Origin of the sequence: Terasakiella sediminum, assembly GCF_033100395.1 — a bacterium.
Taxonomy (GTDB): Bacteria; Pseudomonadota; Alphaproteobacteria; order Rhodospirillales; family Terasakiellaceae; genus Terasakiella.
The window spans coordinates 113,266-158,420 of sequence record NZ_JAWLVJ010000009.1; the positions used below are offsets into that span (position 1 = coordinate 113,266).

Annotated in this window: 46 protein-coding genes, 2 tRNA genes and 1 pseudogene (1 of these 49 running past the window's edge); 30 read left to right on the plus strand and 19 right to left on the minus strand. The window is 50.0% G+C overall.

Going from position 1 to position 45,155, the window contains the following annotated elements; translation table 11 throughout:
• Positions 1-574, minus strand: the 5' portion of a protein-coding gene (locus tag RYZ26_RS09065; RefSeq protein WP_317682876.1) for a hypothetical protein. 560 nt of this gene lie to the left of the window's left edge; 574 of the gene's 1,134 nt are visible here — the first part of the coding sequence; it begins with the start codon at positions 572-574; its stop codon lies beyond the left edge, outside the window.
• A gap of 170 nt (positions 575-744) precedes the next feature.
• Here RYZ26_RS09065 and RYZ26_RS09070 point away from each other — a divergent pair, with 170 nt between their 5' ends.
• Positions 745-1,563, plus strand: coding sequence for a hypothetical protein (locus tag RYZ26_RS09070; protein ID WP_317682877.1), 819 nt, complete (start codon positions 745-747; stop codon positions 1,561-1,563).
• Positions 1,564-1,567: 4 nt separating this feature from the next.
• Here RYZ26_RS09070 and RYZ26_RS09075 read toward each other — a convergent pair whose 3' ends face one another.
• From RYZ26_RS09075 to RYZ26_RS09085, 3 genes are all read right to left on the minus strand, one after another.
• On the minus strand, positions 1,568-2,122 hold the full coding sequence (locus RYZ26_RS09075) for a peptide-methionine (S)-S-oxide reductase (protein ID WP_317682878.1): 555 nt from the start codon (positions 2,120-2,122) through the stop codon (positions 1,568-1,570).
• A 164-nt stretch (positions 2,123-2,286) separates the two neighbouring features.
• Positions 2,287-2,361: transfer RNA gene (locus RYZ26_RS09080), tRNA-Gly, on the minus strand.
• Positions 2,362-2,396: 35 nt separating this feature from the next.
• Positions 2,397-2,471 (minus strand) — tRNA-Gly (locus tag RYZ26_RS09085).
• A gap of 208 nt (positions 2,472-2,679) precedes the next feature.
• On the opposite strand from RYZ26_RS09085, the gene RYZ26_RS09090 reads away from it, so the two are divergent.
• Genes RYZ26_RS09090 through RYZ26_RS09110 form a run of 5 tightly spaced genes read left to right on the plus strand, consistent with a single transcriptional unit; the run spans position 2,680 to position 5,342 of the window.
• Positions 2,680-3,165, plus strand: a complete 486-nt coding sequence (locus RYZ26_RS09090; protein WP_317682879.1) for a prolyl-tRNA synthetase associated domain-containing protein — start codon at positions 2,680-2,682, stop codon at positions 3,163-3,165.
• A 46-nt stretch (positions 3,166-3,211) separates the two neighbouring features.
• On the plus strand, positions 3,212-4,102 hold the full coding sequence (locus RYZ26_RS09095) for a tetratricopeptide repeat protein (RefSeq protein WP_317682880.1): 891 nt from the start codon (positions 3,212-3,214) through the stop codon (positions 4,100-4,102).
• Positions 4,102-4,764 carry an LON peptidase substrate-binding domain-containing protein gene (locus tag RYZ26_RS09100; RefSeq protein ID WP_317682881.1) on the plus strand — a complete coding sequence of 221 codons (663 nt, stop codon included), beginning with the start codon at positions 4,102-4,104 and terminating at the stop codon, positions 4,762-4,764. Before RYZ26_RS09095 ends, RYZ26_RS09100 begins: the two co-directional genes overlap by 1 nt.
• Positions 4,765-4,777: 13 nt before the next feature.
• Positions 4,778-4,963 carry a Trm112 family protein gene (locus tag RYZ26_RS09105; protein WP_317682882.1) on the plus strand — a complete coding sequence of 62 codons (186 nt, stop codon included), beginning with the start codon at positions 4,778-4,780 and terminating at the stop codon, positions 4,961-4,963.
• A gap of 4 nt (positions 4,964-4,967) precedes the next feature.
• A complete protein-coding gene (locus RYZ26_RS09110) occupies positions 4,968-5,342 on the plus strand; it encodes a gamma-butyrobetaine hydroxylase family protein (protein ID WP_317682883.1) in 375 nt (124 codons plus the stop codon).
• Here RYZ26_RS09110 and RYZ26_RS09115 read toward each other — a convergent pair whose 3' ends face one another.
• The gene (locus tag RYZ26_RS09115; RefSeq protein WP_317682884.1) at positions 5,343-7,880 is read right to left on the minus strand and encodes a sensor histidine kinase; all 2,538 of its coding nucleotides are present in this window, start codon (positions 7,878-7,880) and stop codon (positions 5,343-5,345) included.
• Between the two features lie 138 nt (positions 7,881-8,018).
• Here RYZ26_RS09115 and RYZ26_RS09120 point away from each other — a divergent pair, with 138 nt between their 5' ends.
• The 3 genes from RYZ26_RS09120 to RYZ26_RS09130 all read left to right on the plus strand — a co-directional run bounded on the left by RYZ26_RS09120 (position 8,019) and on the right by RYZ26_RS09130 (position 10,172).
• The gene (locus tag RYZ26_RS09120; protein WP_317682885.1) at positions 8,019-9,005 is read left to right on the plus strand and encodes a DUF2333 family protein; all 987 of its coding nucleotides are present in this window, start codon (positions 8,019-8,021) and stop codon (positions 9,003-9,005) included.
• A gap of 27 nt (positions 9,006-9,032) precedes the next feature.
• Positions 9,033-9,515: a universal stress protein gene (locus tag RYZ26_RS09125; RefSeq protein WP_317682886.1), complete on the plus strand. Its 483-nt coding sequence runs from the start codon at positions 9,033-9,035 to the stop codon at positions 9,513-9,515.
• A gap of 105 nt (positions 9,516-9,620) precedes the next feature.
• Entirely contained in the window at positions 9,621-10,172 is a 552-nt protein-coding gene (locus tag RYZ26_RS09130; protein ID WP_317682887.1) for a NifU family protein, read from the plus strand.
• Between the two features lie 59 nt (positions 10,173-10,231).
• Here the strand turns inward: RYZ26_RS09130 and RYZ26_RS09135 are convergent, their stop codons facing one another.
• Together RYZ26_RS09135 and RYZ26_RS09140 are read right to left on the minus strand one after the other, a co-directional pair.
• Positions 10,232-10,672: a YcgN family cysteine cluster protein gene (locus tag RYZ26_RS09135; protein ID WP_317682888.1), complete on the minus strand. Its 441-nt coding sequence runs from the start codon at positions 10,670-10,672 to the stop codon at positions 10,232-10,234.
• Between the two features lie 77 nt (positions 10,673-10,749).
• Complete coding sequence (locus RYZ26_RS09140) at positions 10,750-11,988, minus strand: polyhydroxyalkanoate depolymerase (protein WP_317682889.1); 1,239 nt, start codon at positions 11,986-11,988, stop codon at positions 10,750-10,752.
• 384 nt (positions 11,989-12,372) lie between these two features.
• On the opposite strand from RYZ26_RS09140, the gene rpmH reads away from it, so the two are divergent.
• The 6 genes from rpmH to argB all read left to right on the plus strand — a co-directional run bounded on the left by rpmH (position 12,373) and on the right by argB (position 16,714).
• Positions 12,373-12,507: a 50S ribosomal protein L34 gene (gene rpmH, locus RYZ26_RS09145; RefSeq protein ID WP_084148863.1), complete on the plus strand. Its 135-nt coding sequence runs from the start codon at positions 12,373-12,375 to the stop codon at positions 12,505-12,507.
• 34 nt (positions 12,508-12,541) lie between these two features.
• The gene (gene rnpA, locus RYZ26_RS09150) at positions 12,542-12,970 is read left to right on the plus strand and encodes a ribonuclease P protein component (RefSeq protein WP_317682890.1); all 429 of its coding nucleotides are present in this window, start codon (positions 12,542-12,544) and stop codon (positions 12,968-12,970) included.
• Positions 12,967-13,239 (plus strand): membrane protein insertion efficiency factor YidD, encoded by a 273-nt coding sequence (yidD, locus tag RYZ26_RS09155; RefSeq protein ID WP_317682891.1) that lies wholly within the window; start codon positions 12,967-12,969, stop codon positions 13,237-13,239. The genes rnpA and yidD overlap by 4 nt, the downstream gene beginning before the upstream one ends.
• Before the next feature lie 82 nt (positions 13,240-13,321).
• Positions 13,322-15,046, plus strand: coding sequence for a membrane protein insertase YidC (gene yidC / locus RYZ26_RS09160; protein ID WP_317682892.1), 1,725 nt, complete (start codon positions 13,322-13,324; stop codon positions 15,044-15,046).
• Between the two features lie 82 nt (positions 15,047-15,128).
• Positions 15,129-15,782 carry a ribosome biogenesis GTP-binding protein YihA/YsxC gene (gene yihA, locus RYZ26_RS09165; RefSeq protein WP_317682893.1) on the plus strand — a complete coding sequence of 218 codons (654 nt, stop codon included), beginning with the start codon at positions 15,129-15,131 and terminating at the stop codon, positions 15,780-15,782.
• Complete coding sequence (gene argB / locus RYZ26_RS09170) at positions 15,779-16,714, plus strand: acetylglutamate kinase (protein ID WP_317682894.1); 936 nt, start codon at positions 15,779-15,781, stop codon at positions 16,712-16,714. Before yihA ends, argB begins: the two co-directional genes overlap by 4 nt.
• A gap of 1 nt (position 16,715) precedes the next feature.
• Here the strand turns inward: argB and RYZ26_RS09175 are convergent, their stop codons facing one another.
• Genes RYZ26_RS09175 through RYZ26_RS09185 form a run of 3 tightly spaced genes read right to left on the minus strand, consistent with a single transcriptional unit; the run spans position 16,716 to position 18,681 of the window.
• Positions 16,716-17,114: a ribbon-helix-helix domain-containing protein gene (locus tag RYZ26_RS09175; RefSeq protein ID WP_317682895.1), complete on the minus strand. Its 399-nt coding sequence runs from the start codon at positions 17,112-17,114 to the stop codon at positions 16,716-16,718.
• Positions 17,115-17,144: 30 nt separating this feature from the next.
• The gene (locus RYZ26_RS09180) at positions 17,145-17,708 is read right to left on the minus strand and encodes a DJ-1/PfpI family protein (RefSeq protein WP_317682896.1); all 564 of its coding nucleotides are present in this window, start codon (positions 17,706-17,708) and stop codon (positions 17,145-17,147) included.
• A gap of 58 nt (positions 17,709-17,766) precedes the next feature.
• Positions 17,767-18,681 (minus strand): transcriptional regulator GcvA, encoded by a 915-nt coding sequence (locus RYZ26_RS09185; RefSeq protein ID WP_317682897.1) that lies wholly within the window; start codon positions 18,679-18,681, stop codon positions 17,767-17,769.
• A gap of 106 nt (positions 18,682-18,787) precedes the next feature.
• On the opposite strand from RYZ26_RS09185, the gene RYZ26_RS09190 reads away from it, so the two are divergent.
• Positions 18,788-19,006 carry a DUF1127 domain-containing protein gene (locus RYZ26_RS09190; protein ID WP_317682898.1) on the plus strand — a complete coding sequence of 73 codons (219 nt, stop codon included), beginning with the start codon at positions 18,788-18,790 and terminating at the stop codon, positions 19,004-19,006.
• A 1-nt stretch (position 19,007) separates the two neighbouring features.
• Here the strand turns inward: RYZ26_RS09190 and RYZ26_RS09195 are convergent, their stop codons facing one another.
• The 3 genes from RYZ26_RS09195 to RYZ26_RS09205 form a co-directional block, all read right to left on the minus strand.
• Entirely contained in the window at positions 19,008-19,472 is a 465-nt protein-coding gene (locus RYZ26_RS09195; protein ID WP_317682899.1) for a DUF302 domain-containing protein, read from the minus strand.
• A gap of 81 nt (positions 19,473-19,553) precedes the next feature.
• On the minus strand, positions 19,554-20,204 hold the full coding sequence (elbB, locus tag RYZ26_RS09200; protein ID WP_317682900.1) for an isoprenoid biosynthesis glyoxalase ElbB: 651 nt from the start codon (positions 20,202-20,204) through the stop codon (positions 19,554-19,556).
• 48 nt (positions 20,205-20,252) lie between these two features.
• Entirely contained in the window at positions 20,253-22,148 is a 1,896-nt protein-coding gene (locus RYZ26_RS09205; protein ID WP_317682901.1) for a transglycosylase domain-containing protein, read from the minus strand.
• A gap of 134 nt (positions 22,149-22,282) precedes the next feature.
• Between RYZ26_RS09205 and RYZ26_RS09210 the strand changes: the two genes are divergently transcribed.
• Positions 22,283-23,443: a hypothetical protein gene (locus RYZ26_RS09210; protein ID WP_317682902.1), complete on the plus strand. Its 1,161-nt coding sequence runs from the start codon at positions 22,283-22,285 to the stop codon at positions 23,441-23,443.
• Here the strand turns inward: RYZ26_RS09210 and ubiG are convergent, their stop codons facing one another.
• Both ubiG and RYZ26_RS09220 read right to left on the minus strand, forming a co-directional pair.
• Positions 23,444-24,181 (minus strand): bifunctional 2-polyprenyl-6-hydroxyphenol methylase/3-demethylubiquinol 3-O-methyltransferase UbiG, encoded by a 738-nt coding sequence (gene ubiG, locus RYZ26_RS09215; RefSeq protein ID WP_317682903.1) that lies wholly within the window; start codon positions 24,179-24,181, stop codon positions 23,444-23,446.
• A 95-nt stretch (positions 24,182-24,276) separates the two neighbouring features.
• Positions 24,277-25,065, minus strand: coding sequence for a substrate-binding periplasmic protein (locus RYZ26_RS09220; protein ID WP_317682904.1), 789 nt, complete (start codon positions 25,063-25,065; stop codon positions 24,277-24,279).
• 190 nt (positions 25,066-25,255) lie between these two features.
• On the opposite strand from RYZ26_RS09220, the gene RYZ26_RS09225 reads away from it, so the two are divergent.
• The 11 genes and pseudogenes from RYZ26_RS09225 (at position 25,256) to RYZ26_RS09270 (ending at position 38,463) form a co-directional block, all read left to right on the plus strand.
• A complete protein-coding gene (locus tag RYZ26_RS09225) occupies positions 25,256-26,482 on the plus strand; it encodes an aspartate kinase (RefSeq protein WP_317682905.1) in 1,227 nt (408 codons plus the stop codon).
• Between the two features lie 11 nt (positions 26,483-26,493).
• Entirely contained in the window at positions 26,494-27,516 is a 1,023-nt protein-coding gene (locus RYZ26_RS09230) for an NAD(P)H-dependent flavin oxidoreductase (protein WP_411576859.1), read from the plus strand.
• A 12-nt stretch (positions 27,517-27,528) separates the two neighbouring features.
• The gene (gene ptsP / locus RYZ26_RS09235; RefSeq protein WP_317682907.1) at positions 27,529-29,793 is read left to right on the plus strand and encodes a phosphoenolpyruvate--protein phosphotransferase; all 2,265 of its coding nucleotides are present in this window, start codon (positions 27,529-27,531) and stop codon (positions 29,791-29,793) included.
• Positions 29,794-29,869: 76 nt separating this feature from the next.
• Positions 29,870-30,109 (plus strand): annotated as a pseudogene (locus tag RYZ26_RS19950) (helix-turn-helix domain-containing protein); the annotation flags it as partial.
• A gap of 132 nt (positions 30,110-30,241) precedes the next feature.
• The gene (locus tag RYZ26_RS09240) at positions 30,242-31,087 is read left to right on the plus strand and encodes a DUF4115 domain-containing protein (RefSeq protein WP_411576860.1); all 846 of its coding nucleotides are present in this window, start codon (positions 30,242-30,244) and stop codon (positions 31,085-31,087) included.
• 714 nt (positions 31,088-31,801) lie between these two features.
• Positions 31,802-32,911 (plus strand): flavodoxin-dependent (E)-4-hydroxy-3-methylbut-2-enyl-diphosphate synthase, encoded by a 1,110-nt coding sequence (ispG, locus tag RYZ26_RS09245; RefSeq protein ID WP_317682909.1) that lies wholly within the window; start codon positions 31,802-31,804, stop codon positions 32,909-32,911.
• Position 32,912: 1 nt separating this feature from the next.
• Positions 32,913-34,160 carry a histidine--tRNA ligase gene (gene hisS, locus RYZ26_RS09250; RefSeq protein WP_317682910.1) on the plus strand — a complete coding sequence of 416 codons (1,248 nt, stop codon included), beginning with the start codon at positions 32,913-32,915 and terminating at the stop codon, positions 34,158-34,160.
• A 25-nt stretch (positions 34,161-34,185) separates the two neighbouring features.
• Positions 34,186-35,448 (plus strand): glutamyl-tRNA reductase, encoded by a 1,263-nt coding sequence (gene hemA, locus RYZ26_RS09255; RefSeq protein WP_317682911.1) that lies wholly within the window; start codon positions 34,186-34,188, stop codon positions 35,446-35,448.
• 2 nt (positions 35,449-35,450) lie between these two features.
• Positions 35,451-36,524, plus strand: coding sequence for a peptide chain release factor 1 (gene prfA / locus RYZ26_RS09260; protein WP_317682912.1), 1,074 nt, complete (start codon positions 35,451-35,453; stop codon positions 36,522-36,524).
• Between the two features lie 99 nt (positions 36,525-36,623).
• Positions 36,624-37,490 carry a peptide chain release factor N(5)-glutamine methyltransferase gene (gene prmC / locus RYZ26_RS09265; protein WP_317682913.1) on the plus strand — a complete coding sequence of 289 codons (867 nt, stop codon included), beginning with the start codon at positions 36,624-36,626 and terminating at the stop codon, positions 37,488-37,490.
• A gap of 235 nt (positions 37,491-37,725) precedes the next feature.
• Entirely contained in the window at positions 37,726-38,463 is a 738-nt protein-coding gene (locus RYZ26_RS09270; RefSeq protein WP_317682914.1) for a DUF4167 domain-containing protein, read from the plus strand.
• A gap of 137 nt (positions 38,464-38,600) precedes the next feature.
• On the opposite strand, the gene RYZ26_RS09275 is transcribed toward RYZ26_RS09270, so the two are convergent.
• The 4 genes from RYZ26_RS09275 to RYZ26_RS09290 form a co-directional block, all read right to left on the minus strand.
• Entirely contained in the window at positions 38,601-39,536 is a 936-nt protein-coding gene (locus tag RYZ26_RS09275) for an AEC family transporter (protein WP_317682915.1), read from the minus strand.
• Positions 39,537-39,621: 85 nt separating this feature from the next.
• A complete protein-coding gene (locus RYZ26_RS09280; protein WP_317682916.1) occupies positions 39,622-40,503 on the minus strand; it encodes a LysR family transcriptional regulator in 882 nt (293 codons plus the stop codon).
• A gap of 3 nt (positions 40,504-40,506) precedes the next feature.
• A complete protein-coding gene (locus tag RYZ26_RS09285) occupies positions 40,507-41,328 on the minus strand; it encodes a c-type cytochrome (RefSeq protein ID WP_317682917.1) in 822 nt (273 codons plus the stop codon).
• A gap of 95 nt (positions 41,329-41,423) precedes the next feature.
• Positions 41,424-41,882, minus strand: coding sequence for a c-type cytochrome (locus RYZ26_RS09290; protein WP_317682918.1), 459 nt, complete (start codon positions 41,880-41,882; stop codon positions 41,424-41,426).
• Between the two features lie 228 nt (positions 41,883-42,110).
• Between RYZ26_RS09290 and clpB the strand changes: the two genes are divergently transcribed.
• Both clpB and RYZ26_RS09300 read left to right on the plus strand, forming a co-directional pair.
• A complete protein-coding gene (gene clpB / locus RYZ26_RS09295; RefSeq protein ID WP_317682919.1) occupies positions 42,111-44,702 on the plus strand; it encodes an ATP-dependent chaperone ClpB in 2,592 nt (863 codons plus the stop codon).
• A 43-nt stretch (positions 44,703-44,745) separates the two neighbouring features.
• Positions 44,746-45,126: an RNA ligase family protein gene (locus RYZ26_RS09300; protein ID WP_317682920.1), complete on the plus strand. Its 381-nt coding sequence runs from the start codon at positions 44,746-44,748 to the stop codon at positions 45,124-45,126.
• The last annotated feature ends 29 nt before the right edge of the window (positions 45,127-45,155 follow it).

Sequence of the window (45,155 nt, forward strand, 5' to 3'; positions counted from 1 at the left end):
TTGGAGCCGGATTGATCGCAACAGGTGGGATCATTTTGCCTGTTTCATCAAATTGAACAGCGCCATCACCATATCGTGCGGAAAACCATTGACGTTCTTTTTCGACCAATTCGTTGAATAATGGTTGATCGTTTTTGGTTTGGGTGCGTTTTTTCATCAACTCGTGGAGTTCTTCTTCCGTTAAATCGTCTGGACGTTTTAGAAATAAGTCATCAGCAGTATCGTTTGTTTGTTTGATCACTTCATCTGCTGCTGAGTTAGGTTGCTGTTTATCGTTATTGGTTTTGACGCTTTCGGAATTGGATTTATTACCTCGCGTATCTCCCCGAACATCCCATTTGTAATATACATCAATTGATATCGGGCTTGATGTCCCCAATTTAAAGGATGGTTCAAATGCAGAATTCCCATCTGTGTGAACCGTTACAGACTCAAAAAAATCTTCATCAACCCAATCGCCACTCTCATTTACATAGCTTATTTTACCTCTAACTGGACCTTTAAATCTTGACCCGGTAATTGATGTTGAGATTGAAATTGTCGCTCCAACTCCACCCCCTAGTATCGCAGCCATGTTTTTACTTCTGCTCCAATGATTTGGCGCTAAGGTTATCCATCCACTTCCACTTGGCATAGTTTTCTCCATTTTAAAAACAAATAATGAATATTATTTGGAATATTTTCCTATATCGTCAATAGGTAGACTGCTATAAGTTTTATTAAACTACGTTTATGGAGTTTAAGATGTTGAAAACCCTTGCAGTTATATTGCTTTTGCAATCATCGTTTTTTGTTGCATCCAGCACGGGGCAAGCCGCGAACTCTGATATGTCACCCATATTCGAGGCAACTGAGAAGCTCATGGACCAGGAAGTTAGCCAGCTCTTCGGTACGCACAATCAGGCGGCACTTTTGGATTACATGAAAAAACATGGAGATCAAAAAGGGGTCGCTCGACTTTCTGCAAAATTGTCTGCGCGAAATTCAACAGAAAAAGAAGTTGGTAGCTATACTTTTTTGGAGGCCCAGGTTGCGAAGGCTGAAATATTTCTTGGGCAAATAGAGAAGGCTAATCATCGTGTTGAAACAGCATTGAATTACGCACCAACGCTATGGCTCAGTCACGGTAATGATCGTCCATTTAATTCTTATATCGATTTGATGGGAATTTATCTTGAAACTGGTGGTGATATAGCTGGACTTAAACAGGCAAGGTTGTTTCTTGATAAAGTTGCTACACGCTATAGAGAAGATGATTGGCGACATCAGCTTTTTCAAAGCCTGGGAAGAATGTGGGCGAAAGCTGGCTACATCAGTAATGCTCGCGAAAACTTCCAGAAAGCGATTGACGTCGCTTTGACATTTCCCTCTGAAAAAGGACGTCAAAACAAGCGCATGAATTATTTGATGAGTATCGCCAGTTTTCAGGGCCGGTTAGGGTTTTATGAAGATATGGCCAAGACGATTTCCCTCGTTGATACCACTGACGGTGAAGCTCTCAATGCTGCGTGGGAAACCATCAAAGGGACGATCGACTTACTTGAACAACCTACTGTGCAGTAAGTCGTTACTCTCCCTTCAAAGCTTCCACACGGGCATCGCGGCCGCAGCGGTAGCGATAGAATTTATATTTGATGGCGTTCTTTTTGTAATAGTCCTGATGTTCTTCACGCACGGGAAAGAAAGCGCTTTCAGGCTCGATCGGGACGATGGAGCTTTTTGGGGCGAGTTTTTCGGCGATCATGCGTTCTTCTTCGGTTTTGTAGTAGATCGCCGGGCTGTAGGAATGGCCACGGTCACAAAACTGGCCGCCTTTGTCTTCGTAATCAATGGTGGCATAGACATGTTTGACCAGTTCTTCATAAGAAATAACCGCCGGGTCATAGATGATTTGCGCAGCTTCGCGGTGGTCGCCCCATTCGCCGTAGTAATAACGCGGACTGGGCGTGGTGCCGCCTGTGAAGCCACTGATCACCTCGCTGACGCCTTTGAGCTTTTCAGAATCCGCTTCGGTACACCAGAAACAGCCGCCGGAATAATTAAAGGTCTCAGCCTCAGCGATCTGTGGGGTGAAGCTGGCAGCCATAGCAAGGGCGGTGACGGCAAGGATGGTTTTTTTCATGGTCATAGGGTCCTTTAAGAAAAGCTCTGTTGGATCACTATGCGCAAAAAAAGGCACCGGGCACCATAAAAGGATGTTCAACTCTTTGTGAGGGAGAGTGAGGGGCAAAACCTGGACACAAAAAAAGCCGCCCGAAGGCAGCTTGTTTTTGTAAGACTTTAAGATGGAGCGGGCGAAGAGATTCGAACTCTCGACCTAAACCTTGGCAAGGTTTCGCTCTACCCCTGAGCTACGCCCGCATTGCATCTTAATGCGTCTTGGTGTTTGTGGAAGATGGAGCGGGCGAAGAGATTCGAACTCTCGACCTAAACCTTGGCAAGGTTTCGCTCTACCCCTGAGCTACGCCCGCATACCGTCTTTCAACAAACGACTTCCACTTGGGTTGGGACTGGGTGAGCCCCGTAGAAGCGGGGCGCATAATATTAAAAGCCTGAGACATTGCAAGCTAAAAAATTCAAGAAAGTGAAATATTTTTATCATGGCCTGTCTGGCGCGGGTCAAAATCCACCTGTATAAGGGGAGAACATCCTGATTTTTCAAACCCGTGGATAAAGAATATGACCAGCCCAGAACAGTTGCTTGCCCGCCTGGATGAACTTGGAATTTCGGCTAAAACCCACACGCATCCTGCGCTTTTTACGGTGGAAGACAGCAAGGCGCTGCGCGGTGACTTGCCGGGGCAGCATTGCAAGAACCTGTTTTTGAAAGATAAAAAGAAAGCGCTCTGGCTGATTGTGGCGGCAGAAGATACGCCGATCAATTTAAAGGAACTCAAAGGCAAAATTGGCTCTCACCACCTGTCTTTTGCCAAACCGGACCTGTTGATGGAGGTTTTGGGAGTCGCGCCGGGTTCGGTTACGCCTTTTGCTTTGATCAATGATTCGCAGCAGCAGGTGAACGTCATCCTCGATTCCCACATGATGGAAGCCGAGCTGGTGAATTATCACCCTTTAAGCAATGAAATGACGACCGCCTTGACACCGGATGGCCTGCGGGAATTTATCAAAGCCTGCGGTCATGAGTTGCGCGAAGTGGTGCTTTGATTTATCTAATGAACCAACAGATTTATAAATTACGGACACTCAAAGAATGATCATCGATCAAAATGTACCGCAAGGGGCAGCCGATTTAATCAAAGATACCACCACTGCAACTTTCATGGAGGATGTGGTTGACGCGTCCCAGGAAGTACCTGTTCTGGTCGATTTCTGGGGGCCGGGCTGTCAGCCTTGTGAAACCCTGAAACCGATCCTTGAAAATCTGGTGCGCACCATGGGCGGTGCGGTCAAGCTGGTAAAGATTAACGCGCAGGAATGTCATGACATTGCACGTCAGTTGCAGGTTCAGTCTGTCCCAACCGTTTTCGCCTTTAAAAACGGTCGTCCGGTAGATGCCTTCCAGGGCGCATTGCCTGAAGCGGAACTGCGCAAGTTCATTGAAAAACAATTGGGCGATGAAGGTTCCCCTATCACACAAGCCTTGGCGCAAGCGAAAGAACTGCTGGATAGTGGCGATGCGGCCAATGCCCAGGGGCTTTACATGCAGATTTTGCAACATGACAATTCCAACCCGGAAGCCTGCGCAGGTGTGATGCGCACGCACGTGGCGCTTGGCAATGCTGATAGCGCGAAAGAAATCGCAGATAACCTGCCGGAAGAATTGAAGAAGAATGAACATATTGCTTCTGCCATCGCCATGATCGAACTGGCAGGTCAGGGCGATGTAGATACATCTGAGCTGGATGCCAAACTGGCGGCTGATCCAAATGATCATCAGGCACGGTTTGATCTGGGCATGGCGCTTTATGGGGCGGGCAAGAATGAAGAAGGTCTGATGGAGCTTCTTGAAATCGTCAAAAAAGATCGCACATGGAATGATGATGCAGCGCGTCTGCAGATGCTCAAAATCTTTGAAGCCATTGGCCTGACCGATCCGGTCGTGTTGAAGGTGCGCAAAAAACTAACCACAGTGATGTTCTAATGGGTCCCCTGCTTCCTGAAACGCTGCCGCTTTTTCCGTTAAACGGGGCCTTGTTGCTGCCACGTGGGCAACTGCCGCTCAATATATTCGAGCCACGTTATCTGACCATGTTTGAAGATGCGCTGGGCGCAGGCCGTATGATCGGCATGATCCAGCCCTGTCATGACGTGCCGGACCCGGTGCCGGACAGTTGTGCCATTTATGGTGTGGGTTGTATGGGCAAAGTGGTGGAATTTCGCGAACTTGAAGACGGCCGTTTCCTTGTCACGCTGGCAGGCGTCACCCGCTTCAAGGTGGTTGAGGAGCTGGAGGTTGAGCGCGGTTATCGCCGTGCTTTGGTGGATTTTACCCCCTATAAGAAAGTCGATCTGCAGGAAGATAAATCGACCGTGGATCGCGAAGCTTTGCTGGACGGTTTACGACAGTTCCTGGATCTAACAGGGCCCAATGCGCAGGAAATGCTGGACGTAAACTGGGATGCGTTGGAACAGGCGCCAGATGAAGATCTGGTTAATGCCTTATCCATGCTCGGTCCCTTTGAAGCTCGTGAAAAACAGGCTTTGCTGGAAGCCATTACCTTGACACAACGGGCACAAACGCTCATTACCATGATGTCCATGGCCGCCCTTGGTCAGGAAGACGGTTCGTCCGGTCACGCATAAAGGAAGTAAAGACATGACAAATCCTGCTGTTGATCCAAAATTATTGGAAGTTCTGGTTTGCCCGATCACCAAAGGCCCACTGCGCTATGATGCAGACGCTCAGGAACTGATCAGCGAACAGGCCCAGCTTGCCTATCCTATCCGTGAAGGCATTCCGATCATGTTGCCCGACGAAGCCCGTCAGATCGAAGAGGCATAAAATCATGTCTGCATCACAGGAAGTCAAACGCAACGTCACTGAACTGCGCGTCAAAAAAGAAGAAAAGGCATTGATCGTGTCTTTTGATACGGGTGAATCCTTTCAGATCCCGGCTGAACTGCTGCGTGTTGAAAGCCCGTCTGCCGAAGTTCAGGGCCATAGCCCATCAGAGAAAAAGATCATCGCCGGACGTCGCCATGTCGGTATCATCGGTGTGGAACCGGTTGGCAATTATGCCGTCAAACTGACCTTTGATGACCTGCATGACACTGGGATTTTCACCTGGAACTACCTCCACTGGATGGGGGAGAATATGAACGATATCTGGAACGATTATCTCACTAATCTGGAAGCCGCAGGCCTCAGCCGCGATCCCTGATTACTCTCCCACAACCCTGTCTTTCGGGAAGGTGACCATCACGGTGGTCCCCACGTCCGGCTCACTCAAAATTTCAAGTTGGGCGCTGTGCAGTTTGGCAAGATTTACCGCAAGGGGAAGCCCCAGACCTGTGCCTTCATACTGACGTGATAGAGAGGATTGGATTTGCACAAACGGGGTCAGGGCAATTTCGACTTCCTGTTTGTTCATGCCAATGCCTTTATCCTGAATGATCAGGCGCATTTCACCACTGTCCAGCAATTGGGTGGACAGGCTCACCTGACCGTCATCCCGGCTGAATTTCACTGCATTGCTTAAGAGATTCAGGCAAATCTGTTTGACCCGGCGACGGTCGCCATAAAGTTTTTGATCGAAATCAGACTGAATGGTGATGGGGATATGTTTCTTTTCGGCGGCCTGCTGCATCATGCGTTTGCTCTGGATCAGGACTTCTTCCATATCAAAGGCTTCTTCATCCAGTTCAACTTCGCCCGATCCAATGCGTGAAATATCCAGAATGTCGTTGATCAGCTTTAACAGGTGATTACCCGAAACATGGATATCGTCGATATATTCTTTATATGATTCCGGCTGAATGGGTCCTCGGATTTCATGACGGATAAAGTCTGAAAAGCCGATGATGGCGTTTAGCGGGGTGCGCAATTCGTGGCTCATATTCGCCAGGAAATCGGTTTTGGCAAGGCTGGAAGCTTCGGCATGGGCCACTGCTTCTTCACTTTTCTTGATGTGATTTTGCAGGCTCTCAGTCATGTCGTTCAGAGAGCTTGCAAGTTCGCCCATTTCATCCTTGCTGGTGACCTTGGCGCGCACAGATAAGTCCCCGCTTTTGATTTTGCGCAGATCACTGATCAGGCTTTTGATGCGATCGCTTAAAGAATTCGCCATCCAGATCGCAATCAGAATGACAAAAATGATCATAAAGCCCGTATAGACCGTCAGGTTGATCGTGGTTTTCTGCACCGATTCTTCAAGGGTGGCAAACAGTTCGGCTTCCTGTTGTTCGGCTTTCGCATCCTGGATTTGCACCATACTTTCCAACAGATGTTTGGTGTCGTTGGCTGCGCGGTGGAATTCATCCACATTGGCCCCGATGGTGACGAATCCAAAGCCGCGTGGGGACTGGGCATATTGTCCGGTGTAATAGGGGATGGTGGCAGCCGTCGTCAGTTTCCACAGACCTGACCAGAAGATCACGAACGAGCCAGACCCGCCTTCTGCCGTCAGGTTCCACCAACCCGCACATTGCGGGGCGAAATTCAGATAGCGGCAATCAAGGGCCAGCTGGCCTTGTTTGATCAATTGTTTGGCAGGCTTGTTTGGCTTGTCCTGATTTAAGAACCAGGGCATCTGTCCTTGATAATCCACATAGCTTTGCCCGGATGCCTGCCAGCTGTCATATAGGTTTTGCGAGAGCCACGGAACGGACGGTTCCCCCGTTTCCGGGTCATAGCCCACGATGAAATAGTCGCGCGGATGGGAAATGTTGCGCGCTTTGTGGTCCCAGATAAAGGCGTAGTTGCCACTGGCGGCATCGGAGATATCGCTATAGCGTTCTTCCGTCGGGATATGATGGTCGCTGAATTCCATGATGTGGCGATGATCAAGCGCAAGCGTTACATAGCCTGTGATCTCACCGTTTTTAACAACAGGCGTGGCCCAGCGAACGATCCCTTCAAACCGTTTCCCAACCGGATTTTCTTTCCCGGCATAAGCTGAACTTTCCGGCTCAAACGGAACATTCTTTTTCTCTGCCGTTGCCTTGGTATAAGGGCCGATGATCTTGCTGGGCAGATACGCCCCGATCACGTCTGAAACATAAATCTCCCCGGGCTTCAGGTTTTTCAATTCATCAAAATAAGTTTCTGCCTTGATAAAGGTGTTGGATTTAACCGAGATATCTTTTTTTGCTGCATCGACCAGAGAACTGGTTGTCGCCTTGGCAAGCTCCCTCCCGCTTTTATCGATGAAGGACATTTCCAGATAAAGCGGGCGCTGGTTGGAGGCTTTTAACTGGTCGGCAATGCGATAGCTGAACTGCTTTTTATTGGCATCGATCTGGGCCGTGCGCAAAGTGGGACTATTCGTGCGCGGGGCTTCGGGGACCCATTTATCACCGCTTTCATTTAACACCCATGTGCCATGGTCACTGACTGATTTGGTGCGTGATTTCAGAAAATTTTGATAAGCGGCATCTGTCGGATCCATGGTGGCCGCATAGAGAATTTCACTGTCGCGCTCATAGAGGAACTGGGCGACATTGCGTGCAAGGTCCGTGGTCTGACGTTCAATGGATTCCCGGGCTTTGTCGTCCAGAGCCTCAACGGAATTTTTGGATGCAAGATTGCCAGCGTCATGAACGGTCTGACGCATTTGATCCGTAATGACTTTGCTTTTTTCTGCAGCAGTGTCACCAAAATCAATGACAGCCTGCCATGTCATCCATGCGAGCAAGACAAGCGGGATGACTTTAATGAGTAGGAAAATCGAAATCAATTTCCCACGGATACCAAATGGCATACGTTCTTCTCCAGCGATAGAGGCCTGTTTTATTAGTTATTTTTCATTTTTGTGACAGTATACATCATAAATTGCCCCTTGCACAATCTCATGGAAACAGACTATCTGAGTAGGGTCTTTTACTCATAGGTGTATATAATGATTGATCGTCTTCCTTTGTGGCTCCGTGGTTTCTTCAAACTTCCTGATGTCAGTATGTCAGGTGTTGGGGGCAAAAAATCAGCGTTCGCGTTACGTGGGCTTGGCGTTATCATTTTAATTGCCTTGCTTTATTACCCCATCGGCATGGCTTTGGTGCATAAGGTTGATGATAACACCACCCTTGATACGGAAGTTCAGGCTGGACAGAGCCGATCGGTTGCCATGGCCGCCGCCCTGATTGATCGGGAAACGGAAATCCACCCCTGGGTGGCCAATGATCCGTGGTTCCTTCCCGGTGCCGCTTTGGACAATATGCCGAATTTCCAACAGGGCATTATCTATGCTCTGTCGCGTTACACCATTGAAATGAGTGACCAGATCGGACGTACACGTGGGTCAAGTGAAGTTGATAAAGACCTTGATAAAGCCGCAGGGCTTTTGAAATACGCAGGTGACGTGTGGGTGTTTGACTTTTCAGTTTCCCTTGCGCCAACTGCCCCCAGTGATTCGCAATATAAAGCGGCGCGCAAAAGCCTGATTTCTTATAACAATCGTCTGGCTAAAGGTGAAGCCGTCTTTGATGCGCGTGCAGACAATCTGGAACGTACGCTGGAACGGATTGCGGGGGATTTGGGCTCTGGGTCTGCCGTAATTGATAAGTATATCCGTGAAAGTTCCGGTTCGATCATCGATTTTCATGCCGATGATATCTATTACCGCAACAAAGGGCGTCTTTATGCCTACTATCTGATCCTGCGTGAACTGAAAGAAGATTTCCGCAATGTGATCGAAGATAAAGAACTGACCAAAGCCTGGGACCAGATGCTGGATTCTTTGAAAATAGCTGCTGAAGCCCAGCCGCTTGTTGTGATCAATGGCGATCCAGACAGTTTCTGGCGTCCCAGCCACCTGACATCACAGGGCTTTTATCTGCTTCGTGCGCGTACGCAATTGAAAGAAGTTGCCAATATCTTGTTGAAGTAACGCAAAAAGCAAGGCAATCTATCTTTCATGGTAGAGAGTAAAGAAGTTCATGAACGGGTTTTCCTTGTTGTCGTTGACGATAGCGAGGAAATGAACGTGGCCCTGAGATTTGCAGCGAAACGCGCAAAACATTCAGGGGGACGCGTGGCGTTGCTGTATGTGATCGAACCGGCAGAATTCCAGCACTGGATGTTCGTCGGTACCCTGATGGCGGAAGAAGCCCGCGAAGAAGCGGAAAAAGCCGTCCATCAGTTTTCCGAAGCGGTGCAGGAAATTACCGGGGAAATCCCCATGATCTATATCCGCGAAGGCAACCGTCAAAATCAGTTGATGAAGCTTCTGAAGGAAGAACCACTGATTTCCCTTCTGGTACTGGCCGCAGCCGATTCTGCTGATGGACCGGGCCCGCTGGTGTCATCGTTGACAGGTGATATGGTGGGCGGCCTGCCCGTGCCGATCACGGTGGTCCCTGCGACATTGAGCGAAGAAGATATCGATCGAATTACCTAAAAGAATTTATATCCGACTAATTTACTAGGTTTTGCGCTTGACCTTTTGGCAAAATAGGACCATTTAAAGGGCAAGTTATGAAACCATCGCATTGAAAGGTGCCTCATGTTTATTCAAACCGAAGCTACGCCAAACCCATCAACTTTAAAGTTCATCCCTGAACAGACCATCATGGCGCAGGGCACGGCAAACTTTAACGATAAAGACACGGCTGCGCGCTCCCCGCTGGCGACCCGTCTCTTTGGTGTGGAAGGTGTAGACAGTATTTTCCTTGGTTCCGATTTCATTACAGTGACAAAAGGCGATGACCAGGACTGGCAGGTCATGAAACCGATGGTTCTGGAAGCCTTGATGAACCACTTTAATTCTGGTGACGCTGTGATCCAGGAAGAGACCGGCGAAGATGGCGCTGACGGCGAAGAAGACAGCGACATCGTCAAACAGATCAAAGAACTTCTGGAAACCCGCGTACGTCCGGCTGTGGCCCAGGACGGCGGTGATATCATCTTCCACAAGTTTGAAGACGGCATTGTTTACCTGACCATGATGGGCGCCTGTTCCGGCTGCCCAAGTTCTGGGGCGACATTGAAGCACGGCATTGAGAACATGCTGCGTTACTACATCCCGGAAATTACCGAGGTGCGCCAGGCTGAATAGTCTGTCATTAAAGATAAGAAAAACCCGCTTTCGTGATGAAGGCGGGTTTTTTTGTGGCCTTACTCCGGCCAGTGGACGATGTAGTCTTCCAGGTCGCCATCTACTTCATCTTCATTGATAAAGCGCCCGGCAACACTGTGGCCGGATTTCACGGTACTTTTGGGGTCGCCCGTAACCAAAGGATGCCAGTTCGGCAGGTCGAGGCCATCGCGCAGGCGGCGATACGCACAGCTGGACGGCAGCCAGTGCAGGTTATCCAGATTTTGTGGCAGCAGTTCCACACAGTCTGGCACAAGAAAGGTGCGCATCTGATACTGGGTACAGTGGCAGGTGTCCTTATCCATCAAACGGCAGGCCACGTTGGTGTAGCAGACTTCCTCGCTATCTTCGTCTTCCAGTTTATGCAGGCAGCATTTGCCACAGCCGTCACAGAGCGATTCCCACTCATCCAAAGACATGTCGGCAAGTTTTTTTGTTTTCCAGAAGGGCTGGTCAGTCATTTGATTCTCTACATAGGAAAAGGGCGTGACACTTATATAAATGCCACGCCCTGATAATTCCAGCGAATTAGAAACGCTTATTTCTTTGGCTCAAGCTCTGCATCATGTTCCAGAATGAACTGGGCAACCATTGGCTTGATCTCTTCACGCCAGCGACGGCCATTGAAGATACCGTAGTGACCAACGTTTGGGTGCAGGATGTGTTTCTGCTTGTCCTTTGGAATGTTGGTACAGATGGTATGGGCTGCTTCTGTCTGACCGCGACCTGTGATGTCGTCCTTTTCCCCTTCGATGGTGAAAAGGGCGGTCTTTTTGATTGCAGACGGGTGAACTTTGCGGTCACGCCAGTTCATGTCATCCATCGGCAGGGAGTGATCCATAAACACGGTTTTCAGTGTTTGCAGATAGAATTCCGCTGGCAGGTCCATAACAGACAGATATTCATCATAGAAAATGCGGTGATCTTCTGCCGAATCGCCATCGCCTTCGATCATGTGGTTATAAAGGTTCAGGTGGGCACCGACGTGACGTTCCAGGTTCATGGTCATAAAGCCCGTCAGCTGCATGAAGCCAGGATAGACATGGCGCATAAAGCCGGGATAGTTCACGGGAACCTGCGCGATAACGCTTTGTTCAAACCATTCGATGTCTTTTTCTTCGGCCAGTTTGTTTACTTCGGTCGGGCTGACGCGGGTATCGATCGGGCCACCCATCAGCGTCATGGAAGATGGCGCACAGTAATCTTCGTCTTCTGCCATCAGCGATACGGCTGCCAGAACCGGAACGGATGGCTGACAGACCGCAAGCACGTGGGTATTTGGACCCAGGTGGTGCAGGAAGTACATAATATATTCGATATAGTCATCCAGATTGAACGTGCCGTGGCTTGTGCAGACGTCACGCGCGTTGATCCAGTCTGTGATGTAAACGTCATGATCGGGCAGCAGTGCTTCAACGGTACCACGCAATAGCGTTGCGTAGTGACCGGACAGGGGGGCAACAACCAACAGCTTTGGATGTTTCTGCTTGGTGTGACGCTTGAAGTGCAGTAGTTCGCAGAAGGGCTTGTGCAGGACAACTTCTTCATCCACCGCAACTTCATTGCCTTCGATTTCAGTTGTATGCAGGCCGAATTCCGGTTTGATGTAGCGGCGTGTTACGCGCTCAAACAAATGGCAGCTTGCCGCAATTGCACGTCCCATCGGTGTGTAAGACACAGGCATAAAGGGAGAGCGGAAAACCTCTTCCATTTTTTCCGCAGCATGGCGAAATGGGGACCATACTGAATGTTGGAATTCATAGAATTGATAAAGCATGCGACGTTTTTCCTTAGTTGGTCAGGATTCTTTTTGAAATCCAAGTTATCTATTTGCCTAAGTATAATCGTTTTAATAACTGAGAACTCGCAAAATATTATTAAAATGTTTCAATCGTCAACTAATTTACGCACAATTATACCAAAGAATGAACATGTTCACCCCTAATATAAGTATGGTAGCGTTAGTTGCGGTGCAGCATTTTTTGTGTGCGCTGCACAATAGCATGATTGTTCGCCTATAATCCAGTTTTTTCTTATGACAAATGTGCGAAACTGACTTTTATGACGTTTTCATGTAATGAGTCCGTTGACTTAAGCCGATCAACCCCTTATACACCGACGCTCGTTTACTTAGTTTTCACTTTATTTTCGGAGTTGACCCGTGAAACGCACGTATCAGCCCAGCAAGCTTGTTCGCAAACGCCGCCATGGTTTCCGTAGCCGTATGGCTACTGTTGCAGGTCGCCGCGTACTTTCTGCTCGTCGCGCCAAAGGCCGCAAGAAACTGTCTGCTTAAGTAGCAGTCTTGCCCGAAGTAAGGATGGTTGGGTATGTCCCGTCTGCCACGTCTCAAAAAACGGCGTGAATTTCTTCAGGTCGCTTCGACCCGACGGAAATGGGTTACACCCGGCCTGATCTTACAAATCCGCAAACGCACCAAACCTTTATCTTCTTTATATAAGGGGGCGGGCTTTGCGATACCGGAGGGGCAACCGGACATTCGGATCGGTTTTACGGTCAGCAAAAAGGTTGGAAATGCACCACAGCGCAATCGCGCAAGGCGCAGACTTCGGGCCATTGCTGACCTTGTCTTGTTTAAGAAGGCCCGATCCGGTTTTGATCTGGTTCTGATCGGCCGCAAAGAAACGATAACCCGTTCCTTTGCTGATCTGGAAAAAGATCTCAAGACCGCCCTGTGGCGTACGGGTGTCCATGTGGACGCCCCGGCCCAAGGGCAAAAGGCAAAGGGAAAGACATGAACCCTTTGGCTTTTTGTGCAAAAGCGCTGGTGCGGGTTTATCAGTATGGTATTTCTCCGATTCTGCCAGGGACCTGTCGGTACACACCGTCCTGTTCAGCTTATGCACTGCAAGCCATCGACCGATTTGGGGCCTTTAAAGGCTGCAAACTGGCATTAGGGCGTATCTTTCGTTGCCATCCCTGGGGCAGGTCAGGTTATGACCCGGTACCAGAGGAAAACGAATCGCGCAGTTCCTGTTGTGGTTCGAATCATGACAAAGCGGAGTAAAACGTCCTTATTTTGTAACAGTTTTTCTGTACAACAAGGCGTTTTGAAACAGACAGGGGCCACCTTGGTGGATAAAGCCTAGATGAACGACCAGAAAAATATGATTTTAGCGATTGCTCTGTCAGTCGCGATTCTATTTGGCTTCCAATATTTCTTCCCGCCGGCAGATGTGCCTGTGCAGGAAGAGCAAACCACCCAGGTGCAAGGCGCTGCACCGCAGGCACCAGCCGGTGATCCATCCTTTGCACCACAGATTCCCGGTGCAGCCGATGCGATTAAGAAAGCGGTTGAAACCCGCAGTGAAAAGTTGGATGCGTCTGCCCGTATCAAAATTGAATCGCCCCGCCTGCACGGATCCATTTCCGTACAGGGTGGCCGCATCGATGATCTGACCCTGATCGATTACCGCGAAGAATTGGCAGAAGACAGCCCTGAGATTACCCTGTTGAACCCAAAAGGTCTGCAGAACGCGTACTACGCCGAGTTCGGTTGGTCTGCGCCAAACGTCAAAGTCCCAACAGCCGATACCGTCTGGGCGACAGACAGTCAGACTTTGAAGGCTGGCGGTTCTGTCAATCTTACATGGGATAACGGCGAAGGCCTGATTTTCCAGCGTAATATCGCACTGGATGAAAACTATGTTTTCTCCATCAATGATACTGTTGCCAATACCAGTGCGGCTGAAGTTGACCTTTATCCTTATGGTCTGATTTCACGTTCCGGCACACCGCAAACAAGCGGCTTCTTCATTCTGCATGAAGGTCTGCTGGGTGTGTTTGATCAGGTTCTGGAAGAACTGGATTACGATGATCTGCAGGAAACAGGTACCCGCAAGATCGACCCTGTTAAAGGCGGCTGGATCGGCATTACGGACAAATATTGGCTGACCGCCCTGGTTCCTGACCAGAACGCCATGGTCAACCATCGTTTCAGCCACTACCGCGCTGAAGGTAATGTTGATAAGTATCAGTCTGATTATCTGGGCCCACAGCTGAAAGCAGGGCCTGGTCAGACAGTAAGCTTTACAAGCAACCTGTTTGCTGGTGCAAAAGAGTTGAACCTGCTGCAAGGCTACAGCGAATCACTGAATGTTGCTGAATTTGATCTGGCAATCGATTTCGGTTGGTTCTTCTTTATCACCAAGCCATTCTTTATTGCGATGTCCTGGCTCTATAGTCACCTTGGCAACTATGGTCTTGCGATTCTGGCCCTGACTGTTGCTGTGAAGGTCGCATTCTTCCCATTGGCGAACACGTCTTATCGTTCCATGGCGAAGATGAAGACCCTTTCACCGAAGATCAAAGAACTGCAAAAGAAATTTGGCGACGACAAGCAACGTCTGAACCAGGAAATGATGGCGCTTTATAAACGCGAGAAAGCGAATCCGGCATCCGGTTGTCTGCCGATTCTACTGCAGATCCCTGTGTTCTTTTCTCTCTATAAAGTGCTGTTCGTTTCGATCGAAATGCGCCACGCGCCGTTTTATGGCTGGATTCAGGATTTGTCCGCGCCGGACCCAACCTCTATCTTCAACATGTTTGGTCTGATCCCTTGGGATCCGCCACAGATCCTGATGATTGGTATCTGGCCGTTGCTGATGGGTGTGTCCATGTTCCTGCAACAGAAACTGAACCCACAGCCTGCTGATCCGGTACAGGCGAAAGTGATGATGTTCCTGCCAGTGGTCTTTACCTTCATGCTGGCGGCATTCCCCGCTGGACTGGTGATCTACTGGGTGTGGAACAACGTTCTGTCCATCGCACAACAGTGGGCGATCATCAAACGTATGGAAAAGAAACCTTCCTAAGCGGTTTGAGATCATCAAAACAATTTTCAAATACATGAACCCCTGCCTTCGCAGGGGTTCATTTTTATGTTAAGTAGACAACATGACAGACGAAAAAACATTTACAGAAGAAGAACTTGAATTCGGCCGCTGGCTTTTTACCCAGCAGACCGACTTCATGCTTGGGGTTGCTGACCTTGTGCAATTGCCCAATACAAGCGCGGTGGAAGTCTGTTTTGCCGGGCGATCCAATGTGGGGAAATCCAGTCTGATCAATGCTTTGTGCGGACGTACGAACCTTGCGCGCACTTCCAGCACACCGGGGCGTACACAGCAGCTCAATTTCTTCAAGGTGATCGACCAGCTGGTTTTCTGTGACCAGCCGGGTTATGGCTATGCCAAGGCGCCGGTCAAGGAAGTCAAGAAATGGCAGGAAGTTGTCTTTGCCTACCTGCGTGGCCGTCCGCAACTGCGCCGCGCTTTCGTTCTGATCGACGGGCGCCATGGCATCAAGAATACCGACCGTCCGGTGATGGAAATGATGGATACGGCAGCCATGTCCTATCAGGTCATCGTCACCAAGGCTGATAAAGCCAAGAAAAGCGAGTTGGAAAAACATATTTCCAATATCGAAAAAGAATTAGTGAAGCATCCAGCGGCCCACCCTGAAATTCTGGTGACCAGTTCTGAAAAAGGAACGGGCATTCCCGAAGTTCGCGCAACAATTGGCCGTTTGGTGAAAGAGTTTGAATTATGACCACGCTAGATACCTCGAATATGACTGAACAGGATTACCTGTCCCAAGCTGTCACCCTGTCAGAAGCCCTGCCTTATATGCAGCGCTATGCCGGTGAAACTGTGGTGATCAAATATGGCGGGCACGCGATGGGTGATCCGGCATTGGCCAAACTGTTTGCCAAAGACATTGTGCTGTTGAAACAAGTGGGCATTAACCCGGTTGTTGTGCATGGTGGTGGTCCGCAAATCGGCCGCATGCTGGAACGTCTGGCAGTAGAAAGTGATTTTATCGATGGTCTGCGCGTAACGGACCAGGCCACCGTTGATGTGGTGGAAATGGTTTTGTCCGGTTCTATCAACAAATCTATCGTGGCTGATATCAATCAGGCGGGTGGTTTTGCCGTTGGTCTGTCCGGTAAAGACGGTCATCTAATCGAAGCCAAGAAACTGCATCGCACCAAGAAAGACCCGGAATCGAACATTGAACGTGTTCTGGATCTGGGCTTTGTGGGGGAACCTGCAGTGATCACCCCGCATATTCTGGACAGCTTTCTGGAATCCGACATTATTCCGGTCATCGCGCCGATCGGGGCGGGGCCAAATGGAGAAACGTTTAACATCAATGCGGATACCGCAGCGGGTGCGATTGCTTCTGCCATTGATGCCAAGCGTCTTTTGATGCTGACGGATATTGCAGGGGTTCTGGATAAGGACAAGAATCTAATTCAGGAAATGAACGCCGATGAAGCCCGTAACATGATCGCGGACGGCACCATCAACGGTGGCATGATTCCGAAGATCGAAACATGTCTGAATGCGGTTGAACCAAATGAAGATGCACCGGGCGTCAACGCCGCCGTCATCATGGATGGCCGTGTGCCCCATGCTGTTTTGTTGGAAATCTTTACCGAACATGGTGCAGGCACCATGGTTCGCAGTTCGGAAGGTTGATTTAATTCAGCTTCTGCCCATTGGGCAGGGTAGCGACTTTAAGGGCGATGGATTGGCGACGGGCTTTTTCCCGCATCAGGATATCGTCCGCTGCCACATTGCCCAGTTCCTTATCCAATGAGGCTGAAACATCGCCTGCGGCAATGAGCGCGAGATAGCGGGAACAACAGACCCGCAAGAAAGATGTGAAATTGCCCAGATCATGTTCTGCATCAATGGATTCGTGATATAGTTTGGTGATCAGCTGGTTCACCGTCATGCAATCACGATAGGCAATTTCCTGCAATGTTGACCAGAAGAAGTTTTCCATGCGGATGGAGGTGGCGACACCGTCAATGCGCAGGGACTTTGACTGGCTGACCCACATATCACTTTCAGCACCGATAAATAACTGGCACATGGAAAACTCCTTTTGTCGGTTGGTATCTGACTATTTCAACAATGCCATAAATTGCGCAAGCCAGCTAGGGTGTGCAGGCCAGGCGGGTGCGGTGACCAGATTACCGTCCGTTACGGCTTCAGTGACTTCGATGTCGGCATAAGTGCCACCTGCTGCGGTTACTTCCGGCGCGCAAGCCGGGTAAGCAGAAACCGTGCGACCTTCCAGAACACCTGCCGGGGCCAGAAGCTGTGCGCCGTGGCAGATGGCCGCAATCGGTTTATTCGCGCGGAAGAAATGTTGCACCATTTCAATGACAGTGTCGTTCAGGCGCAAATATTCAGGCGCACGTCCGCCGGGGATGACCAGCGCGTCGTAATCTTCTGCCTTGATATCGGCAAAGGTCGCGTTCAGGGCAAAGTTATGACCGGGTTTTTCGGTGTAGGTCTGATGGCCTTCAAAGTCGTGAATGGCTGTGGCAACCACATCGCCTGCTGCCTTGTCCGGACAAACCGCATCGACCGTATGGCCAACCGCCATCAGGGCCTGAAAGGGAACCATTGTTTCATAGTCTTCGGTGAAATCACCTGTGATCATCAAGATTTTTTTGCTCATAAAAGCCTCCGTGTTTTTGATGGGGGAGACTCTATCTGACAATGAACAGGCGTGGGTGTTACCCGGATACTACATCGCCAAAAAGCTGATCCAGCCGCGCCTTTTCTGCCCGTGCTTCTTTCATCACCCAGTCTTTGAAAGTCTTGATTTTCGGGAGGTTAGCAGATTGTTTAGGACAAACGATCCAGTAAGAATAAGGTACGGATAAATCAATATCAAAGGGGCGAACCAATCGGCCATTCAACAGATTGTGGGCGGCCAGTCCGGTGCGTGCCAGGGCCACGCCCTGCCCATCGACACAGGCATCAATGATCAGGGTAGCCCGATTCAGAATCGGCCCCCGGCTGCGATCAATATCTTCAATGCCTGCTGCGCGCAGCCACTTTAACCAGTCATCCCGGCTATCGAGATGCAGCAATGGGTAGCGCGCAAGGTCGTTTGGTGTCTTGATGTCCAGATCAGGACTGCAGACGGGAAAAAGGGTTTCGGTATAAAGCTTGGTCACATCCAGACCGGGCAGATTACCGTCGCTATGGCGGATGGCGATATCTACATCGTCGCTGGTAAAATCGGTATGGCGCATGCTGGCACTGACGCGTAGATCTACATCCGGATGTTCTTCGGCAAAGCGCCCCAGGCGATGGATCAACCATTGTGATGCAAAGTTGGGGGAGATACTCAGCGTCAGGATTTGGGAATTCTGGCTTTTCAACAATCGTTCTGTGCCATGGGCGATACTGTCAAAGGCATCGCGCATCACGATCAAATAATCTTGCCCGGCCTGTGTCAGGGTGAGTTTCTGGGGTTCACGTGCAAAAAGTTTCAGGCCCAGTTCCGCTTCCAATGCTTTGACCTGATGACTGACGGCCCCTTGAGTGACGCACAATTCCTCGGCTGCCTTGGTGAAACTTTCATGGCGTGCTGCTGCTTCAAAGGCCTTGAGACCGTTTAATGAGGGAAGTTTACGTGCCATATCCTGCCATAGCCTTAGTTTTTCTCATGAAGGATAGAGAAATGATGCTTTGAAGGCAAATCAAAAGACGGGCAGTCTGGGGCTCAGAAATCAAAGGAGACTGAATATGTGTAACGTATCTGAGGCCCAAAAGGCCCCAATGCCAATGGTGAAACTCGCTTTTCCTACTGGCATTATTTCTAAGTCTATTGCAACTGCCTTGCGCATGTATGGGCGCGCATCCCAACGCAGGCAGCTGCAAAATCTGGATGTATATCGTTTGAATGACCTGGGCTTAACTCAAGAAGATGTGGCCCGTGAATGTGCGAAACCCTTCTGGAAATAGGTTAGAGCGAGTCTTTGGCGATCTTTGCCAGAATGTCGTCCAGTTCAAGCGCCATTTTATCAAGTTCGGCCGAACCATAGGGTTTAAAGACATCGCTTGCCAGACGGTAGGTCAGTTTCGCCGTGCCGTCCTTTTCTTCCGTTACATACAGACGAAGCGGGGCTTCGATCCCTGCGGGGATGCTGGCTTTTAGCATACGAACAGCAAAGCGCGGGTGATAGACCATCAAGACCTGATTGCCCGCAATTTCAACACCGATCTTCTTAGCTCCGCAATGGGCACAGGCATGGGACACCAGACCCATTTTATTGGCTGAGATGGCTTTTTTCAGATTTTCGACATAAGCCGCAAAGGGTTGGTTGGTTTCAACCGTCTGAAAAGACGGCATGCTGCCTGCCAATGACGGGCTGGACAGTGTTCCAACCACCAGCAAGGACAGGCAGAGTTTTTTGAGTTTGTTTAACATTGGAAGTCTCCGATTTTTATGGATCATTTCCAATAGGCCAAACAGGTGTTCACAGGCAAATCACAAACCTGTGACGCCCTCTCATTTGGAAAGGGCAATCACCTTGTTCACGCAAGCTTCCGCCCCATCGGCGATTTGCGCGATGTTGGCGTCCAGCATATAACAGGGCGAGGTGACGACCTTGGCGGCTTCATCCACAATGATTTCGCCGTGATCGGTGGCTTCATGGGTGCAGCCCAATGTTTCAATCGCGCTAGCTGTGCCTTCATCCTGACCGATGGTCAGGGTCACATCGCCAAAGACTTTGGCCAGAACCGCTGGGGTGATACAAAGCGCCCCGATGGGTTTGGAGGCCGCGCGCGTTGCTTTCAAGGCATCGGCTACATCTGCGTTTACCTGACAGTCTGGTCCATCAAGAGCAAAGCTCGACAAGTTTTTGGCAGCCCCAAATCCACCCGGCAGCATCAGTGCATCAAAATCAGCCGGATTATAATCTGACAAGGCTTTGATATCGCCACGGGCAATGCGTGATGATTCGACTAAAACATTGCGGGTTTCATCCATTTCATCGCCTGTCATATGATTGATGACATGGTGTTGGTCGATATTGGGGGCGAAACATTGATAGCTTGCCCCTGCACGCTGGATCGCCAACAGGGTCAGAACCGATTCATGGATTTCTGCGCCGTCAAACACGCCACAGCCGGAAAGAACCACCGCAATTTTTGTCATTGTCAAATACTCCCTATAGATGTTTTTCAGGAGTATGGGCCAAGTTGTCTAATTTCCAAAGAGTCTTTCAAAGAAGCCTTTTACTTTTTCAACAGGTTCGGGCTGTTCATCGCCGGGCAGGGGCTTGGGTGGCAGGCTTGCGTGCGCGGAATGCATGATCTTGCCCCAGAGTTCTGCAGGCAGCGATCCACCACTGACTTTTTTCATGGGCTTTTCATTATCATTGCCCATCCAGACACCCATGATCAGGTCTGCGCTATAGCCGACAAACCAGGCATCCCGGAATCCCTGTGATGTTCCACTTTTACCCGCAACGGTGCGATTGATGTTGGCTTTTTTGCCTGTGCCTTCGATCATGACGGCTTTCATCATCTTGTTCATTTCTGCCACATGATTGGGCGCAACGATGCGTCCTGTGCCCCCGCCTGTGCGTTGGTATAAAACATCGCCTGCCGCCTCGCGGATGGTTTCAATCCCAAAGGGGAAAACACCGTATCCGCCATTGGCAAAGGGACCATAAGCCGCTGTCAGTTCCAGCAAGTTCACTTCGCTGGACCCAAGCGCGATGGATGGATGTGCCTTGAGGTCTGATGTAATCCCCAGACGGTGGGCGGTTTCCACCACATTGCGGTAACCAACCTTTTGCCCGACCTTGGCTGCAACCGTATTGACCGATTCTGCCATCGCTTTGGAAAGGGTAATTTCCCCCAGATACTGACCGGAATAGTTACGCGGTTTCCAATTCTGGATGGTGACAGGTTCATCTTTTATGGTTGTCTCAGCTGTCATGCCGCGCTCAATCCCTGCGAGAAAGACAAAGGGTTTAAAGACAGAACCGGGTTGGCGGCGTGCCTGTGTTGCCCGGTTAAACTGACTTTTGCCATAAGAATATCCCCCGACCATGGCACGCACCGCCCCGTCGGGTGCAAGGACGACAATGGCGCTTTGGGTGATGTTTTTCTTTTTACCTTCGGCATTCAGCATGCGGCGCATCTGGGTGGCGGCATCTCGTTGCAGCTTCATGTCCAGCGTGGTGATAACGGTTAAATCTTTTTTGACCGGGCCGATATAATCACGCACCTGATCCATCACCCAATTGGCAAAATACTGTCCGGCCTTATGGGGCTTGGCGGATTTTATGACGCGCTTTTTATGACGTTTGGCCTGGTCGGCTTGGGTCTGGGTCAGGTAACCCGCATTCACCATATTCATCAGCACAACTGATGTGCGTTGAGCGGCCTGTTTGGGGCTTGCCAGCGGATTATAGCGGCTGGGGGCTTTTAACAGGCCAGCGATCAATGCGGATTCGTATAAAGACAGATTGCGCGCCGATTTTGAAAAATATTTTCGCGCAGCGGCTTCTACCCCATAGGTACCTGCCCCGAAATAGACCCGGTTCAGATAAAGGGTGAAAATTTGATCCTTGGTGAATTTATGTTCCAGCCAGAGGGCAAGCAGCAGTTCCTGCACTTTACGTTTGATGGAACGTTCCGGTGATAAAAACAGGTTTTTCGCCACTTGCTGAGTGAGCGTTGATCCCCCCTGTCGCACCCGTCCTGCCATGACGTTGGTGACAAGGGCGCGGGCCAGACCAATGACATCTACGCCGAAATGATCATAGAATCGGCGATCTTCTGTCGCCATGATGGCCTGTGGGAGATATTCAGGTAAGTCACTGACCTGTAGGGCTTCGCCGTATAAATCACCACTGGTGGCAATGACGATTCCATCACTGGACAGTAACGTCAGGCCGGGGCGGCGGTCCACCTCCATGGCGTTGTCGATTTCCGGCAGGTCGTAGGCATAATACACCAGTACCGCACCCAAAGCGATGCAGCCCCAGACCCCGATGGTTGCCAGCCACATCATCGCACGTTTCAGGGTGATGCGAGGTTTTGGCGGGGCTTTTTTTGTTTGGCGTTTTGTTTTCTTTTTCTGGCTCATGGGATGCTTATGCACCATGGCGTGTTATGATTCTATTAAAACAGGATGAAAAAACGGCTTTTTTGTATTTCTAAAGGGAAATTTTCTGTGCATAATGCAAAAAGAAATTTAAAAGCAATGAGTTCTGCAAGCGTATGTCGGAAGAAGAAGAAGTCGGGAAACCCAAGAAGCCGAAGATCGAAGCCATTTCGATCCAGATCCCGCCCAATGTGGCGGTCGATAAGGCGGTAAAGGGGCAGATTATCCAGGGGACGAAAAACGCGATCACCCTGTTGCACGATAACGACTTGCTGGACAAAGAACTCGATTTTGACGCGATCCTGAATGAACCGTCAAACCTGCGCGATTTCTTCCAGATCTTTCGTGATAATATCGACCTGTTTTCTGAAAGTGTCATCGATAAAGCTGGTGATCCCATTGTGGATGACATGACCGAAACGGCCTGTGGGGTGACGCTGCAACAGGTGCAGAAGCTGTTGATCTCCACCTGCGCGCGGCGTTTCTTCATCCGCAATGATGGCGAGATCATCACCAAGAAACAGAAGAAAAAAGTCAAATCCATGGTGTTCTTCACCAAGGAAGTGACAGTGAAAAAGAAGGTCCGCTTAAAAGAAGGGGCTAAGAAATTCGATGCCATGAAACGGGTTATCGGTTTTGACTGGCAGCTGGACCTGCTGGAATATTATCGTGATGAATTACCGATTGCCCATCTTCTGGTGTTGAATGACGATGTGTTGGCCATTCAGGATGTTGAGCATGGCCGTGAGGTGGTGGAAGTTCATCACGAGGATTTCAAAAAAGTTAAAGAAGCTGTCGGTGTTTATTTCCGAAATGTGGTGGCCCATGGGGCAGCAGCCATTCCGGGCATTCTATATTGGCGCAAAGATTTAGTGGCTTCTTTCATCAAGGCGATGGGGGAAACAGCCTGGGACTTCTTTAAACGCGACAAGGCTTTCTTCGATCATTGTACCGAACTGGATAATGCCCGCATCGAAATCTATGGCGATGTGCTGGCCTATATTGCGGCTGAAAATCTGACGGAAATGAGCCGCCTGAACCTGGATCGACTGGATGCAACCATCGTTGCGATGAAAGAAACTTTTGGCGACCAGTTGCCATCAATTCTGGGTGAACCTGCGTTGGCAGTTGAAGTTTTACGCCCGACCGTTGACAGTTTTATCCACCTTGAAGCCAAGGATAATGAACAATTCCGCGTGGCATGCAAGACGGCTGTTGCCTCTTTGAAAGACAAGGTTCTGGACTTTATGAAGTCTCTTGAGGAAGACGGCGAGTAATTATTCGCCCTTTGTTGCAAACAACAGATAGTTCACACCCAGATCATTGGTTAGTGACCAGCTATCGCGAAACGGATTGAACGTCATGCCATTTAACTGCTGAACTTCCAGACCGTTCTTGCGCAGCCCATCGGCAAATTCGCTGGGTTTGACAAATTTTGCAAATTCGTGTGTGCCGCGTGGCAACCAGCCCAGAATATATTCCGCCCCGACTTTTGCCATGGCAAAAGATTTTACCGTGCGGTTCAGGGTTGCACCGATCATGGCCCCGCCCGGTTTTACCAGTGAACAAGACGCTTCAAGGAAAGCGTCAATGTCGGCCACATGTTCAATGACTTCCATGTTCAGAACCGCGTCATACTGCACACCTTCCTTGGCGAGGTCTTCGGGGAAGACGCAGCGATAATCAATTTCCAGCCCACCTGCTTCGGCATGGACCATGGCAGTTTTGATGTTTTTATCACCGGCATCGATGCTGGTCATTTCCGCACCCATACGGCACAGCGGTTCAGAAATTAAACCGCCGCCACAGCCAATATCCAACAATTTCAGCCCCTTAAGCGGCTGTTCAGCTGTTGCATCCAGGCCGAAGTGGGCGCACAACTGATTGCGGATAAAGGTCAGGCGCGTCGGGTTAAACTTGTGGAGCGGGCGAAATTTGCCATTTGGGTCCCACCATTCATCTGCAATAGCTGTAAACCAGGCAACTTCATCAGGATTTACGGTGGTTGAGGACATGGCGGATGCTCCATAAGGAAAGTCAGTGATTGGCAGATTGCATACTATTTATACGCCGCTCTTACACATTGCCAGTGTTAAATGCACCCAATTCTTTAAAAGCCGCTAAAGGACAAGCCATATTGCGCGTTGATGGATTTAATCTCGCCATTTTCATAGAGATGGGTCAATGCCTTGTTGAAACGTGTCTGCAAGGATTTCTCAGACCGCTTCTTTGAAAAGCCGAAATATCCCTTGATGATATTGATTGGATGCGGCGTGATTCGGATCAGCCTTTCCACGTTGTTCTGTTGGATTTTCAGTCTGGCCGTGCGTTCATTCAGTGCAACCAGGTCTGTTCTGTTATGATAAAGCATATCCAGCACATTGTCGGAAGAAACGGCTTCATAAATATTCAGCTTTTCACGTATCTGTTCGAAGGCAGTGCCGTAAAACCAGTTTTTGATGGTCAGGATTTTATAGCCCATAAGCTGTTCATAGTCCCCGTGCCATTTGAATTCATCGACGGCCCGGCTGATGAAAATCATTTTATCGGCATAGAACGGGCTGTCGCTATAGTCCATAAATTTCTGACGTTCGAGTGAGAAGTAAGGGCCGATCAACCCGCTGGCTTCCCCGCGTTTAATCATTTGCAGCGCCCGTGTCCAGGGAAGGATGCGGACCTCATAGGTGTCCCCTGTGATCTTTGATATTTTTTGCAAAAGATCGACCGAAACACCAACAGGTTTATTCTGGTCATCTTTTTCAAGAATGCGGGGGAAAGTGGTGCCAACAAACAAATAGCTGTTATGGTCATCCGCGCGCACAGTAGTGGTCTGCAGGATAATGAGACATAAGATTATAAAATGCAGGTTGAAAACAGCTTTAAAAACAAAACTTGTCATGAGTTGGATCATATCACCATTTTTCGTTGATGTATATGACAGGCAACGTATTTGGCTTGCTATCGCCTCCTGTTTAAGAGTATGTATACGCGCGCGTGGATATCTTACGGGGACAGGCTTTTTCTTGCTGGGATAAAACGCGAAAATGAACAATCCCTTTTTGACTTTCGCCTAAGGAACATTTCTTCAAATGGCTCGGATCGTAATGAAATTTGGCGGCACATCAGTGGCCGACCTCGACCGGATCAGGAATGTCGCTCAACGGGTGAAGAACGAAGTGGATGCAGGCAATGAAGTGGCCGTCGTGGTTTCCGCCATGTCCGGTGTCACCAACCAGCTTGTCGGTTATTGCGAAGACGCATCACCCATGTATGATGCGCGCGAATACGACGTTGTGGTTTCTTCTGGTGAACAGGTTACTTCCGGGCTGCTGGCCATCGTTCTTCAATCCATGGGTATTGCCGCCCGCTCCTGGCAGGGCTGGCAGATTCCAATCCGCACCGATAGCATTCATGCAAAAGCACGTATCGAAGATATCGGCACCGATGAAATTGATGCCCGCATGAAAAGCGGTGAAGTTGTCGTTGTCCCTGGTTTCCAGGGAGTTGGTGATGATGGCCGTGTGACCACACTGGGTCGCGGTGGCTCTGATACGTCGGCTGTGGCTTTGGCTGCGGCGGCAAATGCTGATCGTTGTGACATCTATACCGATGTGGACGGGATTTATACGACCGATCCCCGGATCGTGGCAAAAGCGAAGAAGCTTGATAAAATCACTTATGAAGAAATGCTTGAACTGGCCTCGCTCGGCGCCAAGGTTCTGCAGACCCGTTCTGTAGAAATGGCGATGAAGCATGATGTGCGCCTGCAGGTATTGACCTCTTTTGAAGAAAAACCCGGAACCTTGGTTTGCGGGGAGGATGAAATCGTGGAACAAGAACTCGTAAGCGGCATCGCGTATTCGCGTGATGAAGCAAAAATCACTCTGGTTGGCGTTGCTGACCGTCCCGGCGTTTCTGCTGGCATCTTCGGCCCGTTGGCTGATACCAGCATCAACGTTGACATGATCGTACAGAACGTTTCTGAAGACGGCAAGAAAACCGATATGACCTTTACGGTTCCACGCGGTGATCTGCAACGTGCCTTGACGTTACTGGAAGAAAAGAAAGACGAAATCGAATATGAACGTATGACCTCTGATGGTGACGTTGTTAAGATTTCTGTTGTCGGTGTTGGCATGCGTACACACGCTGGTGTGGCGGCAACCATGTTCCAGGCGCTGGCTGAAAAAGGCATCAACATTCAGGTTATTACAACATCCGAGATCAAGGTTTCTGTCCTGATTGCGGAAGAATATCTTGAACTGGCCATCCGTGCATTGCACTCTGCCTATGGCCTGGATGCAGAAGAAGACTAAGGATAAAAATGATGAACGAAGCTGCCAAACAACAATTGGATAAACTCTGGGCGCGTGGGCGTGACTTTTTGGGATGCGAATATGCCATCCTTGGCGGGGCCATGTCCTGGGTATCAGAACGCAACCTTGTTTCTGCCTTGTCCAACGCTGGCGGCTTCGGCGTCATTGCCTGTGGATCAATGACACCGGATTTGCTGTCAGAAGAAATCGCAGCCACCAAAGCGATGACTGACAAGCCGTTCGGTGTCAATCTGATCACCATGCATCCTGATCTGGATAAATTGATTGATGTCTGTAAAGAACATGAAGTTACTCACGTAGTGCTGGCGGGTGGTCTGCCATCCGGTGCATCGATCAAACAAGCCAAAGACTTCGGGGCGAAAGTTGTTTGTTTCTCCCCAGCCCTAGTTCTGGCCAAACGCCTGATCCGCAACGGTGCCGACGCGCTGGTGATTGAAGGCGCGGAAGCTGGCGGTCACATTGGCCCGGTTGTCACCTCTGTTCTGGCACAGGAAATTCTGCCGCAGATTAAGGATGTGCCGATCTTTGTTGCGGGTGGCATTGGTCGCGGCGAAGCCATGCTGTCTTACCTTGAAATGGGCGCAGCGGGTGTTCAGCTCGGCACCCGTTTTGTCTGTGCAACCGAATGTATCGCGCATGAAAACTTCAAGAAAGCCTTCATCCGCGCAGGTGCCAAAGATGCGATGACGACCTTGCAAATCGATCCAAACTTCCCGGTTATTCCGGTACGCGCGTTGAATAACAAAGGTACGGACGAATTTATGGCAACACAGCGTCGCGTCATTGAAAAATTCAATGCAGGCGAAGTTGAAAAAGAAGCCGCCCAGCTGGAAATCGAACATTTCTGGGCAGGTGCGTTGCGTAAAGCCGTTATCGACGGGGATGTGGAATACGGATCAGTTATGGCCGGACAGTCCGTTGGTATGGTAAAGAAAGAACAGCCCGTTTCTGAAATTCTTGAGGAGTTGGTCGACCAGGCGTGCGAAGTGCTTGCAACACGTCAGTCTGCTTAACAAGATCAATCTATGATTCCCGGACGTTCATCAGTCGCCCCTATGGGGATTCTTTCTCGCCTGCGTTCCGTTATGGCCGCAGATGCGACGGCTGAAACACGTCTGAAACTGGTGACCGACATCGTCGCAACCGACCTGGTTGCCGAAGTTTGTTCCATTTACATTATGCGCGCGGGCGAAGTTCTTGAACTGTTTGCGACCAAGGGTCTGAAACTGGATGCGGTCCATCTGACCCGTCTGCGCGTGGGCGAAGGTGTGGTTGGTGCCATTGCGGCGTCGGGACGTCCCTTAAATTTGCCCGAAGCGCAGGAACATCCTCAGTTTGCCTATCGCCCGGAAACGGGCGAAGACCTTTATCATTCCATGATGGGTGTGCCGATTCTGCGTGCAGGTCGGGTTTTGGGTGTTCTGGTTATTCAGAATAAGACACGCCGTCATTATACCGAAGAAGAAGTTGAAACCCTGCAAACCGTCGCCATGATCATTGGTGAACTGGTGGGCAGTGGTGAACTGGTCAATAAAGAAGAAACCCTGCCCACCGACGGTATCGCCATGCTGCCGTTGCGTCTGGAAGGTACAAGCCTGAACCCTGGACTTGGCATGGGCGAAGCCATCCTGCATGAACCGCGGGTGGTGATTTCCAAATTCGTGGCTGAAGACCCGGATCAGGAACTGGAACGTTTGCGTCAGGCACTAAGCGAAATGCACGGTGCACTGGACGATATGTTGCAGTCATCGGAAAGTCTGGATGATGAACATCGCGATATCCTTGAAACTTATCGCATGTTTGCTGAAGACGCCGGGTGGCTGGGCCGTATTCGCGAAGCCATCAAGTCCGGTCTGACCGCCGAAGCAGCCGTTCAAAAAGTTCATGATGATACCGAAGCCCGGATGGCCCAGGTGCAGGATCCTTATCTTCGTGAACGGGTCAATGACTTGCAGGATCTGGCCAACCGTTTGTTACAGCATCTGGTCGGTGTGGAAAAGTTGGCCCCGGAAGATATCCCGGAACATGCGGTCCTGATCGCGACCAATATGGGCCCGGCAGAATTGTTGGATTATGACCGCACCCGCCTGCGCGCGCTTGTGCTGGAAGAAGGTTCAGCCACATCTCACGTTGCCATTATTGCTCGTGCGCTGGATATTCCGGTAATCGGGCAGGTTAAAGGTGCTTTGGCGCGGATTGAACATGGTGATCCGATCATTGTTGATGGCAATAATGAACAGATTTTCATCCGCCCGGGTGATGATGTCTTGGGGGCTTTCAAGTCCAACGTTAAAGCCCGCCTGCGCCAGAAAGAATTATATGCCGCCCTTCGTGACCAGCCTGCTGTTTCCAAAGACGGTGTGGAAATGTCACTAAATGTGAACGCTGGCCTGCTGGTTGATCTGGAACATTTAAAAGAAAATAATGCCGACGGGATCGGTTTGTATCGAACTGAAATTCCGTTTATGTCGCGCTCGGAAATTCCCGGTGTGGAATCGCAGGTCTCTCTTTATAAAAAGATTATTGAGGAAGCTGAAGGCAAGCCTGTTGTGTTCCGCACATTGGATGCGGGCGGGGATAAAGTATTGCCTTACTGGGATGATCACGGGGAAGAAAACCCGGCCATGGGCTGGCGCGCCATCCGTGTGACGCTTGATCGTCCTTATCTGCTGCGCCAACAACTGCGCAGCCTTATTCGTGCCTCCGGTGGTGTGGAACTGAATGTCATGTTCCCCATGGTGGCGGAAGTGTCCGAATTCTTGCAGGCCCGTCGCCTGCTGGATATGGAGATTGAGCGCGAAAGCATCAAAGGCCATCGTTTGCCCAGCCGGGTAAATGTGGGGGTGATGCTGGAAGTACCCTCCTTGTTGTTCCAGTTGGATACACTCTTGCCGCATCTGGATTTCCTGTCGGTTGGATCGAACGATCTGTTCCAGTTCCTGTTTGCGTCTGATCGGGGTAACCCGCGTATTTCCGGGCGTTACGATACGTTGTCACCACCTGCCTTGGGGGCCTTGGCACAAGTGGTGGAACGTTGTAATCAGGCCGATGTGACCTTAAGCCTGTGTGGGGAAATGGGCGGGCGTCCACTGGAAGCCATGGCACTGGTCGGATTGGGCTTTAGAAAGCTTTCCATGTCCGCATCGGCTATTGGTCCGGTCAAGATGATGGTGCGGTCTTTGACCGTGTCGGATCTGGAAAAATTCATGAAGGAACAGATGGTGAAATCGAATCACAGTCTGCGATCCATCCTGCGCCAGTATGCAAAAGATCACGACATTATTATTTAAGTGATTGTTCCGTATACGGATTGTTAACAAAGCCCTCGTATAGTGGAAGCTTCAATAGGTCTAGAAAGTCGAAAAGATGATTAGAAACAAAGGGCGCACAGCACAGGCAGAACCGGTTAATCAGGGACCCGGTGTCAGTGAATTGTTGAAGACGACGCGGGAACGTGCCGGGCAGGAATTAAAGACTGTCGCGGATGTGTTGCGTATTCGTTATGTGTATCTTGAAGCCATTGAAGATGGCCGATTTGAAGATTTGCCGGGCAAAACCTATGTGGTTGGTTTTGTGCGTGCTTATGCTGAACATCTTGGTCTGGACGCGGAAGAAGTTGTCAAACGGTTCAAGGATGAAATCGCAGGACTTGAAGGCAAGGCCGAATTGGTTTTCCCATCGCCGGTGACCGAACAAAGTGTTCCCGGCGGTGCGCTTATTCTAATCAGTATTGTGATCATGGTTGCGGTTTACGGCGGTTGGTATTTTTTATCTTCACAAGACCGATCTGTTGCCGAATTGGTACCTGATCTACCTGCAAAATTTGCCGAAATGGTAGATAAGGTTAAAGACAATAAGTCCGAAGAAAAAGCCGAAGAAAAACCTGTTGAAGAAGCTGCCGTCGAAACAACTGAACCTGCCGAACCAGTAAGTGAAGCAGATACACAGGATATGGCCCAGGTTGCCCGGGCTGCTGTTGAAAAAGCAGAAAAAACCGCTGAAGAAGTCGTGACCTCTGTTGAAACGGTAAAAGTTGAAACCCCGGCCCCGGTTGTTGAAGAAGCTGAAGCGGCTGTGGAAGAAAAGACAGAAGACGTGGCTGAAACGGTTGAAGAAGTAACCGCAGAAGCTGCGGAAAAAGTTGAAGAAACAGCAGTTGTTGTTGAAGAAAAGGTTGAGGAAAAAGTCGAAGAAGCAACAACAGAAGTTGCGGCCGTTAGCGAAGCCCCTGCTGAACCTGAAACACCAGCCGAACCAGAAGTGGCCCCAGAGCCTGAGCCAGAACCAGAACCCGCCCAGCCGCAGGTGATGAAAGAAAAGATCGTTTTAAAAGCGATTGATTATGTCTGGATGCAGCTGGCCAACCCGGATGGTTCCATTGCAGGTCAGAAAGTTCTGGAAGAAGGCGACGAATTTGAAGTCCCGAATACTGTGGGTTTGATCCTGCGCACCGGGAATGCGGGCGGTCTGGAAGTTTATGTGGATGGTAAGAAGGCTCCATCATTGGGCGAGCCAGGCGATGTACGTAGCAATATCCAGATGAACCCGGAAAAGCTGCTGGCCGGAAAAGCGGTCGAAGGCTGATATCTCTAGACATGGTTAAATACATGCTCCATACACTTTATACTAATGATGTGTGGAGTGTGTATGTTCACTGAGTCTAAAAAAGAATTCCAAAGCTGGAGTGCCAAAAAGATTCATGAGTTTCAGGTCCGAGGTGATGGCATCTTGGACCCTTTCTGTATTTTCGATCCTAACAAGCTATATAACTATCTGTTTTGTGTTATCGGGGTTGCTATTTTTGCTCACGTCTCCTTTCTTATAAATGAGATGTATATTTTTCTACCGATCAGTTTTCTTATTTCGATAATTTTGTCCGGTGTCTTCCTGTTATGTCTGATGTTCTGGAACGTTTTTGATAAAAATAAAATCGAATTAGTTAGATCTGACTTTAAAAAGCCTGCAAAAGCATATTACATTTATTGTGTCGTCTTTTTACTCACTGCTATGGGGTTTTTGTTTGTAGGCTTTTATGAAATAGAATGTGCACGGGCGATGGTATGTAGCGACATTATAGATGTCGCTTTTTTCGTTGTATTTCTTCAAATTTCTGTTGTGTCAATCTTTCTCGTTATCCAGTGCTATCGGGCCTTAAATCTCTTGGAGGGGGCATGAAATCACCGAGAGGCATCTGCCTGACTTAGCCGAATGTTACGTTTTTGTAGAAGTCCTTTTTTCTGCCTTGAATATAGGCTATAACGCGCGTTCCTTTTAGTTATCCGGGAAATGAGCCGCCATATGTCTGTGCGTCCTTATCGAGATATTCAACGTCGTCCCTCACGTCAAATTCGGGTGGGTGATGTTCTGGTGGGTGGTGATGCACCTATCTCTGTTCAATCCATGACCAACACTCTGACCACGGATGTGGATGCGACCGTTAAACAGGTTCTGGCCCTGGAAGAAGCAGGGGCAGATATCGTGCGCATTTCTGTGCCGGATGAAGAATCATCTGCTGCCTTGAAAGACATCATCAAACAGGTGAATGTCCCCATCGTTGCCGACATCCATTTCCATTATAAACGCGGGATCGAAGCGGCCGAAGCGGGCGCGGCCTGTCTGCGCATCAATCCGGGCAATATCGGATCACCCGCGCGCGTGCGCGAAGTGGTCAAGGCCGCCAAGGATCATGGCTGTTCCATGCGCATTGGGGTAAACGCCGGATCGCTTGAAAAAGAACTGCTGGAAAAATATGGTGAGCCTTGCCCCGAAGCCATGGTGGAAAGCGCGCTGAACCATGCCAAAATTCTGGAAGATAACGACTTCTATGAATTCAAGATCAGTGTGAAAGCATCGGACGCTTTTTTGGGTGTCGCGGCTTACCAGGGTCTGGCAGATGCCTGTGATTACCCACTGCATCTCGGCATCACCGAAGCAGGTGGTTTACAGGCAGGTACTGTTTTGTCGTCCATCGGGATCGGTAACCTTCTATGGGCCGGAATTGGCGATACCTTGCGGGTATCTTTATCAGCCGATCCGGTTGAAGAAGTCAAAGTCGGTTTCCATATCCTGAAATCACTGGGGCTTCGTACCCGTGGGGTTCGCGTCATTTCCTGTCCATCCTGCGCCCGCCAAGGCTTTAACGTAGTGGAAACCGTGGCGGCTGTGGAAGAACGTCTGCAACATATCCGCACGCCCATGACGCTGTCCATCATCGGCTGTGTGGTAAATGGTCCGGGTGAGGCCCGCGAAACAGACCTGGGTCTGACAGGCGGCGGCGGGGACAGCCATAAAGTCTATGTGGCTGGGGTTCCCGACCACAACACATCAACCGAAGAAATGATCGACCATCTTGTGAAGCTTGTTGAAGACAAGGCCGAACAAATCGAAAAAGAGAAAGAGAATTCGTAAAATGAGCGCGTTAAAATCAGTCAAAGGCACCTATGATCTGCTTCCAAAAGACAAGGCCGTGCATCGCCATGTCTCTGAAACCGCGCGCCTTGTGGCAGAACGGTTCGGTTTTAACGAAGCGGTGACACCGATCTTTGAACTCTCCGAAGTTTTCTCGCGAACACTGGGGGAAACATCGGATGTTGTCACCAAAGAAATGTATTCCTTTGAGACCAAGGGCGGGGATAAAATTACCCTGCGTCCGGAAGGCACAGCAGGGATTTGTCGTTCTTTCATTTCTAACGGGTTACACCATCAAACTCCTGTAAAGCAGTTCTATTACGGCCCGATGTTCCGCTATGAGAACCCTCAAAAAGGGCGTCAGCGTCAATTCCATCAGGTTGGGATGGAATTGATCGGTGTGGAAACACCCCAAGCCGATGTGGAAGTCATCGCAGCAGGCTATCAGTTCCTGAAAGAGCTGGGCTTTGCAGATGACATCACGCTGGAACTGAACAGTCTGGGTGATAAGGAAAGCCGCAGCAATTATCGTGAAAAGCTGGTGGCCTATTTCAGCCAGTTTGAAGATCAATTGTCTGAAGACAGCAAGAACCGTCTGAAAACCAACCCGTTGCGTATCCTGGATTCCAAGGATAAAGGCGATAAGGAATTGGTGAAAGACGCGCCGATCCTGAGCGAATGCCTGAACGAGAAATCACTAGAATTCTATACTGCGGTGAAACATGGGCTTGACCTTCTGGGTGTGCCCTATGTGGAAAATTCCCGTCTGGTGCGTGGCCTTGATTATTACTGCCACACGGCTTTTGAATTTACCACCACGACGCTGGGTGCACAGGGCACCGTTTTGGCAGGTGGGCGCTATGACGATCTGATCAAAATGATGGGTGGCCCGCAGGTTCCAGGTGTGGGCTGGGCATCAGGTGTGGAACGTCTGGCGCTGATGATGGGCGAAGACAGTGTGGAATTGCCGCGCCCAATCGTGATGATCCCGGTCTCTGCGGCGCAACAGGATGAAGCGTTGAAACTGTCACACACCTTGCGCACAGAAGGCTTCATCATTGATCAGGGCTACAGCGGGAATATGAAAAAACGTCTGAACCGCGCCAATAAAGCCAACGCACGTGCGGCCATTTTGATGGGTGAAGACGAATTGGCGCGGGGCTGTGTAACGGTGCGTGATCTGGAAAGCGGCGAACAAAGTGAAGTATCGCTGGACGATCTGGTCTCAAATCTGGCACAGTTCAAATAAGAATAAGTAAGAATTCAGGGACAGTATGAGCGGTCTATTTTCAAGTGATGCAAAAGTGTTGGTGATTGGGGCAAACCATCGTTCCAGCTCCCTTGCCTTGCGTGACCGCCTGTTTCTGGACGAGGCGGAAGTCATCCCGTTTCTGGATCGCCTGAAAGCGGCCGGGGTGGAACAGTCGCTTGTGGTGTCCACCTGTGATCGGGTCGAAGTCCATGCGGTGGATCACAATCCAGACAAAGCCATAGGGCTGATTATCGATATTCTGGCCGAACGGGCGGAACTGGATGTGGAAACCATCCGCAGCCAGCTTTACATCTATCAGGATCAGGAAGCCGTGCGTCACATTTTCCGCGTGACGGCTTCGCTCGATAGCTTGATGGTGGGTGAACCGCAGGTCGTGGGGCAAGTAAAAGATGCGCACCGATGGGCGGTGGAAGCTGGCACGGTAGGGACTGAGCTGGAACGGATTTTTCAGGCAGCTTACGGCACAGCCAAGCGGGTACGTTCTGAAACGGCTGTGGGCGAACGTCCGGTTTCGATAGCTTCTGTTGCTGTTCAAATCGCAAAAGAACTGCATGGGGACCTGGATCGATGCCGGGGTCTGTTGATCGGCGCAGGTGACATGGGTGAATTGACGGCCCAGAACCTGATCGAAGCGGGCCTGAAGGATTTTACCTGTATCCATTCTTTCGATGGGCGGGCAAAGATGATTGCGCGGAACCTTTCGTGTCATGCTGAAAGTTTTGACGCGCGCGACCGACTGGCCGCAGAAGCCGATATCATTCTGACCTCCATGAACAAACGTTCACGCGTGGTCACGAAGGACATGGTGGCCTATGCGTTGAAAGTGCGTAAAAACAAACCGATTTTCCTGATCGATACAGGCATTCCCGGGGATATCGATCCGGGTGTAAATGATGTGGATGGTGCATTCCTTTATGATCTGCATGATCTGGAACAAGTTGCCATGGAAGGCCGCGCATCGCGTGAAGCCGAAGCCCGTGCAGCTGCCACCATTTTGGAAAAAGATTTGAACGAGTTCTTTAAAGGGAAAGAAGAACGCGTTGCCGTCCCGCTGGTGACATCGCTGCGTGATCGGTTTGAACAGGAACGCCAGTCCGTTCTGGCTTCCTGCGGTGATGATGCAGATAAAGCAACGCGCCTTTTGATCAATCGTTTGCTGCACACCCCCAGCGAAGAATTACGCAGTTTGGCTGCGCTCAATAAAAAGAAAGAATGGGAAAAGGCTTCGGATTTAATCTCCAAGCTGTTCCTTAAGGAGAAATAGACGTGAGTTTTCAGGAAACCTTAAGCCAAGTGGTGAACCGCCATGAGGAGCTGGAGGCATTGATGGCGGACGCATCAAGCATGGATGCGGCTGATTTTACAAAAATGTCCAAGGAGTATGCCGACCTGACCCCGGTTGTGGAAGCGGTAAAAACTCTGCGTTCCGCACAGGATGAGATCGAAGAATGCTCTCAGCTGATCGCCGACCCCGACTGTGATGCAGAGATGAAAGAACTGGCGGAAGCCGAATTTCATGAACTGAAAAAGACCATCCCTGAACTGGAACGCGGTGTGCAACTGATGCTGCTGCCCAAGGATGAAGCGGATGAGAAAAACGCCATCCTTGAAATCCGTGCAGGTACAGGCGGGGATGAGGCTGCGCTGTTTGCAGCGGACCTTTATCGCATGTATCAGCGTTATGCTGAACGTCTGGGCTGGAAGTTTGAACTGCTGGACGTCAATGAAATCGGCATTGGTGGCTTCAAGGAAGTTTCCGTCGCTATTACCGGGAAAAATGTGTTTGCCCGTTTCAAATATGAATCCGGTGTGCACCGTGTGCAACGTGTGCCAGCCACCGAAAGCGGGGGGCGTATTCACACCTCGGCAGCAACTGTGGCCGTTCTGCCCGAAGCGGAAGATGTGGACATCAAGATTGAAACCAAAGATTTGCGCATCGATACGTACCGTTCCCAGGGCGCGGGTGGTCAGCACGTAAACACTACCGATTCTGCGGTTCGGATTACGCACATCCCAACAGGTCTGGTTACCCAATGTCAGGACAACAAGTCTCAGCATAAAAACAAAGACCAGGCCATGAAGATGATGCGTGCGAAACTTTATGATCATGAACGCCAGCAACTGGATGACGAACGAGCTGCAGACCGGAAAAGTCAGGTGGGGTCGGGTGACCGCTCTGAACGTATCCGCACCTATAATTTCCCGCAAGGCCGGATCTCGGATCACCGCATCAACCTGACCCTTTATCGTCTGGAAGAAATTCTGCAAGGTGATATGGATGAGGTGATTGACGCTTTGATCGCAGAAGATCAGGCACAGAAACTGGCGGAATTGTCATAAGTTTTAAGGAAAAACGTCATTGCGCGCTTGTTGCGCGATAATGGGAAAATTCAGGTTTCCTGCCTCAACCCATAACCCCGCAACATGTGCGGGGTGACGATGATTGGTAATGTGATGACCACTATCGGCAATGAACTCCAACATTTAGCAAAGCAACTTGAAAGCGCTGGCATCGACAATGCCCGTTTCGAAGCGCGCTTGTTGCTGGAACATGTGCTGAATGTGGAAACCCAAATCCTGATCGCCTATCCAGAACGCGATATTGCAGATGAACATGCGCAGGAACTGGAAAGGCTGCTTGCGCGTCGTATTTCACGTGAACCGATGTCGCATATTCTGGGGTATCGTGAATTCTGGTCGCTGAAGTTTAAAGTCACCAAAGACACCCTGACCCCCAGACCGGACAGTGAAACCCTAATTGATGCGGTGCTCAGCCATCTTCCAGATTCGAATAAAGCGTTAGACGTTCTTGATCTGGGTGTGGGTACAGGCTGTTTGTTGCTGTCTGTTTTGTCGGAATATAAAAATGCACGTGGTCTTGGCATTGATATCAGCGAAGGGGCTTTATCTGTTGCGAAAGAGAATGCGAAAAACCTGAACCTTGGAGATCGCACAGATTTTCGCCTTGGCAACTGGGGTGAAAATATTGATCAGACGTTTGATCTGATCCTGTCCAATCCACCTTATATTCCGCTGACGGATAAACCGGCGTTAGAGCCGGAAGTGATTGATCATGAACCTGCTTCTGCGCTTTTTGCAGGTGAGGATGGTCTGGATGATTATCGCCTGTTGGCAGAACAGTTTCCCACACTCTTAAAAGATGATGGACTTGCAGTGATTGAGCTTGGGATCGGGCAGTCAGATGAGGTGGCGGAGCTGTGGATGTGTGCCGGATTAGAGGTCATTGGGCGACCAAAAGACCTTGGCGGGATTGTGCGCTGCCATATTATTCGCAAAAAATCGTAAAAAAGGCTTGGAAACTGGCCCAAACCCCTTTAGGTTGGAGGGGTAACGGACACAGATTTAAGCCGCTTGAGACAAAAATATCGCTCAAGGCATTTTGAAGACGATGGCGGCTGGTGATTTTTCCGTAAATTAGCAAAATTTCCAAAATATAACAGACGCCATAAGGGCTGACGTGTTCTGTATTTAGACAAATATTTTGGGAAACGGGTTTACCTCTTTTTTAAAATCAGGATCCATGAGACAAGGTTCCAATAATCAAAGAAATTCGCGTGGACGTGGCCGGGGTCACAACCACAATCATAACCGTCGTCATAACCACGGCGGTAACCGTAATCAGAATTTTGACAGCAACGGACCATCCGGGCGTATTCGCGGTAATGCCAAGCAGATTTATGAAAAATATCTGCAACAGGCGAAAGACGCGATCTCTGCTGGTGACCGTGTGCTTGCGGAAAGCCTGTATCAGCATGCCGACCACTATGGCCGGATCGCTGCACAATTTGCACCAAAGCCAAAACCGGAAGAACAGCCTGCCCCTGCGGAAGTAGCTGATGAAGCTGCGACAGAAGAATCTGCAGAAGCTGAAGCGCCCGCTGCAGAAGCGGTGGCTGTTGAAATTCAGGATGGCGATGCTGCCCCTGCAGAAGAAGCAGAAGCGGCAGAGGTTAAAGAAGAAGCTGTGGAAGAAAAGCCAAAGCGCCGCACAACACGTCGCGCGCCACGCAAAAAAGCAGCTGAAGAAGATAAGCCAAAGCTTGGCGGTGGCTCCAACGCTGTGCCTGACTTCCTTGCCCGTCCGGTAGATGTGGATGGCGAAGACGCTGCCCCTGCTGCTGAAAAGGCAGAGGAAGAAGAAAAGCCCAAACGTCGCACACGCAAGACCACAACCACGCGTAAGACGACAACGACCCGCACGCGTCGCAAAAAAGCTGATGCTGCGGCGGAAGAAGGGACAGATAAAGAAGCTGTATAATCAGTTATTCTTTGTTGAACTGTTTGAGAAAAGGTCTGCCTTCGGGCGGACCTTTTTTTGTTCCCCGGCGAAGGCCGGGGTCTCTGAAATGGTAGTTACGCGCATTCAGGAGGCCCCGGCTTTTGCCGGGACACGTGTTACTGCAACGGAATAAACTGCCCCAAAACCCAGATGGTCACAGGGATGGAGAGAAAGGCAAACAAGGTCTGTTGCGTGATTAAAGACGCCATCATCTCATGATCGCCACCCAATTGGCGCGCGAGGATATAAGACGAGGGTGCTGTTGGGGTGGATAGAAACAGAATGAGGGTTGCAGCCGTAATCCCGTTCAGCCCAAAGAGATAACAACAGACCGCTGCAATCACAGGCTTGAAGGCAAATTGCACGAAGCCTGCAAAAATTGAAAGTCCGCGATCTTTAAACAGATTGGAAAACTGCAGGGCAGCGCCAACCGTGATGAGGGCAATTGGCAGGCTGGCGCGCCCCAGAACTTCCATGGAAGCAAAAATGGCTGCGGGCAGGCTGAGGCCGGAGACATTGATGGACCAGCCGAGGACACAGCCCATGATCAGCGGATTTTTGATGATTTGCAGGAATACGGTTTTCAGAATATTGCCCTGTGCCTTGATGGTTAGTGAAAAGGTGGTGACGCAGAGCAGGTTGATTAGGACAATCATGAAGCCGGAACATAAAGCACCAATGACAACCCCTTCCGCGCCAAACAATCCTTGGGCGACCGATAGACCGACAAAGGTGTTAAACCTCACCCCTCCCTGAAAGATAGAGGTGAAGCTTTGGGCGCTCAGGTTCTTGAAGAAATTTTTGCTCAGCCAGAAAAAGACAGCCGCCAGCAGGATGGGGATATCGACGGCTAAAGCAATTTCCTGCCAGGGCATATGGTCGATGCTTTTGCTGGCAAGCACATAAACCAACAGGATCGGCGTCAGCACATAATAGCTGAGTTTTTCAAGCGCAGGCCAGATGGCGGGGTCAAAGAAATTAATGCGTTTCAAAAGGGTGCCGACAAAGATCAGACAGATAATCGGGATCAAAGCATTAACAGCGACAGACATGACAACCTCAAAACATCAAAGGGGGGATGTCATAGTCTTACGCTTAAAAAATAATAAATAAAAGTTTATAAAATTTACGATTAACTTAAGTTTTATTTATGGAAAGGGCTTGCAATCGCTCAAGGAAAGTTTCAATGACGCTTTGCCAACGGCTGTCGGTTTTTGAAATGATGCCGATGGTACGATAAAAAGTCGGGTTAAACGGCACCAGTTTCATCGTCTTGGCAACCTCAATCTGGCGACTTTTCGGCAGGGAAACAATTGCGACTCCGAGGGAGGCCTCGGCCATACGCAAGGTGGCTTCCAGCGAGTCAAGCTCCATGGTTTCGCGGGTGGCAATGCCGTCTTGTCTTAAGCGACGTGCCACCATGCGCCCGGCCCAGGCCTGGCGATCAAAACACACATAGGGATGATTGCTGAGCAGGTCTTTGGGCGTATTTTCGGCAGAATCTTTGGGTGCGGCGACAAAAAATTCTTCTTCAATATAAGGCTGCCAGGAAAGGGTGCTGGGAAGGATTGATTGCGGGGCAGTGGTGATGGCAAAATCCAGTTGGCCCAGATCAACAGCTGTCGCCAGTTCTGCTGATAGGCCGCTTTTGATGCTGATCTGCAGGAAGGGGTGATCATCCTGAATTTCACGGATGACGCTGGGCAGCGGATTGACCTGCACCGTGTTGATGGAACCGATGACCAAAGGCCCGCTGAAGGTCTCATCCTGATGGATAATGCCTTTGAGCTGATCATAATGCTGCACGATCTTTTCCGCTTCTGCCAAAAGTGCATGTCCCCGGGTGTTCAATTGCGGCTTATGGGCGGATCGATCAAACAGTGCGGTTTCCATTTCTTCTTCCAGCTTTTTGATCTGCAGGCTGATGGCGGCCTGGGTCAGGCCCAGTTTGTTGGAAGCCGCAGCAAAACTGCCTTCCTTGGCAATGGTGATCAGTGTGCGCAGTGCCCGGATTGACATGGCTTATTCATACTCGCTCAGATAAATGGCGATGGCTTTCAGGTCATCCTTGGTCAGTTTGGATGTTGTCTTACCTATTACATGTCCCATGGATCCGCCTAAGAAATCCCCGTCCGGCTTCATCCCCATGCGCAAGGCCATAAAGAATTCCTGCATCTTCCATTTTGGGATCATGTGGGGGACTTTCTCTTTATCTGGTCCCTTCGGATTCCCTGTGAATTTCTGATCCATATCCAGCCCGCCAAACCTGTTGCGTGGCGTATGACATTCCCCGCAGTGGGCCGGGCCATTGACGATATAGGCTCCCCGGTTCCATTCATCAGATTTTTCAGGATTGGCAGTGAAGGTTTCATCATCAAAGAACATCATTTTCCAGCCGAACATCAAAAAACGCAGGTTGAACGGAAAATCCAGATCATGATCCGGCACCACATTTTTGATGGGTTCAACTGTATCCAGATAAGCTTTCAGATCGATGAGGTCCTGGCTGTTCATTTTGGCGTAGGATGTATAGGGAAAGGATGGGAAATAGTGCGACCCCTCTGGCGAAATCCCTTCGGTCATCGCAGTGATAAAATCATCATCCGACCAGCCGCCGATCCCGGTATCCGGGTCTGGCGTGATGTTGGGGACATAGAAGGTTCCAAACGGTGTTTTTAACGCATGGCCGCCAGCGAGATCCGCATTTTTTGTCTTGGGCGTTTTATGGCAAGACACACAGCCGCCCATATGCATCACATATTTTCCCTTTTTCACATCACCCGCCGCAGAGGCCGGAAGGGAAAAGCTTGTGAGTATGAAAAGACTGAGAAGAAGGCGGATCATGTTCGAGGCTCCAAACCTGTCATCCCTGCGCAGGCAGGGGTCTCGTTTTTGGCAGAGTCAGATTCCTGCCTTTGCAGGAATGACGATGGGGAAGACTATTCTTTCTTCTTGCGGAAGTTCGTGTGGCATTGTTTGCAGTTGTTGGACATTTTGATAAAGGCGTCGGTCAGTTCAAAATCTTCTTCATCACGGGCCAATTGGGCCAATCCACCGGCATCTTCTGACAGACTACGCATCTGGCCTACGAATTTTTCCCAATCTGTCCATATGTTTGGTGTGGCTTCTGATACATCAGAGATACTGCCTTCGGGGAATTTCAGGATCACTTTTTTCGCCGCTTGCTGAATGGCCATGGCGCCGGTTTCAACAGCCTTGAGGTCCATATCCGCTGATCCCATGGCGATAGGGGCAATGGCTTTGGTGTTTTTTGCGATGATTTTCATCAGGTCCATACGTTCTTTCACGACCCCCATGGCACCATCATGGGCCTGAGCAGAATTCAGGGAAAAGAGCGATGCGGAAAGCGCGGTAATCACCAGAGTTTTGCGGAACATTTGTAACCTCATATTGGGAAAATTATGATTATTCTAAGATTGTGAAAAACATTGCCAGAAAATAGACCCTTGCGCAACTAAGGGCTTGAGACATATTCTGTTTTATAAGCTTCTTGTTTGCTAAAAGGGCAAGCGGGACTTACGCAAACCGACAGAGGTTTCCAACAAAGTTGCTTCTTAAGAAGGACGAAAGAATGGAAATTGTCGATAACCATAAGGTTTGAGAAAATGAATATCGAAAAATATACTGAACGTGCGCAAGGTTTTATCCAGTCCGCACAGCAATTGGCCCTGCGTGAAAATCACCAACGGTTCACGCCGGAACATCTTTTAAAAGTCCTGCTTGATGATGAAGAAGGTCTGGCTGCCCAACTGATCGAAGCGGCAGGCGGTAAACATAAAGCCGCGCGCAAAGCCAATGAACGCAGCCTAAACGCTATCCCGAAAGTGGAAGGCAGTGGGGCTGGCAATCTGTATCTGTCCAGCGAAATTGCCAAATTGTTTCAGGCCGCAGAAGAAGCCGCTGATAAAGCAGGCGACGATTTTGTCACCGCTGAAATGTTGCTGTTGGCTTGCGCGTTAAATGCGGGTTCCCCTGCCGCAAGCGCCCTGAAAGAAGCAGGCGTCAGCCCACAGAACTTAAACGGGGCGATCAATGCCATGAGGAAGGGGCGCAAAGCGACCTCAAGCAATGCGGAAAACAATTTCGATGCATTGAAAAAATATGCCCGCGATCTGACAGCAGCTTCCAGTGAAGGTAAACTTGATCCGGTCATTGGGCGCGACGAAGAAATCCGCCGTACCATCCAGGTCCTGTCACGTCGCACCAAGAATAACCCGGTGCTGATCGGGGAACCGGGCGTGGGGAAAACGGCCATTATTGAAGGGCTTGCCAACCGGATTGTTCAGGGCGACGTCCCGGAATCACTGGCTGATAAAAAGCTGCTGGTCCTTGATCTGGGGGCATTGGTTGCAGGGGCTAAATTCCGTGGAGAATTTGAAGAACGATTGAAAGCCGTGTTGGAAGAAGTCAGCTCCAGCAACGGGGAAATCATCCTCTTCATTGATGAGATGCACACCCTTGTTGGGGCGGGTGCCTCTGAAGGATCCATGGATGCGTCTAACCTGTTAAAGCCAGCCTTGGCGCGCGGGGAACTCCATTGTGTGGGGGCGACTACGCTTAATGAATATCGTAAATATGTGGAAAAAGATGCCGCATTTGCGCGCCGTTTCCAGCCTGTTTATGTGTCTGAACCGACGGTCGAAGATTCCATCTCTATCCTGCGCGGTATCAAGGAAAAATACGAACTTCACCACGGCGTTCGTATTACCGACAGTGCGCTTGTGTCTGCTGCCACATTGTCCAATCGCTATATTACTGACCGTTTCTTACCGGACAAAGCCATTGATCTGATGGATGAAGCGGCCTCGCGTTTGCGCATGGAAGTGGATTCAAAGCCTGAAGAAATTGATGAGCTGGATCGTCGGATCATTCAGTTGAAGATTGAGCGCGAAGCTTTGAAGAAAGAAACCGATCAGGCTTCTCAAGACCGCTTGGCCGATATCATTAAGGACCTGGAAGACCTGGAGATTAAATCCGGGACGCTCACGGCTAAATGGCGCGATGAAAAAGAAGCTTTGGCTGATGCAACCAAGGTGAAGGAAAAGCTGGAACAGGCCCGCATTGATGTGGAAATTGCCCAACGTGAAGGCAAGCTGGAAGTGGCTTCCAAACTGCTTTACGGTGAAATCCCGGCCCTTGAAGAACAGCTTGAAAAAGCGGAAAACTCCCAGAAAGATCAGGCCATCGAACAGGCTGTGGCCGATGAACATATCGCATCGGTCGTCTCGCGCTGGACAGGTGTTCCGGTCGATAAACTTCTGCAGGGGGAGCGCGACAAGTTGGTGCAGATGGAAGAAAAACTGGGCGATCGGGTGATCGGTCAGGCAGAAGCCTTACAGGCGGTCTCAGATGCCGTGCGCCGATCTCGTGCGGGTTTGCAGGATCCGAACCGCCCTATTGGCTCCTTCCTCTTCCTTGGTCCCACAGGTGTGGGGAAGACGGAACTGACCAAGGCTTTGGCTGAATTCATGTTTGATGACGAACAGGCCATGGTCCGCATCGATATGTCGGAATATATGGAAAAGCATGCCGTTGCCCGCCTGATAGGGGCGCCTCCTGGCTATGTGGGGTACGAAGAAGGCGGGGCTTTGACCGAAGCCGTGCGTCGTCGCCCTTATCAGCTTGTCCTGTTTGACGAGATTGAAAAAGCACACCCCGATGTGTTTAACGTGTTGTTGCAGGTTCTGGATGAAGGCCGCCTGACCGATGGGCAGGGCCGCACCGTGGATTTCAAGAACACGTTGATCATTATGACATCCAACCTGGGCGCAGAAATCATGGCTGCGCAGGAAGAAGGTCATGATTCTTCTGAGATTCGTTCAGAGGTGATGGAGATCGTTCAAGCCTCCTTCCGTCCTGAATTCTATAACCGTCTGGATGAAGTTATCCTCTTTCACCGTCTGTTCCGTGAACATATGGATGGTATCGTTAAAATTCAGCTCGGCCGCATGGAAAGCCTGCTGACGGATCGCAAGATCGCGTTGGACATTGATCGTAAAGCTTTGGATTGGTTGGCCGATCAGGGCTATGATCCGGCCTATGGCGCGCGTCCTCTCAAACGGGTAATTCAAAAATCTCTGAAAAACCCGCTGGCTGTTCTTATGCTGGAAGGCAAGGTCATGGATGGGGACGAGGTCAGGCTCAGTGCGGATGATCGCGGTCTTCTGATCAACGGACATTCAGAAGCAGACCTCTAGAAAAAAGGAAAGGGCCCTCAGTTTTGCTGGGGGCCTTATTGCGATGATCCCCAAATATCCCAAAACCTTTCATTTGCCCTTTTCAAAGCAAATTCACAGTGATGATAAAACTCATCAGGACCCAGCGTTTTTTACCAACCGTCGAGTCATTGTCACTGAAAAAATTGATGGGGGAAACACGGGGATACATCACGGCAAGCTCTATGCCCGCTCAACCGGGCAGGAAGCGACTGCACCCTGGTTTGGCCTGACACGTAAACATCATGTCTGGAAAACACAAAGCCATCCGGACCTTATCTTCTATGGTGAAGATTACGCCGCTGTGCATTCCGTAGTTTATGAAGCGCAGGCCGAAGATGATTTGGTAATACCCCCATTTTTAGGGGGCTTCAGAAGTAGACAGTTATGCAGCCCTTTGGATTGACTGCAGCAATTTCTGTTTTGGCGTTATGC

Coding starts and splice junctions, on each gene's coding strand:
- ptsP (WP_317682907.1), top strand. CDS start 27,529: ATGATTCCCGGACGTTCATCAGTCGCCCCTATGGGGATTCTTTCTCGC.
- argB (WP_317682894.1), top strand. CDS start 15,779: ATGACCACGCTAGATACCTCGAATATGACTGAACAGGATTACCTGTCC.
- RYZ26_RS09180 (WP_317682896.1), bottom strand. CDS start 17,708: ATGAGCAAAAAAATCTTGATGATCACAGGTGATTTCACCGAAGACTAT.
- RYZ26_RS09210 (WP_317682902.1), top strand. CDS start 22,283: ATGTCGGAAGAAGAAGAAGTCGGGAAACCCAAGAAGCCGAAGATCGAA.
- RYZ26_RS09230 (WP_411576859.1), top strand. CDS start 26,494: ATGAACGAAGCTGCCAAACAACAATTGGATAAACTCTGGGCGCGTGGG.
- RYZ26_RS09175 (WP_317682895.1), bottom strand. CDS start 17,114: ATGTGCCAGTTATTTATCGGTGCTGAAAGTGATATGTGGGTCAGCCAG.
- RYZ26_RS09270 (WP_317682914.1), top strand. CDS start 37,726: ATGAGACAAGGTTCCAATAATCAAAGAAATTCGCGTGGACGTGGCCGG.
- RYZ26_RS09195 (WP_317682899.1), bottom strand. CDS start 19,472: ATGTTAAACAAACTCAAAAAACTCTGCCTGTCCTTGCTGGTGGTTGGA.
- RYZ26_RS09285 (WP_317682917.1), bottom strand. CDS start 41,328: ATGATCCGCCTTCTTCTCAGTCTTTTCATACTCACAAGCTTTTCCCTT.
- RYZ26_RS09100 (WP_317682881.1), top strand. CDS start 4,102: ATGGGTCCCCTGCTTCCTGAAACGCTGCCGCTTTTTCCGTTAAACGGG.
- ubiG (WP_317682903.1), bottom strand. CDS start 24,181: ATGTCCTCAACCACCGTAAATCCTGATGAAGTTGCCTGGTTTACAGCT.
- prmC (WP_317682913.1), top strand. CDS start 36,624: ATGATTGGTAATGTGATGACCACTATCGGCAATGAACTCCAACATTTA.
- RYZ26_RS09130 (WP_317682887.1), top strand. CDS start 9,621: ATGTTTATTCAAACCGAAGCTACGCCAAACCCATCAACTTTAAAGTTC.
- hisS (WP_317682910.1), top strand. CDS start 32,913: ATGAGCGCGTTAAAATCAGTCAAAGGCACCTATGATCTGCTTCCAAAA.
- RYZ26_RS09280 (WP_317682916.1), bottom strand. CDS start 40,503: ATGTCAATCCGGGCACTGCGCACACTGATCACCATTGCCAAGGAAGGC.
- RYZ26_RS09190 (WP_317682898.1), top strand. CDS start 18,788: ATGTGTAACGTATCTGAGGCCCAAAAGGCCCCAATGCCAATGGTGAAA.
- elbB (WP_317682900.1), bottom strand. CDS start 20,204: ATGACAAAAATTGCGGTGGTTCTTTCCGGCTGTGGCGTGTTTGACGGC.
- RYZ26_RS09090 (WP_317682879.1), top strand. CDS start 2,680: ATGACCAGCCCAGAACAGTTGCTTGCCCGCCTGGATGAACTTGGAATT.
- RYZ26_RS09225 (WP_317682905.1), top strand. CDS start 25,256: ATGGCTCGGATCGTAATGAAATTTGGCGGCACATCAGTGGCCGACCTC.
- hemA (WP_317682911.1), top strand. CDS start 34,186: ATGAGCGGTCTATTTTCAAGTGATGCAAAAGTGTTGGTGATTGGGGCA.
- yidD (WP_317682891.1), top strand. CDS start 12,967: ATGAACCCTTTGGCTTTTTGTGCAAAAGCGCTGGTGCGGGTTTATCAG.
- RYZ26_RS09125 (WP_317682886.1), top strand. CDS start 9,033: ATGGTAGAGAGTAAAGAAGTTCATGAACGGGTTTTCCTTGTTGTCGTT.
- RYZ26_RS09300 (WP_317682920.1), top strand. CDS start 44,746: ATGATCCCCAAATATCCCAAAACCTTTCATTTGCCCTTTTCAAAGCAA.
- RYZ26_RS09070 (WP_317682877.1), top strand. CDS start 745: ATGTTGAAAACCCTTGCAGTTATATTGCTTTTGCAATCATCGTTTTTT.
- RYZ26_RS09240 (WP_411576860.1), top strand. CDS start 30,242: ATGGTTGCGGTTTACGGCGGTTGGTATTTTTTATCTTCACAAGACCGA.
- RYZ26_RS09105 (WP_317682882.1), top strand. CDS start 4,778: ATGACAAATCCTGCTGTTGATCCAAAATTATTGGAAGTTCTGGTTTGC.
- yihA (WP_317682893.1), top strand. CDS start 15,129: ATGACAGACGAAAAAACATTTACAGAAGAAGAACTTGAATTCGGCCGC.
- RYZ26_RS09110 (WP_317682883.1), top strand. CDS start 4,968: ATGTCTGCATCACAGGAAGTCAAACGCAACGTCACTGAACTGCGCGTC.
- RYZ26_RS09120 (WP_317682885.1), top strand. CDS start 8,019: ATGATTGATCGTCTTCCTTTGTGGCTCCGTGGTTTCTTCAAACTTCCT.
- clpB (WP_317682919.1), top strand. CDS start 42,111: ATGAATATCGAAAAATATACTGAACGTGCGCAAGGTTTTATCCAGTCC.
- ispG (WP_317682909.1), top strand. CDS start 31,802: ATGTCTGTGCGTCCTTATCGAGATATTCAACGTCGTCCCTCACGTCAA.
- RYZ26_RS09115 (WP_317682884.1), bottom strand. CDS start 7,880: ATGCCATTTGGTATCCGTGGGAAATTGATTTCGATTTTCCTACTCATT.
- RYZ26_RS09205 (WP_317682901.1), bottom strand. CDS start 22,148: ATGAGCCAGAAAAAGAAAACAAAACGCCAAACAAAAAAAGCCCCGCCA.
- RYZ26_RS09185 (WP_317682897.1), bottom strand. CDS start 18,681: ATGGCACGTAAACTTCCCTCATTAAACGGTCTCAAGGCCTTTGAAGCA.
- RYZ26_RS09135 (WP_317682888.1), bottom strand. CDS start 10,672: ATGACTGACCAGCCCTTCTGGAAAACAAAAAAACTTGCCGACATGTCT.
- RYZ26_RS09290 (WP_317682918.1), bottom strand. CDS start 41,882: ATGTTCCGCAAAACTCTGGTGATTACCGCGCTTTCCGCATCGCTCTTT.
- yidC (WP_317682892.1), top strand. CDS start 13,322: ATGAACGACCAGAAAAATATGATTTTAGCGATTGCTCTGTCAGTCGCG.
- RYZ26_RS09275 (WP_317682915.1), bottom strand. CDS start 39,536: ATGTCTGTCGCTGTTAATGCTTTGATCCCGATTATCTGTCTGATCTTT.
- RYZ26_RS09220 (WP_317682904.1), bottom strand. CDS start 25,065: ATGACAAGTTTTGTTTTTAAAGCTGTTTTCAACCTGCATTTTATAATC.
- RYZ26_RS09140 (WP_317682889.1), bottom strand. CDS start 11,988: ATGCTTTATCAATTCTATGAATTCCAACATTCAGTATGGTCCCCATTT.
- rnpA (WP_317682890.1), top strand. CDS start 12,542: ATGTCCCGTCTGCCACGTCTCAAAAAACGGCGTGAATTTCTTCAGGTC.
- RYZ26_RS09095 (WP_317682880.1), top strand. CDS start 3,212: ATGATCATCGATCAAAATGTACCGCAAGGGGCAGCCGATTTAATCAAA.
- RYZ26_RS09075 (WP_317682878.1), bottom strand. CDS start 2,122: ATGAAAAAAACCATCCTTGCCGTCACCGCCCTTGCTATGGCTGCCAGC.